Below are 56,263 nucleotides of genomic sequence, written 5' to 3'. Positions count from 1 at the left end.
GGCGGCTTTGATGGCAGTCAGCGCGAACGATGCATCGATCGATGCCGCCGCGAGCTTGCCGTCCTGTACCGCCTGCACCGTGAGGTCGAGTCCTTCGTGCGTCGCGCAGTCGCCGCCGGCCCAGACTTTTGCGAGCGTCGTCCGACGGTTTTCATCGGTGGCGATGCGGTTGCCTTCCAGCGTCAGCAGCTCGTGATCGAGGCCGATCGGCACCAGCGTCTGGCCGATCGCTTTCAGCACCATGTCCGCTTCAATCGTGAAGCGCTCCTGGCCACGCTCGAATTCGACGCCGCTCACTTGTCCGTCGATGCCGACCATGCGCACCGGCTTCGCGTAAGTGACAAGCGTCACGCCGTTCATCTGCGCGAATTCACGTTCGGCCCAGGTTGCGCTCATGTGCTCGACACCACGCCGATACACCATCGTCACCGACGTAGCACCGATCTTGCGGCTCTGCACCGCTGCATCGACGGCCGTATTGCCGCCGCCGATCACCACCACGCGACGGCCGACGGGCACGGTCGCGAGATCGTCGGCCTGACGGACCTGCTCGATGAAATCGACCGCGTTCATTACGCCGCCAAGCGCTTCGCCTTCGAGCGCGAGCGCACGCACCCCACCGAGACCGATCGCGAGGAATACGGCGTCATATTGCTTGCGGAGCTCGTCGAGCGTCACATCGCGTCGGAGCATCACGCCCGTCTTCAATTCAATGCCGCCGATCGAATACAGCCATTCCACTTCGCGCTGCGCGAAGTCCTCGACGGTCTTGTATGCCGCGATGCCGTATTCGTTGAGGCCACCGGGCTTAGCACGCGCATCGAAGATTGTTGCGCGATGGCCTGCGAGTGCCAAGCGATGCGCGCATGCAAGACCCGCAGGTCCCGCACCGACGACCGCGATATGCCGCCCCGTTTCCGCTGCACGCTTGAAGAGCGGTTCGCCGCGCGCCATCGCCCAGTCGGTCGCGTGACGCTGAAGCGCGCCGATCGCGACGGGCTTGTCGTCCTTGTGATTGCGCACGCAGGCGCCTTCGCACAGAATCTCGGTCGGGCAAACGCGCGCGCACATGCCGCCCAGCGGATTCGCCGACAGAATATCGAGGGCCGCGCCCTTCAAGTTGCCGTTGCCGATCTTGCGGATAAAGCTCGGAATATCGATCGACGTCGGGCACGCCTGTATGCAAGGCGCGTCGTAGCAGTAGTGACAGCGGCTCGATGCGGCGGCGGCAGCGGTCGCATCGAGCAAGGGTGCGACGTCGGAGAATTCGCACACAAGCTGTTCTTGCGAAAGGCGATGCGCCGCGATATCGCCGGTTTGCTTCATGGTCATACGCGTTCCTTCGTCAAAGTGAAGACGTAGCCGTGCCCGCCGGCTTCGCAGAAGGTGAAGCCGGGACGGCGTTGCAGATTCAAATTCGACAGACGTTACGAAGCCGGTTCCGAAGCTCGCTCCAGCATCGCGTGAAGCAGGACGTTCGCGCCCGCCTCGATCCATTCCTGCGAGGCGTCCTCGATTTCGTTGTGACTGATGCCATCGACGCAAGGCACGAAGACCATCGACGTCGGCGCGACTTGCGACAGGTAGCACGCATCATGTCCCGCACCCGACACCATGTCGCGATGTGAGTAACCGAAGCGCTCGGCCGCGGCGCGCACGGATTTCAAGCACGCTGCATCGAACGCAACGGGCTCGTAATAGAAGATCTGCTCGAGTTCTGTTTCGAGCCCGATCGCACCCGCGATGCGCGCGACGCCTTCGCGCAACTCGGCATCCATTTGCGCGAGCACGGCATCTTCGGGATGACGGAAGTCGACGGTGAAGAACACGCGGCCCGGAATCACGTTGCGCGAGTTAGGATGGACCTGCATCATGCCGACCGTCGCGCATGCGAGCGGCGCATGATCAAGACCGATGCGGTTGACGAGATCGACCACGCGCGAAGCGCCGAGCAGTGCGTCCTTGCGACGCGGCATCGGCGTGGGGCCCGCATGCGCTTCCTGGCCCGTCAGCGTGATCTCGTACCAGCGCTGGCCTTGCGCATCAGTGACGACACCAATCGTCTTGTTTTCCGCTTCGAGAATCGGACCCTGCTCGATATGCAATTCGAATGCGGCATGCAGTTGACGCCCACCGCAAGGCACGTCGCCCGCGTAACCGATGCGCTTCAGTTCTTCACCGATCGTCTTGCCGTCGACGTCCTTGCGCGAAAGACCGTAGTCGAGCGTGAACACCCCCGCGAATACGCCCGAAGCAACCATCGCTGGCGCGAAGCGCGAGCCTTCCTCATTGGTCCAGATCACGACTTCGATCGGATGCTCGGTGTCGATCGCGTAGTCGTTGAGCGTGCGGATCACTTCGAGTCCGCCGAGTACGCCGTAGATGCCGTCGAAGCGGCCGCCTGTCGGCTGGGAGTCTGCATGCGAGCCGGTCATGACGGGAAGCGCATCGGGATTGCGTCCCGCGCGGCGCATGAACACGTTGCCCATCTGGTCGACGCTGACCGTGCAGCCCGCCTCCTTCGCCCAGCTCACGATGAGGTCGCGCCCTTCCTTGTCGAGATCGGTCAGCGCGAGACGGCAGACGCCGCCTTTGGGCGTGGCGCCGATCTTCGCCATCGTCATCAGGCTGTCCCACAGCCGCTGACCGTTCACCTTGATCGATGTATCGAGTCCAGCCAATCCGATTGCATCCGTTACCGCGTCCATCGGCTCGCTCCTTCAATCGTATGTGAGTGACATGTGGTGCATCCGCGTTGCGTTCTGGGGCGTCCAGCCCGGATTTACGCACGTACCCGGTGCACGTTTTTTCTTTCTAAGGGATGATCCTGATGCTGTACCGCACTGCTTTGCGAATCCTGTCCGACTGGACAGGTTGTAGCCGATTAAAATAAGCAAATCAATGTCTTTCGTGTGCTGCAATACATAGCGAGAAGCGTGCCATTGCGATGCAGCATGACGCTTTAGTACAACACCAATCGCGATTAAGCAAACGCTTTAGCGATTGGCCGGAGCAAGGCAAACCAAGCGCGACGTGGCATTCAGGGCGCGCCAAGGCTAACGATGAAACACGACGATGCGGCAACGGGCAGTCCGGAAACCGACAACACGCAAGCACCTTTGCGGCGGCGCAAGGCGCATATCCGCGAGACGAACGAAGCGCAGCTTTTAGCGTGTGCCGAAGCGGTTTTTGCGGAGCGGGGACTGGAGGGCGCGAGCACCGCGATGATCGCCGAGCGCGCGGGTTTGCCCAAAGCCAATTTGCACTACTACTTCCCTACGAAGCTGGCGTTGTATCGGCGAGTGCTCGAAGACCTGTTCGAAGACTGGCATCGCGCAGCGGATACGTTCGAATGCAGCGACGACCCAGTTGAAGCGATCGGCGGCTATGTACGCGCGAAGATGGATCTGTCGAGGCGTCGGCCGCTGGGCTCGAAGGTGTGGGCGAGTGAGATCATCCATGGCGCGGAGCACATGCAGGATATTCTCAAGGAACGTGTCAAGCCGTGGCTCGACTCGCGGGTGAAGGTGATCGAAAGCTGGATCGCGCGCGGACTGCTTGCGCCGACCGACCCCGAGACGCTGATGTTCATGATCTGGGCGACGACGCAGCATTACGCCGATTTCGATGCACAAATCATCGCGCTCAAGGGCAAGCGCGCGCTGACGCAAAAAGCCTTCGATGCCGCGACGGAAGATGTCGTGCGGCTGGTGATTCGTGCTTGCGGCGCGGTGTCGTCATCGGATACGGCGGCCAAATAAAAATCGCCTGTCGCTTTTCAGCGGCAGGCGATTCTTATGATGCGAAGTTGCTTAGTGGCCGAAGTAGACCGAGTTCACCGGATTAGCCGGGCCGCTCGGAGCAGCACGCAGACCGGAAGCCGACGAACCTGCAGTCGAAGGACCGTAGCCAGTCGCCGCGTTGCCTTGTGCAGCGCTCACCCGAGCTTCCGCAGCCTGAATGTTTTGCGGATAGTTCGTGCGATCGCCCGACGGATCGTAGCCAGCCTTTTCCAGTTGCACCAGTTCGGCGCGAACTTCGGCGCGCGTCACAGGGGCGTTGTTCTGCGCGAAAGCGAAAGTCGGCGCGGCCAAGGCTGCAGCGATAATGAGAGCCGGAACAAATGACTTGATCATGATGAACCTCCAGTAGTTTTGTCTTGAATGCGCAAGAACCGGAAAGCTTTTATTAAGTTTCTGATTCGTTTTGCTTGAAGACAAGTCTAGGCGCCGCATGACCTGGGGAAAACCCCGAATTGCGCGAAACATTATTGTTTGCTTCACAATAATCGCGGCGTCGTCTAGTGAGGTTCTAAGCGGCTTTGACGTGTTCTAGCGCAACTGTCAGCAGCTTCTCCAGCAAAGGCTGCACTTCAGCCGCGCGTGTTTCGTCATACGCAAAGGGCAAGGTTTCCTGCATGTATGTGATCTGTGTGAGTTCGAGCTGCATCGCGTGAACGCCTGCGGAAGGCTGCCCATAGCGGCGTGTGATATACCCGCCCTTAAAACGGCCGTTCGCTGTCGACGTATAACGCCTGTCCTTGTTCACGATATCCGCGAGTGCTTCCGCCACTCCTGTCACGGCAGTCGCGCCATCGGCGGTGCCGAAATTGAAATCCGGCAGGCGTCCATCGAAAAAACGCGGCACCACCGAGCGGATCGAATGCGCTTCCCATAGCAGCACGCGACCGTGCTTCGAGCGCAGGTCTGCGAGCTCCTGCGTTAGAGCGTCGTGATAAGGCTGCCAGAAAGCCGCACGGCGCGAATCGATTTGCGCGCCGTCAGGTTCGCAGCCCGTCAAATATAGCGGCTCCTTTTCGAACGTATCGACGGGACAAAGACCCGTTGTATCGCGTCCCGGGTAGAGGTTCGCGTCATCGGGCGGACGGTTCAGGTCGATCACATAACGCGCGTACTCGGGCAGCAGGACCGATGCGCCCATGCCCTTCGCGAACGCGTACAGCCGCTCCAGATGCCAGTCGCAATCGTCGACGCGCAGCGCCACCGGCGTCATGTCGGCGGCGATCGAATCGGGGATGCGCGTGCCTCGATGCGGAATCGATATCAGGAGCGGCGCGGTGCCGCGTTCAAGCGTATAGATCGGCGATTCGTTCATTGTCGTGGTCTCTCAGGTTCTTGCCGTCACCTTATCGCAGAAGATCGTCGAGCGCTGCACGGTAGTGCGCGAACGCTTCCTGCTCGTCCGCGTGATGGCGTGCATCGATTACTTTACGCCCCGCTACATAAACATCGCGAACCGGCGTCTCGCCATGCTCACCGAACACGATGCTCGACAGCCACGTATCGCGATCATGCCCCGCGATGCCCGCATGATCCGCATCGAGCACGAGCCAGTCAGCGCGCATGCCTGCCGCGAGCGCGCCGATCGCGCGGCCGCTCGCGCGTGCGCCGCCATCGAGCGATGCATCGAAGAGACGCTCGGACGGACGGCTTTGCGTCGCCGACGCGAGCACGTTGCGCTCGCGCCGTGCGAGACGCTGGCCATATTCGAGAAGCCGCAGTTCCGAGCGCCAGTCCACACCGATATGGCTGTCCGAGCCGAGACCGATGCGGCCGCCCGCGTCGAGATACTCGCGCGCCGGAAAGATGCCGTCGCCGAGATTGGCTTCGGTGGTGAGGCACAGGCCCGCCGTCGCGCCGCTTGCCGCGAGGCGCGCGCATTCGTTGGCGTCGACATGCGTTGCGTGCACGAGGCACCAGCGATCGTCGACGGAGAAGCGATCGAGCAGCCATTGCACTGGACGCTGACCATTCGCGGCAAGACAGGCATCGACTTCGGCGGTTTGCTCCGAGATATGGATGTGCACCGGCGCGCGGTCGAACAGCGCATCGAGACCTTCGAGCAGCCTCGACAGCGATTCACCCGATACCGCGCGCAACGAATGCGGCGCGACGCCATAGCGCCTCAGACCGCTTTCGGGCCGCGCGCGACGCAGCGTTTCCAGCATGTCAAGCAGTTGCTCGGGCGTGTTGAGGAAGCGCCGTTGATCGTCGCGTGGCGCGCTTTGGTCGAAGCCGCTGTATTGGTACAGCACCGGCAGCATCGTCATGCCGATGCCCGCGCGTTCCGCCGCATCGACCACGCGTTGCGCGAGTTCCGCGCGATTCGCGTAGGGCGTGCCGTCACTCGTGTGATGCACGTAGTGGAACTCGCACACCGACGTGTAGCCGGCCTTGAGCATCTCGATGTAGAGCCAGCGCGCGATCGCTGCGAGCGGCTCGGGACCGATCTTCGCGGCAAAACGATACATCAGGTCGCGCCAGCTCCAGAATGTATCGGTGGCGCTCGCGCGATACTCGGTGAGGCCCGCCATTGCGCGCTGGAATGCATGCGAATGCAGGTTCGGCATCCCCGCGATCACGGGTCCGGCCGCGCGCGGCGTATTCGGCGGCATCGCGCTATCAGGCGCGACCGCGAGTAGCGTGCCTTCATCGTTCCATTCAAGCAGTACGTCGCGCTGCCAGCCATCGGGAAGACGCGCGTGGTCGGCGAAAAGTGAAGTCATCGGAGATGGTCCGTTGTTGCGATGCTGATTTGCAGCCATGACGTGTGCTCGCTCAGGCATGTCACGACGCATGAGGTCTCCAGGCGCAGCGTATCGTCAGCATGCAGCGTGACGCGTTCGCCGTCCGTCGTGACGTCGAGCGGGCCTTGCACGCAGAAGATGAGCGTGATGCTGTCATCGGACCTTAGTTCAGCCGACCCGCGATGCACCTGCACCGATGCCGTCGCACGATCACGCCGCACCATTATGTTGAAGTCGCGCGTCGGGCCGTTGTCGAGCGTTGCATCGATCGCGGTTTCGCCAGCAAACGACGCCATCGCGAGCGGCCGATCCAGCGCATGCACGCGCGCATTAGCTTCGTGCAGATGCATGCCGGCACCTTCGAGCAGAACCAGTGTGCGATCGATACCAGGGAACGTGGAGAACGCCCCGGACGCGTCGACGTTCGCGATGCTCAAGCGCCACGTGAACGCATCGAGCGCGGCACCGCCGGGCTCGGCATCGATCTCGCGCGTGACGCCCCCGCCGTTCTTCCAGGGTTTCGGCACTAGCGACGCGCCTCGGATCAGCTTCATCAGAAATGCCCGGTGAACTGATAGCGGTCGCCCGGATGCCAGAGATTCGCCACCGACGCCACCGCATCGCGCGACCACGTGCGCCGATGCAGCAACAGGCAAGGCTCATGCTCCTTCATCGCAAGCGAACGGCGCGTTTCGTCGGAAGGAATCGCCGCTTCGATGCGGTACTCCACGCGCTGCAACGGCGCCGCGACCATCAGGTATTGATTCGGCGTCGTCGTGGTGAAGTCCTGTCGCGCATATTCGGGCGCGAGCGCGGGATTCACATGACGTTCCTCGATCTGAACAGGCTGCTCGTTCTCGAAGTGAAGCAACCGCGAATGAAACACGAGGCTGCCCACCGCAAGCTGCATTTCATCGGCGAGCGTTTCATCGACGATCGCAGCGCCAAGATGCAGCACTTCGGCACGATACGTATGCCCGCGTGCGCCGATTTCATCGGAGATGCTGCGAATTTCGACGAGCGTCGACGCATATTTCGGCTGCGCGACGAACGTGCCCGCGCCCTGCACGCGCGTGAGAATCTGCTCGGCGGTCAATTCGCGCAGCGCGCGATTGACCGTCATGCGCGCGACCTTGAACTCGCGCGCCAGTTCGTTTTCGGAGGGCACCTGATCGCCCTCCTTCCACTCGCCGATGTGGATGCGCGTCAGGATGTAATCCTTGATCTCCTGATAAGCGGGCGTGCTCATGCAGGCTGTTCCGACGCGAAACTGAACGGGCTGTGCTTCGCGACCTCGCCTTCCTGCACGAGCGTGGCGATAGCCGCGATATCGGGCGCGAAGTAGTGATCGATGTCGTAATGCGCAACCTTCGCGCGCAGCGTCTTCATCACGTCCATGAGCAGCGGGCTCGTCTCGTGCGGCGCGCGCAAGTCCACGCCCTGCGCCGCCGCGAGCAGTTCGATCGCGAGAATGTTGGCCGTGTTGCTCGCGATGTCGCCGAGCTTGCGGGCTGCGAACGTCGCCATCGAAACGTGGTCTTCCTGGTTCGCGGAAGTCGGCAGCGAATCGACCGACGCCGGATGCGCGAGCGTCTTGTTCTCCGATGCCAGCGCGGCCGCCGTGACGTGCGCGATCATGAAGCCAGAGTTCACGCCGCCATCACGCACGAGAAACGCGGGCAGGCCGGAGAGCGTCGTGTCGATCAGCAACGCGATCCGGCGCTCGGCCAGCGCGCCGATTTCAGCGGCGGCGAGCGCGAGGTTGTCGGCCGCAAAGGCGACCGGCTCAGCGTGGAAGTTGCCGCCCGAGAGAACCTCGCCGGTATCGGGGAAGATCAGCGGATTGTCGGAGACCGCATTCGATTCGATCAGCAGGACGTCGGCCGCGTGGCGCATCTGGTCGAGGCACGCGCCCATCACTTGCGGCTGGCAGCGCAGGCTGTACGGGTCCTGCACCTTGTCGCAATCGGCGTGCGAGAGGTTGATGCCCGAGCCTTGCAGCAGCGTGCGATAAGCAGCAGCCGCTTCGATCTGTCCGCGATGGCCGCGCAATTCTTGGATGCGCGCATCGAACGGCACGACCGAGCCCTCGGCCGCATCGACCGACAGCGAGCCCGACACGAGACCGGTGCGGAACAGGTCTTCGATCGCGAACATGTTGTAGAGCGCGAGCGCTGTGGAGGCTTGCGTGCCGTTGAGCAACGCCAGACCTTCCTTGGCCTGCAGGCTCAGGGGCTTGAGGCCGGCGATGCTCAAACCATCCAGCGCGCTCGCGCGTTCGCCGCGAATCATGACCTCGCCGATGCCGAGCAGCACCGTCGACATGTGCGCGAGCGGCGCCAGATCGCCCGATGCACCGACCGAGCCCTTCACCGGAATAACCGGTAGGACGTCGGCGTTGAAAAGCGTGATGAGCGCGTCGATCACTTCGCGGCGGATGCCCGAATGGCCGCGGCCGAGGCTCGACAGCTTCAGCGCGATCAGTAATCGAACGACCGGTCGCGACATCGGCTCGCCGACGCCTACCGCATGCGACAGCACGAGATTGCGTTGCAGCAGTTCGAGCTGGTCGGCGGGAATGTGCGTGCTCGCGAGCCTCCCGAAGCCCGTGTTGATGCCGTAGGCCGGCTCGCCCTTGGCGGCGATATCGGCGACGGCCTTCGCGCTGGCATCGATCGCGGCGAAGCTCGCCGGATCGAGTTCGAGCGAATCGGAACCGCGTGCGATGCGGCGCAGTTGCGGCAGCGTGAGAAATCCGGGCGTCAGCTTGATCATGGCTCATCCTGTCTATACAAGTTAGAGCCAAGTCTAAACGGGCCTTATCTTATAAACAAGGGGGATCTAGGGATTTCACTGATGCCGGATGCCGGTTGTCTATACAGATTTTTAGAACCGATGCTGGACGCCGGCTGTTACGCCCGCCTGTGTGTCGGCGGCGCCCGTCAAATCGCGGGAAAGGCTCACGTTCTGGTCATTTCGTGCAAATGCATACCCGCCCGACAGGTAAAGCGTCGTGCGCTTCGAGAGCGAATAGTTTGCGCGCAGTGACAGAAGCGTCGGATCGCCATCATTCGCGCCCTTGATGTCCTGATGATAGACCGCGGCGTACAGCGTGAAGTCCGGCGCGAAATCATACGAGCCGCCGAACCAGTACATGTCGCTGCGCAGGGTTTCGGCCAGTGTGTTGAACGTGCGCCGGTAGTTGCGATAGCCCGCCATCACTTTCGCCGCGCCGAAATCGTAGCTCGCGCCCGCGTGGATGCCCTGGATGTAGTTGGTCGTATCGGCGGGCGTGATGCTGTCGTTCGCGCCGTTCTGGCGGTCGAACGTCGCGACGACTGCGAAAGAACCGCTCGCATATCCAAGGCCGAAATCGTATTTCGAACTCGTCTTCATGCTGCCCGGCACGTTGCCGAAGCCGTACATCGCACCGATTTTGAAGCCGCTGAATTCGCCGTCGTAGCGCACTGCGTTGGAGGAGCGCGAGAAGAGTCCGTCCTTGCGGCCGCCGGTCGCCGTCGAACTCGTGGCCCACGAATAGTTCGGCGCGTAAGCCATCGGATCGAAGGGCAGCATGTAATCGTAGGTCGTCGTGAAAGTGCGGCCGAGAATCACCTGACCATACGTTTTGTGTTTCAGGCCCACCGTCGCGCGTCGATCGAAGAGCGCGTTCGGTCCGTCGTCCAGTTGCCCGTTCGCGACGTTGATGCCGCTTTCCAGCTGGAAGATAGCCTTCAGTCCGCCACCCAGTTCCTCGACGCCCCGCATGCCGAAGCGCGACGTATTCTTGCCGCCCGAGACGAGGCGTGCCGCTCCGCCATCGGCGCTCGCGTGATTCACGTACTCGACACCCGCATCGACGATGCCGTAAAGCGTCACGCTCGACTGCGCATGCGCGGCGCCTGCGGCCAACGCCGCTAACGATGCAATAGAAATACTGCTGCGTTTCATGCGTCTTCCTCCGTTGTGATTTTAGTTTTCGATGCGCAAGCGCATGCCCGCGCGGCGCATATGCGGCGCGCGGGACTTCGTTTCGTATCAGTGGAAACAGTTAGCTGGCTTGCGCGAAGGCCCAGCAATCGTTGGCCGGAAACTCGACCCAGTGATTGCCCGGATCGCGTGGCGTGTGACCGAATGCGCGAAAGCGCAGGTCGCCGCAATGGAACAGATACTCCCAGCGATCGCCGAGATACATCGACGTAATGAGGCTCGCCGGCACGCGATTCGCGCCAGGACCGTCCGCTACCTGCACGCGTTCGAGGCGAATCACGGCCTGCGCATCCTGGCCCGGCTGCAGCGCTTCCTTCGCGCGTGCTTCGAGCTGGAAGCCGTCGCCCTTCAACATGACGCGCTCGCCGTCGATCGACATCACCTTCGCATCGATGCGATTGTTGCTGCCCATGAACTCGGCCGTGTAGAGCGAGCGCGGCGAGCCGTAGAGCTCAGCCGGCGTGCCTTCCTGTTCGATACGGCCGTTACGCAACAGCAGGATGCGGTCCGACATCGCCATCGCTTCGGTCTGATCGTGCGTCACGCAAAGCGCCGACAAACCCAATGACACGATCAGTTCACGCAACCACGCACGCGCTTCCTCGCGCAGCTTGGCATCGAGATTGGAGAGCGGCTCATCGAGCAGGATCACCGGCGGGTTATAGACGAGCGCACGCGCAATCGCCACGCGCTGCTGCTGCCCGCCCGACAACTGATACGGAAAGCGCGCCGCGAGATGACCAAGGCCGAGCTGATCGAGCGCACTCTGCACGCGACGCTTCTGTTCCGCCGACGACACCTTGCGCAGCTTCAATCCATAGCCAACGTTGTCCGCGACCGTGCGATGCGGCCACAGCGCATACGACTGAAACACGAGCCCGAGCGAGCGCTGCTCGACGGGGCAATCGATGTGGTTCGCGCCATCGAAGAAGACTTGCTTGTCGAGGCTGATGCGGCCATCCGACGGCTGTTCGAGACCGGCGACCGCGCGCAGCAGTGTCGTCTTGCCGCTGCCCGACGCGCCCAGCAGACACACCACCTCGCCCGCTTTCAGTTCGAACGACACGCCCTTCAGAATCGGATTGGTGCCGTAGCTCAGGAACAGGTTATCGACTGTGAGCTTATCCATGAAGTTTCACTCCGAAGCGCAATGCCACGGCGAGACCCACGCCGACCATCGCGATGTTGATGACAGAAAGTGCCGCGACCTGATCGACCGCGCCCGTCGCCCACAGCGAGACGAGCAGTGCGCCGATCACTTCGGTGCCAGGGGAAAGCAGGTAGACCGCCGTCGAATATTCGCGCTCAAAGATCATGAAGATCAGAAGCCACGCGGCCAGCAGCCCGAACCGCACGAGCGGCAGCGTCACATCGATACTCACACGGCCACGCGTGCCGCCGACGCTGCGTCCCGCTTCTTCGAGTTCCGGACCGACTTGCAGCAACGCGCTTTGAATCAGGCGCATGCCGTAGGCAAGCCACACGACCGTGTACGCAACCCAGATGCTCCACATCGAGTTCTTGAGTTCCTTGATGCCCGGCACGAAGAGGAAGATCCACAGGAACGCGAGACCGGCAAGCACGCCCGGCACCGCGCGCGGGAGCAGCACGAGATAGTCGAGAAGACGCGTGCCCCAGTCGTTACGACGATGCCCCGCGAATGCCACGAGCGTATAGAAACCGACCGCGAGCGCCCCACCGATCACGCCGATGCCGAGCGTGTTGTAGATCGCGCGCACGATGTTGCTCTGCTCGAAGAGATCGACGAAGTTCGAGACCGTCAGCACTTCGGAGAGCGCGACGCCCTCGCCCCAGTTCGTCACGAACGCGCGCAGCACAATGCCCGAAAGCGGCACGAACACGGTGCAGAAGAGCCACACCGCGACGATCGCGACCGCAACCCAGCGCCACGCTCCGAGCGGCAGCACCGTCTGACGGCCCGCCTTGCCCTTCACCGTGACGAACTTGTTCGCGCTCTTCAGCAAGTGACGTTGCAGCAGGACGAGCGGAAACGTGATCGCGATGATGCACACGGCAACCGCCGCCATCAGGTGATACGAAGGCACGCCGAGCTTGTTCGTCAGCTTGTACAGGTACGTCGCGAGCACGAGATGACCTTCCGGATCGCCGAGCACGAGCGGCAAGCCGAACACTTCGAAGCCGAGGAAGAACACGAGCACGCCGGCGAAGAGCAGCGCGGGCATCGTCATCGGCAGGCTGACGTCGAGTGCGACGCGAAATGACCGCGCCCCCGCGACGCGCGCCGCTTCCTCGACATCCGAGCCGAGATTGCGCAACGCCGCCGACGAATACAAATACACATGCGGCACGTGCGTCAGGCCGACGATGATCGTGATCGCGAAGATCGAATAGATCGACCACGGCGCGCTTTCAGCGCCGAACAATTGCTTGAACCACACAGAATAGAAACCGACCGGACCCGCCGCGACGACATAGCCGAACGCGAGCACCATCGGCGAGACGAAGATCGGCGTGAGCAGCATCGGTTCGAGCCAGCGGCGGCCCGGCAAGTCGGTGCGCACCATCAGGAACGCGAGAATGCCGCCGAGCGGGATCGAGATGAAGAGCATGCCGCCCGCGATGATGAACGAATTCATCACCGCCGACCAGAAGTCCGGATCTTCGAAAATGAACTTGAAGCCCGCGATGCCGAACGTCTTGTTGGCATCGAAGAACGGCGCGTTCAAGAGGCTCTGGAATACGATGAACGAAAGCGGCAGCAGCACGGCCACCGTCAGCACCGCGATCACGATCCAGCGGAACGTGGCGGTGAGGCCGCGCCAGCCGCCTTCGGGCAGCTTGGGCACCTTGCCTTCGCCGTTGGTCGACAGGACCGCGGCCGGCTCGTTTGTGCTTGTGGTAAGCATGAGTGTCCCCCTGCGTCTTGCCGACGCATCGAATGAATTGCGGGAGTGCCCGCGGCTTGGCGCGGGCTTGAGGAGCTTTAAGGGCTTAGCGTTTGATCGCTTGCTGCCATTGCTTGAGAAATTCGAGGCGCTTCGACTGGTCTAGATAGACGAGCAAGCCGGTGCCGATTGGGATCGGCTTGAGCGAATCGCCGAGCTGCTTGGTGAGACCCGCCATCGACGTTTCGCCTTCGACATCCGCGCGGATCGAGAAGAGATCGGCCTGGTTGGCAAGCAGCGTCTGGCCGCGTTTCGACAGCAGATAGTCCACCCAGAGCTTCGCCGCGTTCGGGTTCTTCGCCTTCTTCGAGATCGTCACGAGGCGGCTCACCACCAGCGTGTAATCCTTCGGGTACACGTAACCGATCGACGGGTCCTTCTTCGCCTTGGCGAACGCATACGAGCCGAGAATGTTGTAGCCGATCAGGTTTTCGCCCGACGAGATGCGCTCCATCATCGCACCCGTGCTCGATTGCAGCTTGGGGTTTGTCGCGCCCATCGCATTGACGAGTTGCCACGTCACTTGCGGATTCACGCGTGCATCCTGCGTCAGATAGTTGAAGCCGACGCCCGACTTTTCGATATCGTAGGTCGTGACCTTGCCCTTGAACTTCGCGGCTTGCGTCTGCAGCAGCTTGATGAAATCGGCGCGCGTTTGCGGCACGTCGCCCGCGGGCAGGAGGCGCTTGTTGTAGACGATCGCGAGCGGCTCGTAGGTCGTGCCGTACGCCTGCTTCTGATACTGCGACCATTGCGGCAGGTTGGCGGATTCCGGCGACTCGTAGTTCGCCATCAGGCCGTCGTTGACGAGCTTGACTTGCAGGTCCATCGCCGAGGACCACAGCACGTCGGCGCTCGTGCTGCTTGCCGCGTTCTCGCTGATGTAGCGGTTATAGAGCTCGGTGCTGTTCATGTCGTTGTATTCGACCTTCACGCCATACAGCGACTCGAAGTCCTTGATGAGCGAGCGAACCTGCGCGGTATCCGTCACCGAATAGATGAGCACCTTGCCTTCCTTCTTCGCACCGTCGATGACCGACTGATACGCTCCGGGATAACCCGCAGGCACTTGCGCGCTGGCGCCCCCCGCAGCGACGAAAGCAACGGCTGCGGCCGCGATACGCAACGAGTGGTTCAATTTCTTCATGTCTTCCTCCAGAATCCGCTCTGTAGTTGTTCGATTGAGTGGACGCATGGTAAGTCGCAGGCACTTTCAGGCCGCTTTCATTTCATGTTCAAATTCCACCCGAAACACCGTTCTTTCCTCATGGATTTCCCTTAGTTTATTTAGGTCAATGTCATGCGTGTGCTGCTAGTCGAAGACAATCCCACCCTTGCCAAATCGCTGACGGACGCGCTCACGCAAGCGCGCTTTGCAGTCGATTGCATGCATGACGGCGAAGCCGCCGATCACATCCTGCGCACGCAGGACTATGCGCTTGTGATCCTCGATCTCGGCCTGCCGAAGCTCGATGGCCTGGAGGTCTTGCGGCGCTTGCGTCAGCGTCGCAATCCGGTGCCGGTGCTGATTCTCACCGCGCATGGATCGGTCGAGGATCGCGTGAAAGGCCTCGATCTCGGCGCCGACGACTATCTCGCGAAGCCGTTCGAACTCACCGAGCTCGAAGCGCGCGCCCGCGCGCTGATTCGTCGCAGTCACGGCCATGAGCACACGCGCGTAGAGTGCGGACCGCTCGCTTACGACAGCGTCGATCGGGGCTTTCGGCTCGATGACGAACCGCTTGCGCTGACGCCGCGCGAACGCGCCGTGCTCGAAGTGCTGATCCTGCGCAACGGCCGCGCGATCAACAAGGAGACACTGTCGGAGAAGATTTTCGGCATCGACGAATCGGTAAACGCCGATGCGATCGAAATCTACGTGCATCGGCTAAGAAAAAAGCTCGAGAAGAGCGGCGTCGCTATCGTTACGCTGCGCGGGCTCGGCTATCTGCTCGAAGTGAAAGCGTAGATGCCGACGCCCAACCTGCGGCGTCAGGTCTCGCTGTGGCTCCTGCTGCCGCTCGTCGCGCTGCTCGCGCTCGATGCCTGGCTCACCTATCACCGCGCGATGAGCGCCGCTCACGTCGCGTTCGATCGCTCACTCTCGTTCTCGCTCAAGTCGATTCGCGAAGGCACGCGTTTGCAGAACGGGCAGATCGAAGTGGACCTGCCGTATCTCGCGCTGGAGATGTTCGAATCGGACGTGGGCGGGAAGATCTACTACCTGATCCGCGAGGACGGCGGGCGGGCTGTCACGGGCTATGGCGATCTACCGTTGCCGCCCAGACGTGACACGCCCGAGCCTTACCAGACGCGCTTTTATGACGCGACCTATCGCGGCCAGGAGTTGCGCATGGCAGCGCTCAGGCTGCCGGTGCACGACGTGCCGACGGCGCAAACGCGCGTCGCGTGGATCATGATCGGCGAAACGATCGAGCCGCGCCAGGCGCTCGCACGCGAAATATTGATCGGCTCGCTTACACAGGAGGCAATGCTGATCGTGCTGGCGCTCGCGATCGTGTGGCTCGGCGTCGGACGGGGCTTGCGGCCGCTGAATCGCCTGTCGGCGACCGTCGCAGCCCGCGCCGACGACGACCCCGCGCCGCTCGACGAAGCGGGCCTGCCGCGCGAAATGAAGCCGCTCGTCGAGTCGATCAATCAGTACATCGCGCGCCTGCGAAGGATGCAGGAATCGCGGCGGCGCTTTTTCACCGATGCCGCGCATCAGTTGAAGACACCGCTCGCCGTGATTCAGGCGGAGTCGGAACTTGCGTTGCGCGAAACGAAGGACGAGCGCGCTAGCCTGCATCTGAAGCGTTTGAATGGCGCGGTGCGGCAGGCGGGCAAAGGCGTGCAGCAGTTGCTGTCGCTTTCCCGGCTCGATGCCGATAGCGGCCACCGCGTGAAGCTCGGCACGTTACCGCTCGACAAGGTCGCGCGCAGCGTGACGCTCGACTGGTCGCCGGTGGCGCGGGCTCGCAACATCGATCTCGGCTTCGAACAGGAAGGATCGGTCGAAGTGGTCGGGCAGCGCGACCTGCTAAGCGAACTGTGTGGCAATCTGATCGACAACGCGATCCGCTATGCGGGCGACGGGTCCGTCATCACGGTTCGCGTTGCAAAGACTTCGGAAGGCGCGCTGCTGCAAGTGATCGACGACGGTCCCGGCATTGCGCCGCAGGAACGCGATGCGGTGTTCGAGCGCTTCTATAGAAGCGCTGCGACGTCGAGCGTGGAAGGCAGCGGGCTCGGTCTCGCGATCGTGCGCGAGATCGCGCGGGTGCATCATGCGCGCGTCACGCTCGACGATGCGCCGGGCGGCGGGTTGATCGTCAGCGTGACGTTCGAGCCATAGCGAAATCCACGAACGCCTGATTCGCGAGCGAGATGTATTGCTCCGCGAGCCAGCAAAATGATCGAACGCCAGCGCTAAAGAAATTCCTCATATCGGACCTCATCATGAAAAAAGAAGACCCCTCCCCGCCGAAGCAGGACGGCATCAAGGCCGGCCTGACGAGCTACGGAGACGAAGGATTCTCGTTGTTCCTGCGCAAGGCTTTCATCAAGGGCGCGGGCTATACCGACGATGCGCTCGATCGTCCGGTGATCGGCATCGCGAACACGGGCAGCGCGTACAACCCGTGCCACGGCAACGCGCCCGCGCTGATCGAAGCGCTCAAGCGCGGCATCATGCTGGCGGGCGGCCTGCCGATGGACTTCCCGACGATCTCCGTGCACGAGAGCTTCTCGCAGCCGACGAGCATGTATCTTCGCAATCTGATGTCGATCGATACGGAGGAGATGATCCGCGCGCAGCCGATGGATGCCGTGGTGCTCATCGGTGGCTGCGACAAGACGGTGCCGGCCCAGTTGATGGGCGCCGCATCGGCTGGCATTCCCGCGATCCAGTTGATCACCGGTTCGATGCTGACGGGATCGCACCGTGGCGAGCGCGTCGGCGCGTGTACCGACTGCCGTCGCTACTGGGCCCGCTTTCGCGCAATGGAGATCGACGCGGCCGAAGTCGCGGATGTGAACAACCAACTGGTAGCGAGCGTCGGGACGTGCTCGGTCATGGGCACGGCCAGCACGATGGCCTGCATTGCCGAAGCGATGGGCATGACCGTGCCGGGCGGCGCATCGCCGCCGGCTGTCACGGCGGACCGCATGCGCATCGCCGAGCGAACCGGCACGCAAGCGGTGCAGATGGCGCGCGAAAAGCTGACTATCGACAAGGTGCTCAGCGCCGAGTCGTTCGAGAACGCGTTGCGGGTACTGCTCGCGATCGGTGGATCGACCAACGGAATCGTGCATCTCGCGGCCATCGCAGGAAGGCTCGGCTTCGACATCGATCTCGACGCGCTCGATCGCATGGGACGCGAGACGCCCGTGCTGCTCGACCTGAAGCCATCGGGCCAGCATTACATGGAGGACTTTCATCATGCGGGCGGCATGGCCACGCTGCTGCGCGAACTGAGTCCGCTGCTTCATCTCGACGCGATGACCGTCACCGGCCGCACGTTAGGCGAAGAACTCGACAACGCTCCGCCGCGCTTCGAACAGGACGTCGTTCGTACCGCGGCTAATCCGATCTATCCGCAAGGCGGCATCGCGGTGCTGCGCGGCAATCTCGCACCGGGTGGCGCGATCATCAAGCAATCCGCCGCCGATGCCAGGCTGATGGAACACGAAGGCCGTGCGGTCGTGTTCGCGAACGCCGCCGATCTTGCAGCGAGGATCGATTCCGACGACCTCGACGTCGAAGCAGGCGATGTGCTCGTGTTGAAGAACATCGGTCCCAAGGGCGCGCCAGGCATGCCGGAAGCAGGCTATATCCCGATTCCGAAGAAGCTTGCGCGGTCGGGTGTCAAGGACATGGTCCGCATCTCCGATGGCAGGATGAGTGGCACGGCGTTCGGGACGATCGTGCTGCACGTCACGCCCGAATCGGCGATCGGCGGTCCGCTCGCTTACGTGCAGAACGGCGACAGGATCCGCTTGAGCGTAGCGCGTCGCGAGATCACGCTGCTCGTGTCCGCCGCCGAAATCGAACGGCGCGCGGCGCTCGCTCCGGTCACCGTGCCGAGTGCACCGCGTGGCTACCGAAAGCTTTTTCTGCAAACGGTCACGCAGGCAGACAAAGGTGTGGACTTCGAATTCCTGCGCAGCAACGAGACGCGTGGCAGCGTCCCTCGAAAATAGAAAATCAGCGCGGCGCGAACGTCTTTTCCATGCGGAAATTCGTCAGACGTTCACCGCGCACGCTGACTTCCTGCTGCGCGTGCACCTGAAATCCACGCCGTTCGAAAAACGGCCGCGCCGTGATGCTCGCCTCCGTATGAATTCGCGCGATGCCACGCTCGTGCGCGCTTGCCTCAACTTGCACGAGCAGCGCGCTCGCGACACCCGCGCCCTGGTATGACGGATGCACGAACATCATGTCGAGATGTCCGTCGCTTTCGAGATCGGCGAATCCGACGAGCGACGCGCCGATCATCGCTACCCACGTCGGGTGCCTTGAGCGCTTCACGGACCACACATCGCGATTCACCTGCGCCCACGCATCGATCTGCGCCGGGGCGTAATCGCGCGCAGCACCCTCGCGCACGGATCGCACGAAAACCTCGATCACGTCATCGAGATCCGATGGCCGATACGGCCGCACGTACACCACGATCTATCGCGCGATCGACACCGTCGCGATGCCGAGAATCGTCATCACCACAGATGCCGTCACGTGAATCGCGATCTCCCCGGCGGCCCAGCCGAAGCGCCCTTCCTGAAGATGCGCGACGACTTCCGCCGAGAACGTCGAGAATGTCGACAGGCCGCCCATCAGCCCGGTAATCACGAATAGCCGCCACTCGATGGAGATATCCGGAAAGCGCGCGAACCACGCGACCGCCACGCCGATAACGTACCCCGCGACCACATTCGATAGCAGCGTGCCGAGCGGCAGGTTGGGAAAGAGCGCATTGAAGCGCAGCCCGAACACCCAGCGAAGCAGGGAGCCGAGCGCGCCGCCGATACCGACGGCGATGATCGACAGGTACATGTATGGCGTTGAAGTGAAATGGAAAGGCTACGCGTCGCGAGCGAGGCGTTCGATGAGTCGTTCACGGCTCGGCTCGACGATATCGAGCGCAATATGCTTGATATGCGCCTTCCACGTACCGTCGCGCCGCTGTTCCCACCAGCCTGCTTCGTGGCCGTCGATGAAGAGCGAGCCGCGCATCGCAAGGTAGGGATCGGCGGGGTCCAGCGTGCAATCGTCGTTGTGTTCCAGCTTTACCCTGTGCATAGCATTGTCTCTTTCATCGAGCCGCTGCCTACCCTCAATGATAGACGAATGCACGTGTTTTCACCGCATCACCGCAGCATGAACGACATCGCCGACAGGCTGTTGAGCGTGCGAACCGCCTCCTCCACTGACGAAATGTCGAAGGCGAGCGTGACACCGTCGAGACGTTCGAGCGACGGCCACTGGCAGAAGAGATCGGCGAGCGCCGTGGTTTGCACGCGCAGTTCGCAATGCCTTGGCTTCGGCTTGATGACATCCCGACGCATCATGCCGGAGGCGCTTTCGACCACCTCGCGCGCCGCGCCGCGAATCATCTCGCAGGCACTTGCAGGCGTTTGCGTGACGCCGCTCGAATAGCCGTGCGCTGTCTTCACCGTGACGAAGCGCGCCTCGGGAAACGCGGGTCGCGTCTCTTCGACAAATACGTCGTCGCCCGTCAAAAGCGCCACATGTGAGCCGCGCTCGATCGCCAGCGCGCCATACAGCCCCGCCTCGCCGACTTCCTCGCCATCCAGCGACACGCGCGCGAACGCGAAACTGTTGATCGTATGCGCGAGGATGCCGCGGCTTTGCGCACGCGCGTGATAGCCGATCATGAACACGAGTTCGGGTTCATCCTCGAGGCCCGTCATCATGCCGAGCGTGCGCGGCTTGCCGAGCACCATCCGCGCGCGGGCATCGATGAGATCGGGAAGCAGGTTGCGAAAGCCGCCATGCGAATCGTTGACCCACACTTGCGTCGCGCCGCCCGCGAACGCGCCTTCGATCGCCGCGTTTGCTTCCAGCGTCATCCAGCGGCGCGCGTGTTCATATTCGCCGTTGCCCGCGCGCGTCTGCTCCGGATGGAACACGCCGGCCACGCCTTCGATATCCGCTGAAATCAATACTTTCATGTCGTCGTGATGTCCTTGATCGAGAGCCTGCGATGACCGTCGCGCCCCGTCACCGATACCGCGCTGAAGAGCGCATCGACGATCGCCTGTTCGACGCTGTCCGCCACGGCCTGGAAGAGCGGATCGAGGCGCGCATCGGAGACGAGCGCGGGTACTTCCAAGAAATCGTCGAGATGCGGGACCGTGTAGGCCGTCGTGATCGCGAGCGAGATGTCGCCGCTGCCGTGCCCGTAGACCGAACCCGTGCGTGCGAGTCCGGCTGCGGCGCGCATCGAAAGGCGGCGTAGCCGGCGTGCATCGAGCGGCGCATCGGTCGCGATGATCATGATGATCGAGCCTTGCTCGGGTTTCAATGCTTCCGATGCCGATAGCGTCTGGCCCATCGCAACGCCACCCAATATTAACATCGGCAGGCGCCCGAAGTTGGCGAGAACTAGCGCGCCTGTCGTGAACGAGCGGCCTGCGATATCGCACACACGCGACGCGGACCCGATCCCTCCCTTCAAGTCGAAGCACGACATGCCTCGCCCCGCTCCCACTGAGCCGCGTTCGAACGCCGAGCCACACGCCTCGAACGCGTGCACGTAATCCGCTTCCCGAACCGCAAGCGCCTGAATGTCGTTCAAGTAGCCGTCGTTGCATTCGAAGACGAGCGGATTGACCGTCGGCCATTCGCGTCCGATCGACGGATTCGCCTCTATCGCATGACGAATCTGCGCGTTCGCGACCGTGCCGACACCGAACGTATTCGTTAGCGCAATGGGCGTCTCAATCACGCCGAGTTCATCGACCTGCACGAGCCCGATGCTCTTGCCGAAGCCATTGATCACGCTCGCCGCAGCCGGCACCTTGTTTCGATAGACATCGCCCTGATGCGGGCGGATCACGGTGACGCCGGTCTGCACCGCGCCGTCATCGAGCGTGCAGTGCCCGACCGTAATACCTGCCACATCCGCAATCGTGCCGAGCGGCCCAGCCTTCAACGAACCGATGTAAGGCGCCTCGATCATGGCCGGTCGAGCTTGGGATCCAGCGCATCGCGCAGGCCGTCGCCGAGCAGATTGAACGCGAGCACCGTGAAGAAGATCGCGAGACTCGGGAACACCGCGATATGCGGCGCCATCGCCATGTCGGCGCGGGCCTCGTTGAGCATCGCGCCCCACTCGGGCGTCGGCGGCTGCGCGCCGAGTCCGAGGAACGAGAGGCTCGCCGCCGTGATGATCGAGGTCCCGATGCGCATTGTGAAATACACGACCACCGACGAAATCGTGCCCGGCAGAATGTGCCTCACGATGATCGTCCAGTCCGATGCGCCGATGCTGCGCGCCGCCTCGATGTAAGTCAGGTGCTTGAGCGACAGCGTATTGCCGCGCACGAGCCGCGCGAACGCGGGGATGCTGAAGATCGCGACCGCGCACACGACGTTGACCATGCCGTTGCCGAGAATCGCGACCACGCCGATCGCGAGCAAGATGCCGGGGAACGCAAACAGCACGTCGGCGACGCGCATTACGATGCGGTCCCACCAGCCTTCGTAGTATCCGGCGAGCAAGCCGAAGAACGTGCCGATCACCGCCCCGATCACGACCGACAGCAGCCCCGCCGAGAGCGATATGCGACTGCCCGCGAGGATGCGGCTCAGAATGTCGCGGCCGAGCGAATCGACGCCGAACCAGTGCGCCGCCGACGGCCCCGCGTTGAGCGCGTCGTAATCGAAGTAGTTCTCGGGATCGTAGGGCACGATATACGGCGCAATGATCGCGATCACGATCAGCACCAGCACGAACGCGCCCGCCGCTAGCGCCACCGGTTGCTTCTTGAACTTGCGCCAGAACTCGGTCCACGGCGTGCGGATTTCGTGGCCCGCAGCGCTGGCTTTGGCGGTTTTGGCCGTATCGGCTGTCACGCTCATGCGGACCTCATTTGAAACGGATAGTCGGATTGATCACGGCGTACAGCACGTCGACGATCAGATTGATCACGATGAACTCCAGCGAGAACAGCAGCACTTCGGCCTGGATCACCGGATAGTCGCGCATCTCGACGGCATCGACGAGCAGGCGCCCGAGGCCCGGCCAGTTGAACACCTTCTCCACGACGATCGAGCCGCCGAGCAGGAAGCCGAACTGCAGGCCCATCATCGTGACAACAGGAATCATCGCGTTGCGCAGACAATGCTTGATCACGACGATCGGCTCGCGCACGCCCTTTGCGCGCGCGGTGCGCACGAAGTCCTCGTTCATCACTTCGACGAACGACGCTCGCGTGAAGCGCGCCATCACCGCGGCAACCGCCGCACCGAGCGTGATCGAAGGCAGGATATAGCTTTGCCACGTGCCGTCGCCGACGATCGGCAGCCAGCCGAGCTTCACCGAAAAGATTTCCATCAGAAGCATGCCGAGCGCGAACGCCGGAAACGAAATGCCCGACACGGCCAGCGTCATGCCGAGACGGTCCGGCCACTTGTTGCGCCACACCGCCGAGACGATGCCGATCGTCATGCCGAACAGCACGGCCCACACCATGCTCGCGATCGTGAGCCACAGCGTCGGCATGAAGCGTTCCGCGATCTCGGTGCTAACGGGCCGCTTGCTGCGCGTCGACGTGCCGAAATCGAACTGCACGACCTTCCTGAAGAAGTTGAAGAACTGCTGCGGCAGCGGCTTGTCGAGGCCGAGATCGGCGCGCACGAGTGCGACCGTCGCCTCGTCGGCTTCGGCGCCGGCGGCGAGCCGCGCGGGATCGCCCGGCAGCATGTGCACGAACAGGAACACCAGCACCGCGACGATCAGCAGTGTTGGCAAGAGTCCGAGCAGGCGTTTGGCGAGAAAAGTCAGCATGGGGAACACCGGATTGGCCGGTCGCCGCTTTTTTATAAGCAGCGCCCGGCTCGGCCCTTACTTGATCGCGATTTCGTCGAAGTTGAATGAGCCGTCGGGCATCACGTAGGTGCCCGAAAGCCGCTTGCTGCGCGCATACACGACCTTCTCCGTGACGAGGAAGACCCACGGCGCATCGGCCCAGATGCGCTTTTGCGCGTCAGCGTAGAGCGCGGCTTTCTCGGTGCGGTCGGTGGTGGCGAGCGCCTTCGAGAGATCGGCATCGACCGTATCGTTCTTGTAGTACGCCGTGTTCGAGAGCTTCGGCGGGAACGAGGCGCTTGCGAGCAGCGGCGAGATCGCCCAGTCGGCTTCACCCGTCGACGACGACCAGCCGATGTAGTACATGCGCACCGGCGCGGTCGCCGGATCGGGCGCGCTCTCGACCTTGGCGACACGCTGCCCCGCTTCCAGCGCCTGCACCGACGCCTTCACGCCGACCTGCGCCAACTGCTGCTGCACGAACTGGATGATCTTCTGCGCAGTCGAGTGGTTATAGCCCGACCACAGTTCGGTTTCGAAGCCGTTCGGATAGCCCGCTTCCTTCAGCAATTCGCGCGCCTTCGCCGGGTCGTACTTCCACGGGCCGGTCTTCACCGCATAATCAACGCCCTGCGGCACGACGCCTTCAGCCGGCATCGCATAACCGGCGAACGCCACCTTCACGAGCGCTTCCTTGTTGATCGCGTAATTCATCGCCTCGCGGACCTTCGGGTTGTCGAAGGGCTTCTGCATCATGTTCATGCTGATGTAGCGCTGGATGATCGAAGGCGCCGCGATCAAATCCACCTTCGGGTTCGCCTTCAGCACAGCCGCCTGCTCGAACGGCACCTGGAACGCGAAGTCGGCTTCGCCCGTCTGCATGAGCGCCGCGCGCGTGTTGTTGTCGACCACCGGCTTCCAGTCGATCATGTCGATCTTCGGATAGCCCTTCTTCCAGTAGCCCGCGAACTTCTTCACCTTCAGGTCATCGGTCTGCTTCCATTCGACGAATTCGAACGGACCCGTCCCCACCGGATGCAGCGAAATGTCCTTGCCGTACTTCTTCAGCGCCTCGGGCGAGATCATTACCGCCGACGGATGCGCCAGCACGTTGATGAACGCGGAGAACGGAATCTTCAGCGTGATCTTGACCGTCTGCGGATCGATCACTTCGGTCTTCTCGATCTTGTTGAAGAGGTTGTAGCGCTTCAGCTTGTTCGCCGGATCGGTCACGCGATCAAACACCGCTTTCACGGCCTCCGCATTGAAATCGGTGCCGTCATGGAACTTCACGCCGCTCTTCAGCTTGATCGTGTAGACCTTCGCGTCGGGGCTCGCTTCGTAGCTCGTCGCGAGGACGTTGACGATCTTCATGTCCTTGTCGAAGCCGAACAGGCCCTGGTAGAACGACTTCGACACCGCTTGCGAGAGCGTATCGTTCGCGTCGTACGGATCGAGCGTCGTGAAGGTCGAGGCGACGGCCATCACGGCGGTCGTCTCGGCGTGAGCGGGCATCGCGGTGAGCGTCGTGAAGACGCACGCGCCCGCGGCGATCAGCGCGCGCAGGCGCAAGAGCTTGAACTTCGAGGACGGCATCGTTGGACTCCTTGTTTGACGTTTTGGTTAGCCAGACTTCTACAGAGCGCTTTGCTTCAATTTCAGTAAGCCCCGCCGACATGATGCTCGGCGACATAATGATCCGGCGCTACCGCCACCAGTTTCGCGACGACCGGCTCGTCGCCGAGCATGCGAATCGGGCTCGGGATTTCATCGGCGGCGAGGATGCGTTTCGCGTGCCGCCGCGCGGGATCGGCGATTGGCACCGCGCTCATCAGCTTCCTCGTGTATGGATGACGCGGCGCCTCGAACACGGCCTGACGCGGACCGATCTCGACGATCTGCCCGAGATACATCACCGCGACGCGATGACTCACGCGCTCCACCACCGCCATGTCATGCGAGATGAAGAGATACGCGACGCCCAGTTCGCGCTGCAAGTCGAGCATCAGGTTGACGATCTGCGCCTGCACGGAGACATCGAGCGCGGAGACGGATTCATCGGCGATCACGACTTTCGGGTTCAGTGCGAGCGCGCGGGCGATCGCGATGCGCTGACGCTGGCCGCCCGAAAACTCATGCGGATAGCGCTGTGCCGCTTCGGCGGGCAAGCCGACTTTCTCAAGCAGCCATTCGACCCGCGCTTCCGCTTCCTTGCCCTTCGCGACGTTGTGCACAAGCAGCGGCTCCATGATCGAGAAGCCGACCGTCAGGCGCGGATTGAGCGACGCGAACGGGTCCTGGAAAATGAACTGGATGTTGCGCCGCAACGCCTGCAGCGCGGGCCCCGACAGCTTGCTGATATCGCGCCCGTTGAATTCGATCGACCCGCTCTGGCTTTCCACGAGCTTGAGCAGCGAGCGCCCGGTCGTTGATTTGCCGCAGCCCGATTCGCCGACGAGCGCCAGCGTCTCGCCCGGCCGCAGATCGAAACTCACGCGCTCGACCGCATGCACCGCGCCCGTCACGCGGCCGAAGATGCCGCTCTTCACCGGAAAGCGCGTGACGAGATCGCGCACGCGCAGGATCGGCGTGCTCGCGGCATCGACGGCGGGCTGCGGCTCTGCCTCGACCGCCGCCGAGGGACGCAGCGCGCTGGCATCGTCGGGGGCGACGTCCACGGCTTCCACTTCGACGATCGGAAACTTCGCGGGACGGTCGGTGCCGTGCATTGCGCCCAGCTTCGGCACGGCGGCGAGCAGCGCCTTCGTGTATGGATGCTTCGGCGCGGCGAACAGCGTGTCGGACGCGCCCTCCTCGACTTTCTCCCCGCGATACATCACAAGCACGCGATCCGCCACTTCGGCGACCACGCCCATGTCGTGCGTAATGAAGATCACGCCCATGTTCATCTCGTCCTGCAGGGCGCGAATCAGTTGCAGGATCTGCGCCTGGATCGTCACGTCCAGCGCGGTGGTCGGTTCGTCGGCAATCAGGAGCGCGGGCTTGCACGACAGCGCCATCGCGATCATGACGCGCTGGCGCATGCCGCCGGACAACTGATGCGGATAGCGCGCGAACACCCGTTTCGACTCGGGAATGCGCACGAGATCGAGCAGATGCAGCGCTTCGGTGCGCGCCGCCGAATGGCTCTTGTGCTGATGCAGTGCGATCGCCTCGGCAATCTGGTCGCCGACGGTGAACACCGGGTTCAGCGAGGTCATCGGCTCCTGGAAGATCATCGCGATGTCGGCGCCGCGGATCGTGCGCATCGTCGAATTGGATGCGCTTGCCAAATCGAGCACTTTGTCATTGCGCCGCCTGAACGCGATGCTGCCCCCCGCGATCCGGCCGCCGCCATGCTCGACAAGCCGCATGAGAGCTAGCGATGTCACCGATTTCCCCGATCCCGATTCGCCGACGATCGCCAGCGTCTCGCCGCGATCGACCGTGAACGACAACTGCTTCACCGCTTCGACGAGTTTCGCTCCCGCGCGAAACGTCACCGACAGACCGTTCACTTCGATCACGCGCGACGGCGGCAACGACTGGCTGGATGGCATCGATTCGGCCTCTGTATCAGCGGTAAATGGCGGTGACAGGCGTCTCGCCCACGCGCGCGAAGCCGCGATACATGCCTTCCGTGTTGAACGGCAGCGTGACGTTGCCCTGCGCATCGACGGCGATCAGGCCGCCGCGTCCTTCGATACGCGGTAGCCGCTCCATCACCACTTCACGCGCGGCCTCTTCCAGCGACGCGCCGCGATACTCCATGCGCGCCGACACATCGTAGGCCGCAAGCATGCGCATGAACATCTCGCCCGTGCCGGTCGTGGAGACGGCACAGGTCGCGTCATTCGCGTAGCAGCCCGCGCCGATCAGCGGCGCATCGCCGACGCGGCCCGGCTGCTTGTTCGTCATGCCGCCCGTGGAGGTTGCCGCCGCGACATGGCCGCGCGCATCGCAGGCGACCGCGCCAACGGTGCCGAACTTTTTGTCCGGATCGATTGGACCATCCAGCGAAGCCGCATCGTGATCGAGCATCGTGCCCTGCGAGCCGCGCGCGTTGAGCCATTGCTGATAGCGCGCATCGGTATGAAAGTACGACGGATCGACGAATTCGAGGCCCTGCGCGGCCGCGAACGCCTCCGCGCCCGCGCCGGTGAACAGCACATGCTCGCTTGCTTCGAGCACGCGGCGCGCGGCCAGCACCGGGTTCTTCACGCGCGTTACGCAGCAAATGGCGCCCGCTTCGAGCGTCACGCCGTCCATCATCGACGCGTCGAGTTCGTGCGTGCCCGCTGACGTGAATACCGCGCCGTGGCCCGCGTTGAAGAGCGGACAGTCTTCGAGCAGGCGCACGGCCTCGGTGACCGCGTCGAGCGCGCTGCCGCCGTCCGCGAGAATGCGCTGGCCCGCTTGCAGGATGGCTTGAAGCGCCGCGTGATACTGCGCCTCGGCGTCAGCGGTGAGCGCGGAACGCAGGATCGTGCCTGCGCCGCCGTGGATCGCGATGACGGGTGTCGGATTCATCTTTTGCTGTCTTCTGTTTTTGCCGCGGCGCGCGTGGCCGCGGGGGAAATCTGCATCGATGCCGGCTTCACGAGCCACGGCAGCACGAATTCAGTGAGCCCCGACGCCGCTTCGACCGAACGCTTCGCCCGATGCGCGACCGCATCGCAAAGCGCCTCTATGACGGCGAGCACGGCGGTATCGCAATTCGCGGCGAGGCGGCGCTCGGTGCGGATCGTCAGCACAAGGTCCGCGACCTGCGCGAGCGGCGACGCGGCGCTGTCGGTGAGCGCCACCACGCGCACGCCGTGGCCGGCGGCGAGACGCGCGAGTTCGATGGTGTCGTCGACGTAGCGCGGGAACGCGATCGCGACCAGCAGATCGCCGCGCGAGGCGTTGAAGAGCCGCCGCGCCGCATGCGACGGCCCGCCCATCAGCGCGAGCGACTGCACGTTCGCGCAATACGGCGTCAGACCGTGCTCCATCAAGCCCGCCAGGAACGCGCTCGCGCCGTAGCCGAGCACGAACACGCGCCGCGCGTCGAGAATCGCGTCGACGAGAGCAACGGCGACGCCGCCGTCGATCGCGCTGCGCGTCATGTTCAGGTTCGACGCGGCCTGCTCCAGCGATGCATCGAACACTTGCGATCCGCTCGCGGGCGATTCGAGCGCCGTGCGCAGACGTTCGACCGGCGCAATGGTCGCCTCGAAACCGCGCACGAGCGCCTCGCGGAACGCTGGATAACCGTCGAAGCCGAGCGCGCGGGCGAAGCGGTTCGCCGTCGCCACCGACGCCCCCACGGCGCGCGCCAGTTCGTCGATACGCATCGTCGCCGAGCGGAACAGGTTCGCCAGCACGAACGCGCCCATGCGCCTGTGGATCGGCGAAAGTGTGGGCATGGCGGCGGCGATGCGCGCGGAGATCAGCTCATCGGCGGCCGACGGCGGCAGGACTGGCGAACGGGCCATACGAGGCGACGACACCTTACGAAAAGCTGCGATGAAACTATATTTACCCAAAAACGCCGCCGAAAAAAATTCATTTTCATCGGATGCGGGTTTTCGATGATGCCCCGGACGTTCCCGCCAGCGCCGGCGCTTCATGTATGTTCATGCACAATACGCCTCGCCCTCAAACCATCACGGCACGAATGAACCTCGACGCCCTGTCCGATCAGTTGCAGCAGCACCTCCCTACGCACCCTTCCGCGCAGCTCGCCGTCGGCTTTCTGGCGCTCGTCGCCGTCGCGCTCTTCGCGCAGTGGGTCGTCGCGCGGATCGTGCTGTATTTCGCGCATCGTCTGCTCGTCCTGTCCGGCTACAACGCCTGGGACGAGGCGCTTTCACAGCATCGCGCCTATCACCGGCTCTGGTACGCGGTGCCGTTCGCGACGGTCGCGCTCGGCATTGGCGAGGTGCCGCATATCGGGCAGGCGGCGGGGGTCGTCGAGAGGCTGGCTCACGCGGGCGCGTGGATCTGCGTGTTCTTCGCGGCGGGCAGCGCGCTCTCGGCGTGGCAGGACGTCTATGCCGCAAGCAAGGAAGCGCAGACGCGCTCGATCAAGGGCTATATCCAGATTGGCAAGCTCGCGCTCGGGCTGATCTGCGGCGTGCTCGTGCTGTCGATCCTCATCGACCGCTCGCCGCTCTGGATGCTTTCCGGCCTCGGCGCGCTCTCGGCGGTCGTGCTGCTCGTGTTCAAGGACACGCTGCTGTCGCTCGTCGCGAGCACGCAGCTCACGTCGAACGACATGCTGCGCATCGGCGACTGGATCGAGATGCCGCAATCGAACGCCGACGGCTTCGTGAAGGACATCGCGCTGCATACGGTCAAGGTGCAGAACTGGGACAACACGGTCACTACGGTGCCCACCTACAAGCTCTTTTCCGAGAGTTACCGCAACTATCGGCACATGTTCGAATCGGGCGGAAGGCGCATCAAGCGGACCTTGCGTATCGATGCGACGTGCGTGCGCTTTCTCACCGACGAGGAAACCGTGCGGCTCAAGCGCTTTCGCTTTCTGCACGACTATCTCGAAGAGAAGCAACTCGAAGTCGATCAGGCGAACAAGAACCTCGGCGAACTTGCGAGCGAGCCGGCGAACCGGCGGCGGCTGACCAACATCGGCACGTTTCGCGCTTACGGGCTGGCTTATTTGCAGCGGCATCCTGAAATTCGTCAGGACATGGCGATGATGGTGCGCATGATGGAACCGGAGTCGCACGGCATTCCGGTCGAGGTCTACTGCTTCACGGCAACGACCGCGTGGACGCAGTACGAACGCATCCAGGGAGATGTCTTCGATCACCTGCTGTCGATCCTGCCGGAGATGGGATTGCGCTTGTATCAGGCGCCGTCGGGCGCGGACATGACGGGGCTTTCCGGAAGGCTGCGGGGTGAAATGCCGGTGCTTTGAGCCCGCAACCCAGCGCAGGAACAGGCAATAATCCGCGATTATTGTGTATTCACGCGAGCTTTTCCGATGCTTAGGATGTGACCATCGCCAAGGCCTTTGCGCTTTTCGCTTTTCGTTTTAGAAGCGCAGGACGGCGGCCCGCCTACCCATCGTCAAAGGAACTCCCGTGCTCGATCGCATCCATGCAATGCGTGTCTTTACGCGTGTCGTCGATACGAACAGCTTTTCGCGCGCCGCCGAATCGCTCGGCATGCCGCGCGCGACCGTCTCCACCGTCATCCAGCAACTGGAAGCGCTCGTCGGCGTGCAACTGCTCGCGCGCACGACGCGCCGGCTCAACCTCACCGTCGATGGCGCCGCCTATTACGAGCGCAGCGCGCAAATCCTCGCCGATATCGACGACCTCGAATCAGGCTTCCGCGCGGGCGAGGACCGTCTGCGCGGACGGCTGCGCGTCGAGATGCCGGACACCGTCGCGACGTCGCTCGTGGTGCCCGCGCTGCCGGATTTTCATGCGCGCTATCCGCATATCGACTTGTCGATCGGTATCGGCAACCGGACGGTCGATCTCGTGGGCGAGGGCGTCGATTGCAGCGTGCAACTGGGCGAGCTACCCGACTCCGGCCTGATCGCGCGGCGGCTCGGCAGCTTCGAGCATGTGACGTGCGCGAGTCCCGCCTATCTGGAGCACCACGGCACGCCCGAGACGCTCGATGATCTCGCGCGCCACGTCGCCGTGAATTGCGTGTCGGAGAAAAGCGGGAGGCCGGTCGATTTCGACTTCGAGGTGGACGGCGAGGCCGTTGCCGTGAAGATGCCCGGTTTCGTGCAGGTCACCGACGAGCACGCCTACCTTGCATGCGGACTCGAAGGCCTCGGACTGATCCAGCCGCCGCGGATCGCGGCGCTGCCGTACCTGCGTTCGGGGCAATTGCGCGAGGTGCTGCCGCAGTGGAAGTCGATGCCGATGAAGGTATCAGTGGCGTTTTTGAAGAGCCGTCAGGCGACGCCGCGCGTGAGCGTATTCGTCGACTGGCTCGCCGATTTGTTCGAGCGTTCGCAGCAAATGGACGACGCGATGACGCGGCTCTTTCGCACGGCGGGGCGGCGTACGCTGGCGGCACCCAAAGGACGCGGTCAGCGCGGGGAGAACGAGCATCCCGAAACCGCCGACGAAAGCTGAAAGCCGCTAGCGCAGCGGATTCGTCGCCCGCGACCCGACGACGGTATTCCACTTGCGCACCTGCCAGCGCGCGACGAGCCCGTTGATCACGTACGGATCGTTGCGCGCGAAATCCTCGGCGGCTTGCGGGGTATCGATGTGAAAGAGGAGCACCGCTCGATCGACCGGCTCGTCGAGCGCGCCGGCCAGCACGAGTTCCTCCCGCTCGACGGCTTCCCACGCGAGCGTGAGATGCGCGTCGCGGAACTGCGCGCGACGTTCGAGGTAATCGGGGACGAGGTCGTACATGAGCAGATAGTGCATGGCGGTCTCCGGTTGGCGGCGCAAGTGCCGATTATCACGGCGGCGGCGAAGAAGGAGCAATAGACAGGCCGGGGCCAGAGCAGTGTAACCATTACACATAGTTCCGTGGGCGGGGCGCGCTTCGTGAGATCATGCCGGTTCATCCGCGGCATTGCAGGCCGTGCCGATCGACGAAGCTTTCGCTTCCGCCCCGTCAGCGCTTCACGAGCGCTGGCTGAAGGACCCTCCGTGAAATCAATCGGCTTTGCGCTGATCGTCGGGCTGCTGCGCGGCTTTGCCCTTCTTCCCTATGGACTCGTCGCGCGCTTCGGCAGCATGCTTGGCGCCTGCCTCTTCGCGATTCCGAGCCGCCGAAAACGCATCGCGCTCGTCAATCTGAGGCTCTGCTTCCCCGGCCGGTCCGACGCCGATTACGAGGCGCTCGGCCGCGCGAATTTCCGTCATGTGGTGCGCAGCTACGTCGAGCGCGGCGTGCAGTGGTTCGGTTCGGCACGTTCGATCGAAAAGCTGGTGGAGCTTGAAAGCCACATCGACCTCGACGATCCCAACGCGCCGCCCACCATCTTCATGGGCTTTCACTTCGTCGCGATCGAGATGGGCTGCATGCTGTATTCGACAAAGCAGCCGATCACCTCGCTCTACACGCCGATGAAGGACACGCGCCTCTGCGCACTCGCGACGACCCAGCGCGGCCGCTTCGGCGCCGACATGGTGAAACGCGGCGACAGCGCGCGCGCGGTGTTGCGGCTTTTGCGCGCCGGCAAATCGGTGATGCTCGCCGCCGACATGGATCACGGCATCGAGAATTCGGTGTTCGTGCCATTTTTTGGCGTCGAAGCGTGCACGCTGACGTCGGTGTCGCGGCTCGCGCGGCTCGGCGGCGCGCGCGTCGTGCCGTTCGTGACGGAAGTGTTGCCGGACTATCGCGGCTACAAGATGACGATTTTCGAACCGCTCGCGGATTTCCCCTCGAACGACGATGCCGTCGACGCCCGCCGCATGAACGCATTCCTTGAAACGCAGGTGCTGCGCTTTCCGGACCAGTACTACTGGGTGCATCGGCGCTTCAAGCATCGGCCAGAGGGGCTGGCCGCGGTTTATTGAGCGCGAAGTTCAGGGCTTGCGATATTCGTTTTCGACCCACGACTCGGCGCTCGCCTTGGTCAGCTTGAACGCCGCCGACACGCGCACCTGTGCGAGTTGCGCGCCGAAGGCGTCGAACGCCTTGAGATCGGCGTAGGGATCGTCTTCATCCGGGACGATGTCGAGCGTCACCGTCACATCTTCCCCGCGCACCGTCACCGCGACGTTCTTGTGCAGCATCGCGTGGCGCTGCTGCTCGTGGCGGCGCAGCACTTCGGAGGCGGTTTTTACCAGCGTGCGGAACGCATTGGCATCGAGCGGCTTGGGGTTCTTCTTGTCGCGGCCCATCGTCCACGGGCCGACGAGCGCGGGCTCCGCCTCGCCGTCCTTGATCATCTCGACGGCCCAGCCGTCGTCGTCTTCATTCTTGATCACGCGCGCGGTCCAGCCGTCGTCGCGCCACAGGCGGTCTTCGTGGATGGCGTCGTCAGTGTGGTCGGGTGCGGTGTCTGTCATGTCGAGGGCATTTGCGAGATAGGTGCGGCGAATTTTACCCTGCGCGTTCCTGAACGCACGGTGTTCGAGCCAGCGTTAGCCATCTGGATGAGGTCCCGGGCACGAACCGTGCCCTTGCGTCATACCCAAACTACGGCTGCCGTGCTAATTTGCATGTGCCGGGACCCGCCCGGCCGCAGCCACCCTCTGTAAGGAGAGAAGCGCATGTTCGCATTCATCGGGACTTTGATCGTCGGACTGGTCGTGGGTCTTATCGCGCGCGCGGTCAAGCCGGGCGACGACAGCATGGGATGGATCCTCACCATCGTGCTCGGGATTGCCGGATCGCTGATCGCGGGCTACGTCGGGCGCGCGCTCGGCTGGTATCAGCCGGGACAACCGGCGGGCTGGATCGCTTCGGTGATCGGCGCGATCATTCTGCTCGTGTTGTGGGGCCTTTTCACGAAACGCCGCGCGTAAGCGCTTCCTGAATCGAAACAAAGCCTCGTCGGGAATGTCCTGACGAGGCTTTTTTTGCACATCAAGCGCGGATTTCCTGTCCGCCCCGCACCACGCGCTTTCGCAAATCTCCGCCGAGCCAGTAAGCCAGTTCCGCCGGCCGGCCGATGCGCCACGCAACGAAATCCGCCGCCTTGCCTGCTTCGAGCGAGCCGTGCGTGTTGTGCATCCCGAGCGCCCGCGCCGCGTGGATCGTGACGCCGGCGAGCGTCTCTTCCGGCGTCATCCGAAAGAGCGTGCAGCCCATGTTCAGCATCAGGCGCACCGACAGCGCCGGCGACGTCCCCGGGTTCAAATCGCTTGCGAGCGCGATCGGCACGCCATGACGGCGCAGCGCGTCGATCGGCGGCAATTGCGTTTCGCGTAGCATGTAGAACGCTCCGGGCAGCAGCACGGCGACGGTGCCAGCCTGCGCCATCGCGATGGCGTCGTCGTCGGTCATGTATTCGAGATGATCGGCCGACAACGCCCCGTAGCGCGCCGCCAGCGACGACCCATGCAGCGACGACAACTGCTCCGCGTGCAGCTTCACCGGCAGGCCGAGCTCGCGCGCTGTCGCGAACACGCGCTCGACCTGCGCCGGCGAAAACGCAAGGTGCTCGCAAAAGGCATCGACGGCATCGACCAGGCCTTCCTTTGCCAGCGCCGGCAGCAAGTCCGTGCAGATATAAGCAATGTAATCGTCTGCGCGGTTCGCGTATTCCGGCGGCAACGCATGCGCGGCGAGACACGTCGCGCGCACCGTCAGCGGGAGTTCTTTCGCGAGCCGCCGCGCGACTGCCAGCATCTTGCGTTCATTGACCAGATCGAGACCGTAGCCCGACTTCACTTCGATCGTCGTCACGCCTTCGCGCAGGAAACTTAGCGCGCGCAGGCGAGCGCTTTCGAAAAGCGCGTCCTCGCTCGCCTCGCGCGTCGCACGCACCGTGCTCGCGATACCGCCGCCCTGCGCCGCGATCTCCGCATAGCTCACGCCCTGCAGACGCTGCTCGAATTCGCCGCTGCGATCGCCGCCGAACACCAGATGCGTATGGCAATCGACGAAACCGGGCGTCACCCACGCGCCCTCCAGGTCGACCAGTTCATGCGCGGCGTGCGCCGGCACCGAACCGCGCGGACCGATCCACTCGATCCGCCCGCCGTCCGTCAGGATCGCCGCGTCCTCGATGATCGAATAGGCGCCGCCCTGCATCGTCGCGGCGTGGCAGTGTTGCCAGAGTCGTTTCATCGCGGCCTACTTCTTCGGAACCGCGCCTTCGATCATCGGCAGATCGAGCCCCTTTTCGCGCGCGCAGTCCACGGCGATGTCGTAGCCCGCGTCCGCGTGGCGCATGACGCCCGTCGCCGGATCGTTGTGGAGCACCCGGGCGATGCGCGCGGCGGCTTCATCGGTGCCGTCGCAGACGATCACGACGCCCGCGTGCTGCGAAAAGCCCATGCCGACGCCGCCGCCATGATGGATCGACACCCACGTCGCGCCGCTCGCGGTGTTCAGGAGCGCGTTCAGGAGCGGCCAGTCGGAGACCGCGTCCGAGCCGTCCTGCATCGATTCCGTCTCGCGATTCGGGCTTGCGACCGAACCGGAATCGAGGTGATCGCGCCCGATCACGACCGGCGCCGACAACTCGCCGCTCCGCACCATCTCGTTGAACGCGAGGCCGAGCTTCGCGCGCTGGCCGAGCCCGACCCAGCAGATGCGCGCCGGCAAGCCCTGGAAGCTGATGCGTTCGCGCGCCATGTCGAGCCAGCGGTGCAGGTGGTCGTCGTCGGGGATCAGTTCCTTGACCTTCGCGTCGGTCTTGTAGATGTCTTGCGGATCGCCCGAGAGCGCCGCCCAGCGGAACGGCCCGACGCCGCGGCAAAAGAGCGGCCGGATATACGCCGGCACGAAGCCGGGGAAGTCGAACGCGTTTTCGACGCCCTCTTCCTTCGCCATCTGGCGGATGTTATTGCCGTAGTCGAAGGTCGGGACGCCCTGCTGCTGGAACGCGAGCATCGCGCGGACGTGCTCCGCCATCGATTGCTTCGCCGCCTTCACCGTGCCCGCCGCGTCGCTTTGCGCCCGGTCGCGGTATTGCGCCCAGGTCCAGCCAATCGGCAGATAGCCGTTGAGCGGATCGTGCGCGCTCGTCTGGTCGGTGACCATGTCGGGGCGCACGCCGCGGCGCACGAGTTCCGGTAGAACGTCGGCGGCGTTGGCGCACAGCGCGATCGACATCGCGCGGCCTTCCGACGTGTAGCGCTCGATGCGTGCAAGGGCGTCGTCGAGATCGGTGGCCTGCTCGTCGACGTAGCGCGTCTTCAGGCGGAAATCGATGCGGCTCTGCTGGCATTCGATATTGAGCGAACAGGCGCCGGCGAGCGTCGCCGCGAGCGGTTGCGCGCCGCCCATGCCGCCGAGGCCGGCAGTCAGCACCCAGCGGCCTTTCAGGTCGCCGCCGTAGTGCTGGCGTCCGGCTTCGACGAAGGTCTCGTAGGTGCCTTGCACGATCCCCTGGCTGCCGATGTAGATCCAGCTACCAGCCGTCATCTGGCCGTACATGGCGAGGCCGCGGGCGTCGAGTTCGTTGAAATGCTCCCAGCTTGCCCAGTGCGGGACGAGATTCGAGTTCGCGATCAGCACGCGCGGCGCGTTTTCGTGCGTCTTGAACACGCCGACCGGCTTGCCCGACTGCACGAGCAGCGTTTCATCGGCTTCGAGGCGCTTGAGCGTCTCGACGATCTTGTCGTAGCACGCCCAGTCGCGCGCCGCCCGGCCGATACCGCCGTACACCACCAGCTCCTTCGGATTCTCGGCGACTTCGGGATCGAGATTGTTCATCAGCATGCGCAGCGGCGCTTCGGTCAGCCAGCTTTTGGCGTTGAGCGTGGTGCCGCGCGGCGCGCGGATTTCGACATCGCGAAAACGAGAGGATTGGTCCACACGAACTCCTGCGTTTTATGGGTGGGTAGGCCGGCTGGGATCAGACGGCTCTGCTAAAACGCATGGTCTTGTATATACAACTTTGGGTGAATTGGGGATTACCCGTTGTTATGTGTGTGAGCTGGCGGTCAGCTTGTGTAGACAAGCTTGCGAGCTTTTTGGGTTTCGGGGTGGTCAAAAGCGTCCTCGAAGTCGTCCAGTTCGCGGGCGGTCAGACCGACTTCGGGCATGACCGCAACTTTTCTCCAGTCTGATACGGCGTCGAGCACTTCGGTGAGCACAACCTTGGCTTCTTCGACGGTGAGCGAAAAGTACGCGCACGCGTCGAGCAGCATCTCGATTGACTCGACCGGTCCCGAATCCTCCGTCAGCCACGTCTTGGACTCGCGCAATTTGCCCGGCATCGGGTTCAAATCGAAGGCAGGCGAAAGACGCCAGAGCCCATCGCCGTCGTAAAGAAACCCGAGGTTTTGCAGATGATCGTCCGTGTTGGTGATGAGCAGGTTGAATGCGAGACGGCGCCAGAGTTGCTGGGCATCATCGGCGGGATGCGAGCACTTCTGGCGCATCACATCGACGATTTCGGTATATGCGTGGACGTCGAGCCGCGACGCCTGAAGCATCGACGCGGCGGACAAATATGGAATCCGCAGGTCGCCGGTTCCACGGTCGAAGCGTTCGATCAGCGCGACCGGCGTATCGCCGAGCGCGACGCACCGGGCATGCGCCGCCGCGATGCCCGCGCGACGTGCGAGTCGCAGCGCCAGCACTTCGGCACGTGTCACGCCGATGGTGTCGCTCACGCTGGGAAACTTGCCGATCGCGAGCTTGCCGTTCTCGTCGAGCACGGTACATTTGGGCCGCATCCCGCCAAGCGATGTGCCCTTGCCTTGCAGATAGCGCAGGTCTTCGGCGGTTTCCGTTGCCGTTTCGACAGCGCGCGTGGCCTGATACATCCGCTCGAGTTCAATCAGCGGCGGCGTCTTGCGGCGGCCGTTCTCGACCGTTCGCAGATAGGTGCCTTTCTGGCAGAACCGCAACGCGCCGATGCGGCTGAAATCGTCGACGGCGCACAGATAATCCCAGCTCGTTCAGGGGGGGCAACGCAGGGTTTGCCTTGCGGGCCCGAGCATGCGTGCGTTCGATGACGCGACGTCCCCAAGCGTCCGGGGCCGTATCAGCCAGCGCGAAATGAAACACGGAATCGACCGCGTTCGGCGCCCGGCGGGGCGCATAGCCCGGCTCCAGCGGCAAGTCGGGCGATATCTCAAAACGGTCCGGATTCAGCAGCCACGAATCGTCATAGGCGAATTGCGACACTTCACGACGCCCCTGACTGACGTAATTCAGATGCCCGACGGGAGTTCCCTCTGCACCGAGGTGAACCTCGAGCGATGAACTGATGCCGGGCTTCCCGGACTTTGCGATCTTGGATTTCATGGCGTCGATCAGAATGCGTTGCGGGACTTTTTGGCGGTCCGCACACGCTGCGGCAGCTTTTCGTCCATCAAGGCGAGGCCGACGTCATCCTTGCCGCTGTCCAGAAGGTCGTTCAAGCGCTGCAACTCGCCGAAGAGATGGAGCGCTCGCGCCAGAAAATGCAGTTGCACGCGGGGGTCGCCGCTTTCCAATCGCTTGACCGTGTTGAGACTCGCACCGATGCGTTCGGCAAGCGACTGCTGTGTCAGCCCCCGCCGACGGCGCGCGCGATTGATATCGTCGCCGAGCTTCGTGAGGGCGCGCTGGACAGGAATCGGAAGCGGTCTCTCAACTTTACGGCCCTTGGATGGGCTTTTAAGTGACTTAGTAGGCTCCATGTGGGCCATTATAGTCGACAGATAAACGATGACCAATAAAAGCCCTCATGCGAGCTATTAGTCCCTATTAAGGCCCTCACAAGGGCCATTATCTATAGCAACGGCAACCCCGTATCCCGCTTCACCTCCCGCAACGACAGCATCGACTCCACCGCCGTCACTCCCGGCAGCGCGCGCAGCACGTCACGCATGAACAAGCCGTACTCATCGAGATCGCGCGCCGCGACTTGCAGCAGATAATCCGCGCTGCCCGAGATGTTGTGACACGACACGATCCGTGCGATCCCCTGAATCTCGCGCTCGAAACGATCCGACAGCGCCCGGTCGTGGATGCTGAAACGCACCTGCGCGAACGCGATCACGCCGATGTCGAGCGCCTTCCTCGACAGCACTGCCCGATATCCGCCGATGAACCCATCGCTTTCGAGCCGCTTGAGGCGCCGCGCGCAGGGTGTCTCGCTCAAGCCCACGCGTTCGGCCAGTTTCGCGATGGGAATGCGGCCGTCCTGCTGAACCGCGGCCAGAATGGCGCGGTCGATTTTGTCGAGATCGTTCATGGCGGTTTCCTTCGTCGAAGCACATGTAATAGCGCTTTCCGCTAATTTCATCATCCAGAGTAGGCTAAAAAGCCAGAAAACGCTTCTCGATCAGCGGCACTATGTAGCCATTGTCAAAACGCACAACAAAAGACAGAGGTCATCATGGTTTCGCTTCATTTGCTCGCGGTGTTCGTCGGCGCGCTCGCCGTCGTGTATGCGCTGCCCGGTCCCGATATGGCGCTCGTCCTGCAGACCAGCGCGACGCGCGGCATGAAGCATGGATTCGCGACCGCCGGCGGGCTCGCTATCGCGCGCGCGACGCACGTGACGTTATCGGCGCTCGGCGTCGCCGCGTTGCTTCGCAGCGCGCCGTGGCTCTACGACAGCGTGCGTATCGCGGGCGCGCTCTACCTCGCCTACGTGGCGGTTCAAATCTTCCGCTCGCCGGCATTCGGCCTCGACGACGCCGCGCGTCCCAACGCATCGTCCACGCTGCGCGCGGCGGTGACGAAAGGCGTGCTGAGCAGCATCCTCAATCCGAAGGCGCTGCTCTTCTGCTCCGTGCTGCTGCCGCAATTCGTGCATCCTGAAGCGGGCGCGGTGTGGTCGCAGGTGGTGGAGTTGGGCGTGGTGCTGGTCGCGATCGGCGTCGCGTTCGATGTGACGCTCGCACTCGGCGCCTTCAGAATCTCGGGATGGTTGCGCCGTCATCCGCGCGCGCAAGTGGTGCAGCGCTGGACTTTCTCGGGCGCGCTGCTGGCGTTCGCCGTGCGCTTGTCGATCGACTGAGCGGACTGGCCGCGCGGTCAGTCGTCTCGAATATTTTTTCGGATTTTTCTTCGGTTAAGGTTGGCGCATTCCTACCCCATATTCGCCGCGCCATGAGCACACTCGAAGCCCTTCACGCGATCGTCAACGACGAAGCCGCGCCGCAGATCATCCGCGATCACGTCGTCGATTCGTTGCAGTTCGCGCTGCGCAACTACCCGGACTATTTCACGACGAAAGAAGTGCAATGGCTCGCGCAGTGGGACGACACGCGCATCCCGATCGCGGCCGCCAAAGTGCTGGGAGCGATCAAAACGGCGTAGAAGCCATTCAGTGCGTGCCCATCTTCGCGCGCCACTCGTAGCCGTAAGTCAGCGCCTGATCCGGCTCCGACAGACATTCGATGATGTTCACCACCTCCGGGTCCTTCACGAAACTGGCGGCGGAACTCGCGGCCAGAATCGCCGCGCTTTCCTGCGGCTTCGCGATCAGATAGCCCTGCACATAATCCACGCCGATTTCCTGCAGCGCGCGCAGCGTATCGGCATCTTCGACCCATTCGGCCACGCTGCGCATGCCCAGATTGCGTGCCAGCGCGACAATCGCCTCGACGATCGCGATATCCGCGGGATGCGCGCACATCGTGCGAACGAACTCGCCGTCGATCTTCAGCGCATCGGCCGATAGCGCCTTCAGGTATTTGAACGACGTGTAGCCCGCGCCGAAGTCGTCGAGCGCGATCTTGCCGCCCATGTCGTGGACACGCGAAATGAAACGCTGCGTGTTCTCCAGGTCGTGCAGCGCCACGCTCTCGGTGATTTCGAGACAGAGGTAGTGAACGATCGAAGGATGCTGCGCGAAGAGCGCGAAGATGTCCTCCATGAACTGCTCGTCGTTGAGCGACCCGCCCGACAGGTTCACGCAGATGAACTGCGTGTTCGGCAGCGATTCCTGGTTCTTCTCGATCCACGCGAGGAGCGTCGTCATCACCCAGCGGTCGATCGCGGCGATATTGCCCGACTCCTCCGCCGCGACGATCACCTTGCCCGCGGGCAAGGTCGTGCCGTCGGGCGCGCGCATGCGCAGCAGCACCTCGAAATTCAGCGATTCGGTCGGCGCCGAGAGCGACATGATCGGCTGCATCACGAGGAAAAGCCCCGGCGGGAGGCAATTGCGGCCGAGCGTCTCGACCAGCTTCAATTCCTCCGCGCGCTCCTCGAACGCGGCGGCGCCCTTGCGGTACGTGACAAGGTGCGTGTGCGCGACCTTCTTCGCCTCGCGGCAGGCGCGGTCGGCGTGTGAAAGCGCGTCCTGGACACGCACGCCGCGCGAACATTCGACGAGCCCGATCGACGCCTTCACCTGGAACGCGCGATTGCCGACTTGATACGGCGCGTCGCTCAAAATCGAGATGAGTTCGTGACATTGCGCGATGGCGTCGTCGATCGACGTATCGCTCATCACGCACACGAATTCGTCGCCGCCGATGCGGCCGACCGGATAATCGCGCTTGAAGTGCGCGCGGGTGCGGGATGCGACCTGTTTCAGCACCTCATCGCCGGAGCGGTGGCCGAACAGGTCGTTGACGAGCTTGAAGCGGTCGAGGTCGATATACGCGAGCGCCCACGGCAGCGTTTCCTCGCTCTCCGCTGCGATCGCCTTCTCCACGCCGCGGCGGTTGAGCGAACCCGTCAGCGGGTCGTGCTCGGCGAGAAAGCGCAGGCGTTCGATCGCTTTCGAGCGCTCGGTGACATCCTGCAACGATCCCTCGATCCAGCCGTTCGATTCGATCGCCTTCAGCAAATAGCGCCGCTCGCCAGTGCCGCGTGCGGTGGCGCCGCCCATTTCGAGCTCGCCGTCGCTGCCCTTCGATGCCAGCGCCTGCAGCGAACCCCACGCGCCCGCCTCGAAATAATCGTTCCAGTGACGCACCTTGTATTCGGCCTTGTGCAAGTCGAGCATCGCGCGCAACGCGGGATTGGCGCGCACGAAATGCCCTTCGGAATCGAGCGTGAAGAGGCCGATCGGCGTGACTTCATAGGTGTTGCGCAGTTCCGTCTGCGCCTGCCGGCGGTGTTCGCGCTCGGCGCGCATCTGCTCGGCGATCGCGAAGGCGGCCATCATGCTCGACGAAAGCGCCGCCATCACCGTGTTGACGCCGCCGAACAGCAGTTTCAGGCCGAAGGCGGCGCCCAGGACTTCGGAAAACGTCGCGAACAGGACGATTCCGAGCGACGCGACGTACCACAGCACGGTACGCGAGCGCGCCATCCAGACAAGGCGCGCGAGCAAGAAGATCAGCACGGCCATGCCGAAGCCGCCGAGGCCCCACAGCGCCGGAATGAAATATCCGTATGGCAGCACCATGGCGAGCGCGAGCAGTAACAGGCCCACGTACTGACCGGCGCGCAGCAGCCAGAGGTAGCCGACCACGCGCAATTCGCGGCGGAACAACTGGCTGAAAAGCGCGCCCGTCAACAGGTAATAGCCGGCGAACGTGACCTGGCGCAAGAGCGGCATCCAGTCGGGCGGGATTTCGCGGTCGAGCCATTGCGTGTCCCAGCCCATCGCGTTCGCACAGAGCCGCAGATTGCCGACGAGCCACACCGCGAAAATCACGTAAGTCCATTCGCGGTTGATCATCGCCGTCACGAAGACGAAGACGGCGAGCGTGAGCAACCCGCCGCCGATCAGGCCCGAGCTTTCCTGGAAATCGAGCGCCGAGTTGCGCAGATGCACCGAGTCCCAGCCGAGCGCCGTGACCTGCGCGGGGCCCGAGAACGTGCCGCGGCACACGAGCGGCACGTTTTCGGTGAGATACCCGAGAAAGACGGAAAAGCCGGCCTTGATCGCGCGCATCTCGCCTGAGGTGCCTTGCCGGTCGGCGTGGCCGAGGGGCTGCATCGTCGACGCTTTCCAGCAGGACAGCGTGAGCGCATGACGCGACGGAAACTCGACGAGCGTCGGATGCGCCTTTCCGGTCGCGGGCGCGGTGAAACTGAACCAGATGGGAGATTCGGAGAGTTGCGTGCTGAAACGCGTCGTGGACGGCGCGTTTTGCAGTTTTTTGAGCGCATCGGCGGGGCCGAGCCCCGTGCCGCGTTCGTCGAAGACGTGCATCGGCAGCGTGATCGAGCCAGTGGATTCGTATTGCCGCGGCAGCAGAAAAAGGGTTGCGATGGTCCCGATGGCGATGACGAACGGGATGACGTATACGGAGAAAAGGTAAAGCGCGCGATCGAGCCACGACCCCGTGTGCCGGTATCTGGAAAGGGAAAATAACGTAGCCGACGCCATACTGGAGAATCCCCGTTTTGCGCGACTCATGCCGCGCTGGTGATGGCGGGGGCGCCAAACCACGCCCGCCATCGCCATTGTGTTGTTACCCGGGCCCCCGGACTGCCCGGTTAATTCTTGTCACCTGCCATAAGCCACCTGCGAGGCCTCCGGGCATCGTACCGTTTCACGCTCGAAAGATAAATCTGCGGTACTCAAATCGATATCCGGATGATGCGTCTGAAACACAAAACGGAATAACGGATGAGCCGCTTCTTCCCAACGCTGCCGCGCGACACCCACTTCACCCGCCAAAACGCGATGTGGCAATCCGCCGACGTGTGCCATCGGAATGAACTGCTTCTCGCCAAACACATCTTCAAACAGCATGGTTTCGTATTCCCGATCGAGCGGCGACCGGGCCGTAATCACCATCCAGTCGATGTGCTGTTGTTCGCAATATAAAAAGAGGCTCTTGAACAACATCATTTTAACCACTCGCCCGACTGAGCCGCCCGCCACCCCGAGGCGAGTCGCTTCGGCGAGCCTCACACCGTTCAGATGGTCCGGCAGCCGCACCGAATGCTCGACGCCGAGCGGTGCGAATTCGTTCGTCTGAATCCGCATCGTGCCGAGCGGCGCGCCGTCCAGTTTCGACTCCGCGAGCAGAATTGCCGTGCCCGGTTCCCGATCGCAAGCATCAACCGTCATTTTTTCGGCGAAGTCGGGCAAATGTCTCCCGTACGCGGCGCGACGGATGTTCACGGCCTTGTGCAGATCACGCTCGCTCGAGACGATACGAATAGTAAACGGCATCCGTTCGGGTTTCTGAAGAGCGCGGATTGAAGAAAGCTCGCGACGTGCGGCATTTGCGTGACGGTCGAATTCGGCTGCTTCAGTTGCCAGGTTGAGACGATCCATGTGTAACCCCATTTTGTTGGCTATTAGAAAAAGTGCCGCGCTCGATCAAGAAAAAGACGCTCGTGCGCGGCGGAACGAGCGTCTCATGAGTTGTAATATCGGCGTGAGCGCTGGCAGATATTTCTAAACAAAATTCAGGGTGGGACCATCAAGAAATTACCGGAACTGCCGATAGACGACACGCTTTTCCCCAGCATTGAGCATTGCGCCTATTTACGCGCGCATTAGGTGCACGAGTTCCTTAAATCGAGTAAACAGGCGTAATGACTCGGAAAGCACGATTACATGCATTCCTAAGTCATCGAATCGAAAAATGATTGGAAAATCGAGACGCAAACGGTTGCGCGTGTCAATTTGATTAAATTACCGCGCGCGCAAAGGTTTACCTGCGGCGCATTACAGCGGAGTCGATGGCGGCAACTTGCTTGCGCCAATAGAAAACGGCTCCGTGAGGGAGCCGTTGGCGGGGATCGGGGATTCCGAAGGGGTCAGTCTTCGTCGTCGAGCCAGGGGATGTCGACGTCGGTGATGAAAGCGACCATCGCGAGCGGCCGCCCTTCCTGGCGTCCGATCTTGCCGTCCGCGCGCTGCCATTCGCAGCGGAACATCGTGGCCGGCGTGTCGGCGAGCAGCGTGATCGTGCGCAATTCGTCGGGATCGGCGTCCTCAACCGGGCCGTCGAGCGACACCAGCAACTGCTGGGGCCACATGCCGTCGGCGGGATCGTAGATCTTGTCGCCATCGTGGATCACGACGAACGCTTCCACGCCGATCGTCGACGATGCCTCGACGATCATCTTGCCGAGCGCGCGCAACACGGCGGTCGCGCGGCCCGAGTTGGCCTGGCGGATGGCCAGATCGCCGCGCGTAAGCGCCTGCTCGAGTTTCGGATTGGTTTTTTGTTGCGCCATCGAATCGCCTCTTTGTCTTGGATTCACCGTTCGACGGGCCCCGCCCGCCTTGGTTGCCAGGCGCGATCCTACCATCGCTGTCTCAATTTACTTTTCACACGTTTTTTCAAACGTTGTTTCAAAGATAGGATGTGCGCTGGCTGGCGGCAATTTTTTCTCCGCGCGACCGCAGGAATCGTGCGCCCTTCCTGTTCGGGCACTCAAGTCCTCGCGCAACCGACCGATAAGCTGTCTATCGAACTCTCTGGACCACGCTGCGGCCACGCCGTCAGCTCACCATGTGCGAATTTCCACCGACAAGGCGCCGCCCGCTGCCGGCCGCGCTCGTGAATCGCGAGCACGTCCGTTGATGCTGCGCACGCGGCATACCTTCGACGGCATCGCACTCGCTTCGCATCTGCAGCCGATCTACAGCCTGCCGCATCAGCGCGAGGTGGGCTACGAGGCGTTGCTGCGCGGCGAAGCGGACGGCGAGTCATCGTCCAGACCGCTGATCTCGCCGTTCGAGCTGTTCGCGAAGGCGATCGTCGAGGGATCGGTGGCGCGGCTCGATCGCATGAGTCACGCCGCGCATCTTGCCAGCGCGGCTTCGCGCCTGCCCGACGCCACCTGGCTCTTTCTCAACATCAACCCCGCGACGTTCACCGCGCCCGGCTACGCCGCAGAGCTCGCCGCGCTCGCGCGCGAGCGGGGCCTGGCGCCCGAGCGCATCGTGATCGAAGTGCTGGAATCGGGCGGCAGCCAGCTCGACCGCATCGCGCACGCGACGCGCGCGTATCGCGCGGAGGGCTTTCTCGTCGCCGTCGACGATTTCGGCGCCGGCCATTCAAATATCGACCGGTTGCTGACGCTCAAGCCCGACATCGTCAAGCTCGACCGCAGCCTCGTGCGCACGCAAGGCGCGCATCTGCGTGACGCGCTGTTGCCGAAACTCGTCGGTTTGTTGCACGAATCGGGGATGTTCGTCGTCGCGGAAGGTATCGAGACCGAGGCCGACCTGTTTCTCGCGGCGCGCTCGAACGTCGATTTCGTGCAGGGATTTCTCTTCGGTCAGCCCGCGCCGGAGTTGCCGCCGCGATCAGAGGCGAGGCCGCTCTTCGAGCGCACCTTCGATACGCTCGCCGACGTGCGCCGCTCGGAGCGCCTCGCGAGTGACTTGCTGCTGATGCCGTACCGCTCGCGGCTGACTGAAGCCGCCAGCCGCATTGCACAAGGTGCGAGCACGGCCAGCGCATGCGCGGCATTGCTCGCGCTGCCGTGCACGGTAAGCAGCTTTTTCCTCGATGCGCGCGGCCGCGAGTTCACGCCGGCGCTGCCAGGCGCGGCCGCGAAAGCGCCGAGCGAGCGCTTCTCGCCGATCGCCGATTCGTCGTCGGGACGCTGGGACAACCGCGACTATTTCGTCGAGGCGCTCGCCACGCCCGAGCGCGTGTTCATAAGCGCGCCGTATCTCTCGGTGACGGGGACGTCGCTCTGCGTGACGCTGACCGTCGCCGTGCGGCGCGGCGCGAAAGTGGTCGTCGTCGGCACGGACGTCGACTGGCGGCTGCTGTCGGGCCCCGCCGCCGATATTCTCTAGTCGGCGAGCGCCTTCGAAAGCGCCTCGCCGCCCGCGCGCAATGCCGCGACGTTGCCGGGCTCGAAGGTCCAGTGGCCGGCGGCATCGACGATGGAAAGCTCGGCGCCCGGCCAGTGTTCAGCGAGTTCGAGCGCCTGGTCGGCCGGACAGACCATGTCGAAGCGACCATGCACGATGTGACACGGCAAGTGCGAAATGACGCCGACGCGCCGCAACAGCGGCTCGGGCGGCAATTCGTTCGCCATGTAGTGGCGCTCCAGAAGCGCCATCGAGATAGCCGGCGCGTTGGATTCGCCGGTTTCCTTCCTGTTGCCCTCTTCCGACGGCGGCGCGTTCTCCTTCTGGGGCTTGTTCACCACCGACAGCGTCGTCTCGTACGCCGTCCAGGCGCGCGCAAGCCGCGTACCGGCTTCGTCGAAACGGGCGAGCGGCGCCTCGGCGAGCGTCAGGATCTCCGGCGCATTACGCGGCCGCTTGCCGGAAGCAGTTTCGATCGCGTCGAGAAAATTCCGATGCGCGTCCGGAAACACGCGCCGCACGTCCCACAGGAACCAGTCGATGTCCTCGCGTCGCGCGAGAAACACGCCGCGCAGGAGAAATCCCAGACAGCGCTCCGGATGCGCGACGCCGTACGCCAGCCCGAGCGTCGTGCCCCACGAGCCGCCAAAAATCGCCCATTTCTCGATGCCGAGCAGCACCCGCAGCTTCTCCATGTCGCCGACGAGCGCATCGATGCCGTTCGCCTCGAGTTTGCCGAACGGCGTCGACTTGCCGCAGCCGCGCTGGTCGAAAAACACGATGCGCCACGTCGACGCATCCAGCACCTCCGCCCACTTCAGGTTCATCGCGCCGCCCGGGCCGCCGTGCACGACGAGCATCGCCGGTTGGTCCCGCGGACCTTGCGCGCGCCAGTAGATCGTGTGGCCGTCGCCTACGTCGAGCATGCCTTCGTCGAAATCGATTGCTGCTGCTTCCGCCATGTATTTCTCCCGTTGATCGAGGCCTAAGCTTAAAGGACGGGCCAGACACGCGGCCCCCGACAGGCTATCCTTCGGGATTCCGCGTAAACCCGCCTCCATTTCCTGCAAAGCGTTTCGATGCCCCGAACTCTCGTCAAGTGGCTGTTCGCCACCTATCTTCTCGGCAGCGGCATCGTCTGGTCGATCCTGATTCTGCCTCTGTTTCCGTTCGTCGGCCGGCGCGGCCGCTACTGGCTCGCGCGGCAATGGTGCCGCGCGGTGGTCGTGATGATGCGCGTGATCGTCGGCGTGACGTGTTCCGTCGAGGGGCTGGAGCATCTGCCCGACGGCCCGTTCATCATGCTGTGCCGCCATGAATCGACGTGGGAGACGCTCACGTTCATGGCGCTCTTTCCACGCCGCATCAGCTTCGTGTTCAAGCGCGAGCTCAAGAAAATTCCGTTTTTCGGTTGGGTGCTGGTCGGGCTCGATATGGTCAGTCTCGATCGGGGATCGCTGCGTCAGGCGCATCAGGCCGTGACGCGGGAATGCGCGGAAAAGCTCGCGCTCGGCGATGCGGTCGTGATCTTTCCGGAAGGCACGCGCGTCGCACGATGCGCCGCTCAAGCTGGCTTCCGGCGGCGTGCGGCTCGCGTGCGCGACGCAGGTGCCGGTGGTGCCCGTCGTGCACGATGCGGGCAAGGTATGGCCGGCGAAGAAATGGCCGGACCGTCCGGGACACATCCGCGTGATCGTCACGCCGACGCTGCCGCCCGACTGCACCATCCCGCAGGAGTTGAACAGGCTCGCGCAGCTGCAGATGGATCGCGCGCTGGCGGAATTGCGCTGAAACGCCGTTTCAGTAGAGCGGGCGCACCGTGGCCGCGCACAGGCGGTTCACGGCGGAGATCAGCGTCTCCATCTCGACGGGTTTCTGCAAATAGCCGTCGTAGTTGACGAAGGCCGGCGGGTTCGGGTGGCCCGAAATCATCAGGAAGGGAATTCTTGCCAGCGCGGTGTCGTTTTTCATCGTCTGGCAAAGCAGCGCGCCGCCGAGCCCCGGCATCATCCAGTCCGACACCACGATATCCACGCGATGCTCGGCCAGTAATGCCAGCGCGGCGTTGCCGTCGTACGCGCAAAGCACGGTGCAATCCGCGTCCTGCATGCAGATCGCCCAGGCTTCGATGGTGGCGGGATCGTCGTCGACGAGCAGTACGGTCTTCATTTTCCTTTCAGTGACAGCAGGAGCCGTGCGGCAGGCGCTCTCGATGTGACCGCGCCCGACGAGATTTGGTTGCACCAGTATCGCGCGAAAAAGTTACGTCTGCTGAAATCATCGTAGCATTGGACGGGCCCGGCCCGATGAGCGTCGGCGGTTACTTCGTGCTGATGCGCGCGCGCCCCGCCTCGCGGATCGCATCGATCAGGCTGTCCTCGACCGGCGTGCGCGCGGTGTCGTTGCGGCGGATCAGGCCGATCGGCTCGTCGGTGCCGGCGAACGGCATCGCGAGCGGCGCGAGCAGGCCGAGCGCGATGTCGTGCTGGACCGCGCCCGCCGGCACGAACCACACGGCGTCGTTGTGCAGCGCGAGCGCGCGCCCGAGCGACACCGAGAGCGTCTCGACGAACGCGCTCAGCGCGTGCGCGCCGAACGCCGTCAGCACGCTTTCCGCCGATTGCCGGATCAGCGTCCCGAACGGCGGCACGACTACGGAGAAGCGCGCGAGCATCAACGGCGTCAGCGGTGCCTCGAACGACAGCGGATGATCGCGCCGTACGACTACCGCCAGCGGCTCGCGATAAATCTGCTCGAACGAGAGCCCGAGCATGCCCTCCGGGTCCGACACCCGCCCGACCACGAAATCGACCTCGCCCGCTTTCAGCCGCGCGAGCAGTTGCGCGTTCGAATCCGTCCACACGCTCACCGACACCGCCGGCCACTGCGTCCGAAAATCCGCGAGCGCGGGCGGCAGGAGCGCGGTCGCGACCGTCGGAAGCACACCGATTGCTACCGAACCCGGCACGTCGCCGCTCTCGCGCAGCAGCACGTCGACGCCTTCGCGCAGCGCCGCCACACACGAGCTTGCGTGCGGCGCAAAAAGCCGTCCCTCACGGGTCGGAACCGCGCCACGGCGCCCACGCTCGAACAGCCGGACGCCTAGAATGGATTCGAGTTCCCCGATCGTCTTCGAAACAGCGGGCTGGGTGATCGAAAGGCTGTCGGCGGCTCGCTGCACGCTGCCGAGCTGCGTGACCGCCAGGAAGCACTGCAGATGCCGGAACTTGACGCGCGTATTTGTGAAGTCGTTATCCATGACGAATGGTTATGGCTGAGCGCATAAAACATCATTTTCCATAACTTCGATGCTTCGATAAAGTAGTCATCAGAAATATCCCATTTCAACTTCAAAGAACAGGAGACAGTCGAATGACTTCGCCCATCCTCACACCGCGCGATTGGGAATCGCATCCGCCCTACAGCTACCCTGGTTACAGCTCGTCCGTGCTGCGCAGTCCGTCGCGTCCGCTGATCCCGCTGAAGGAAAACCTGCGCGACCGTCGCGTGCCGGTGTACGGCGCCGACGATCTCGGCAAGCTCGACCACGACCTCACGAAGAACGCCGCGAAGAACGGCGCGCCGCTCGGCGAGCGCATCATCGTGACGGGCCGCGTCCTCGACGAAGGCGGGCGCCCCGTGCGCAATACGCTCGTTGAAATCTGGCAGGCGAACGCCGCCGGCCGCTACGTGCACAAGAACGACCAGCACGATGCGCCGCTCGACCCGAACTTTCTCGGCGCGGGCCGCTGCCTCACCGACAACGAAGGCCGCTATCGCTTCCTGACGATCAAGCCGGGCGCGTATCCGTGGGGCAACCATCCGAACGCATGGCGTCCGAACCACATCCACTTTTCGCTCTTCGGCGATTATTTCGGTTCGCGTCTCGTCACGCAGATGTATTTCCCCGGCGACCCGCTGCTCCAGCTCGACCCGATTTACCAGGGCACGCCCGAGCACGCACGCGAACGCATGATCTCGCGTTTCTCGATCGATACGACGGAAGAAAACTACGCGCTCGGCTACGAATTCGACATCGTGCTGCGCGGCCCCGACCAAACCCCGACGGAGGCTTGAACCATGACCACGCTAAAACAAACTCCGTCGCAAACGGTCGGACCGTACTTCGCCTACGGGCTGTGTCCCGAGCAGTACAACTTCGATCTGAAGAGCCTCTTCACGCCGTCAGCAGCCGATCGTGAAGCAGCGGGCGAGCATATTTCGATCGTCGGCAACGTCCACGACGGCGAAGGCAAGGTGATCGGCGACGCCGTGCTCGAAATGGCGCAGGCCGATTCGACGGGGCACTATGTAGAGAGCGTCGCTGAAGCGAAGAAGTCGGGCTTTCGCGGCTTCGCGCGCGTCGGAACGGGCACGGACCCGAAACTGCGTTTTGTCGTGGATACGGTCAAGCCGGGCAAGACCGGCGACGACGCGGCGCCGCACATCGACGTGATCCTGCTGATGCGCGGCATGCTGCTGCACACGTACACGCGAATCTACTTCGAGGACGAAGCCGAAGCGAACGCGAAGGATGCGGTGCTCGCGAGCGTCCCCGAAGACCGCCGCGCGACGCTGATCGCGAAGCGCGAGCCGGATTCTTCGAGCACGATCTATCGCTTCGATATTTATCTGCAAGGCCCGAAAGAGACCGTTTTCTTCGATCTCTGAGCCCGGCGGTGGTGAAGTGGGGAGAGGCGTCCGGCACGATGGATTGACGCGTCGTGCCGGCGACGCTTTTGAGGCGAAGATCAGTGATACAGCTTCCACAACCATCCCGCGAACGGTATCAAAAGGGTGCCGAACAGCCATTTCCAGTGTTCCTTCGCAAACTTCGAAACTCGCTGCCGATGCGTCACGGTTACTTGAATGGTCCGGCTGAATGTCTCGATGGTTCGTTCTTCCTTTGTGCCGTCTACGTCGATAGTCGCTCGAAGGTCCAAATCGAGATCACACTCGCCCACGGTCGTTGGCCTGACGACCCAAATCCAGATCGTAGGTTCCTGCTCACTTAGCGCCTGAGTTTCGGGTGTGGTCGCCGTAATGTCGAACTGGAAGCCGGAAAGGTGCGCAGTCATTCGATTCGAAACCCTGACCGTGGCGTACTCGACGACGCCACGGGCACTGATCATTTTGACGAGCGTAGCAGGAGGTAAATGAAGATCGAGGCGCAATTCGACTTTGCCACGATCGTCTACATTCAATGGGCTGGGCGAGTTGAAAGCGATGTTGGCGCTGCGCATCTTCTGGAGCGTCTCATCGACAGCTGAAAAAATGGATGCTTCAGCGCCTGCGATTGTTGATCGACGGGCAGGAGGCGGTGCTGTCAGTGGCGGTGACGACGCCGATGGCTCGGCTTTGCGCAACCTGAAATGCGCGGTAAAGCCGACAGAGATAAAAAGGATCAGAGCTACTGCGACTGCCAGGAAAATCCAGTCGACAAGCGTCATGGTTGCCTCTCGTAAAGGGGCCGCAACGAATGATTTTAGCTCTTTTTGCCATATTACTTGGAATGTTTGTCCTGCAATCACCCTTGATCTCACGATGCTGGAAACGCTGGAGCAACAATTCCCGGAAACCCGCGCAAAACGCTTCTAAAGCGTCAGAGACTAACAACGACGAATCGGACCGAGTATCCGATACGTCCCGCTCAGACTTTGCCTTTTGAGCATTAACTTCGACCATCATGGTCTATAGTGTCAGCCGCACAAATATCAACGGTTTCAACCATGTCCGACGCCCCATCCCCTTCCCCGCTTTATCTCAAACTCATCGGTGAAACCGCGCAGATCGGCTGGTCCGAACTGGAGCGTTTCTTCGCGCGCGGCGTCCTGCTCAAAGTGGCGCGCGATCTCGATCTCGTGAGCGTCGCCGAAGCCGTGGCCAGCGACGATACGAAGCGAGTCGCCGAATGGCTGTCGTCGGGCCTGATCGAGCGCGTTCAGGCCGGGACCGCCGCCGATTTCGCCGCGCGCGATCCCGAACTGTGGGCCGTGGTGGTGTCGCCGTGGGTTTGTGTGCAGGAGCGCTCGGGCGCGCCGAACTGACGGCGCGTTCAAAGCGTTAAATAGCGCTGTCCCGCCGCGATGACTGGATCATCACGAGCGTATCGCCCGCTTCGATCGCGACGTGCGGGTCTTCGTAAAATTCCATCACCTTCCCCGCCCGCGCGAGTCCGACGATGATCGCGCCCTTCACCTCGTTCGTCATGCGCCCGACTTCCTCGGGCAGCGCCGCGCGCTCCAGCAGCGTCACGCGCCCGCGCGCGGAGAGCATGTCGGAGACGAACGGCACGACGTATTCGCTCTCGACCGCGTCCGCAAGCAGCAACCCGCCGATTTTCGTCGACGATACGATCACGTCCGCGCCCGCCTGACGCAACTGCCGCTGAAACACGTGCTCCTGAATCCGCACGACGAGCTTCACGTTCGGCGCGAAACTGCGCACTGAAAGCGTGACGAGGATCGCGGTCGGATCGTCAGAGACGGCGACGATCACCGCGTGCGCCTCGCTCACCTGCGCCTCGCGCAAGATATCTTCGCGCGACGGATCGCCGAGTAACCCCGTCACGCCAGCGGAGGTTGCCGCTTCGAGCGCATCCGGATTCGTATCGATCACGACGATGCGGTGCGCGTCCGTGCCGCTTTCGAGCAACTCGCGCACGGCGATCGATCCGCTCAATCCGTAACCGCACACCAGAATGTGCTGACGCAGGTTTCGTTGCAGGCGCTTCATGCGATATTCCTCGACGATACGGTGGATCACCAGTTGATACGCGGTGCCCAGAAAGATGAACCAGATGATGACGCGGATCGGCATGATCAGAAGTGCGTCCATGAGACGCGCGCGCGGCGTCACCGGCACGATGTCGCCGTAGCCGACGGTCGCGACCGTCACCATCGTGAAATAGACGACGTCGATGAGCGACATCGATTCGTTCGGCGCCTTCGATGCATCGCGCAGCCCGTCGCGATCGATGTAAAGGATTGTGAACGCGAGCAGGCACAATGCGAGCACGAGGTACACGCGGCGTAACAAAAGGCGCTGCGGCGAAATCGCCGGGCGGCTGAAGAGCGTACGCGCGCGCACCCGCTGCCACGGCATGCGGGCGTCGCGCGGGACGCGCATGCGCGGTTTCGTCGATGGGCGCGGTGAGGACAAATTCAGTATCTCGAAGAGTTCGGAATCGGGTGATTCTACCGGGTGCCTAGCGCACTGCGTTCAACTTGCGCCAGAGCGTTGTCTTGCTGATGCCGAGCGCAGTGCAGGTTTTGTCGCGGTCGCCGTCGAAGGCTTCGAGCGCCGCGCGGATTTCGTCGGCCTGGGATTTCTGTGCGCGCTGTTTCAGCGTGAGATCGGCGGCGTTCGTGGTCAGTTCGGGCGCGATGGCGCGCAGGAGCGATGGCGTGACCGCCGCGTTCGATGCGTCTTCCAGTTCCACCGCGATCCGCTCGATCACATTCTGCAATTCGCGCACGTTGCCCGGCCAGGAATACGCAGCGAGCATCGGCAGCACGGGTTCCAGCAGCGTGTGCGCCGCGCTTGCATTGCTCATGCGCCGCGCCAGCTTCAGCAAATGCGCGGCGAGCATGGGAATGTCGGACGCGCGTTCGCGCAACGGCGGCAACGCGAGATTGAGAATATTGAGACGGTAGTAGAGATCGGCGCGGAATTCGCCCGACTCGACGCGCTCCGTCAGCGCACGATGTGTCGCCGCGATGACGCGCACGTCGACCTGCATCGGCTCCGTCGATCCGAGCCGCACCACTTCGCGCTCCTGAAGCACGCGCAGGAGGCGGCTTTGCAGCGACAGCGGCATCTCGCCGATTTCATCGAGAAAGAGCGTGCCGCGATGCGCGGTCTCGATCAGCCCCGCCTTGCCGCCGCGCCGCGCACCGGTGAACGCGCCTTCCTCGTAGCCGAAGAGTTCGCTTTCCAGCAACGTGTCCGGAAACGCGCCGCAGTTGAGCGCGACGAACGCGAACTCGCGCCGCGCGCTCGCGTTGTGGATGCCCTGCGCCGCCAGTTCCTTGCCCGTGCCGCTCTCGCCGCGGATCAGCACGGTCGCGTCCGAACGCGCGTAGCGCAGCATGCGCCGGCGGACCTGATCGATCGTGTCGCATTCCCCGAGCATGTCGCCAACGACGTAGCGCGCCACCAGTTGCGGCGCGCGCTGCCGCGAGCGTACCGAGCGGTCCATGCGCTGCAACGCGACCGATTCCTGAAACGTGACGATCGCGCCCGCCGCGCGGCCCTCGCCCAACGCGCTGCGGTGGATCACGTAGCTCGTGCCGCGCACGGTTTCCAGCGTTTCGCCCGCCTCCTGCGGCACCGCCGCCGCCACTTCCGGCGCGAGCTCGGCGAGGCTCCGCCCCACCACTTCCGATGGCGCCGCCCTCAGCATTTCGGCCATCTTCCCCGAGAGCGCCTCGATGCGGCCGTCGGCGTTGAGCGCGAGCACGCCGTCGCGCAGGTTTTGCAACACCTGATCGAGCCGGCGGCGGCGCATCGTGGCGGCGAGCGTCGCGCGGGCGACTTCGAGCGCGGTATCGAACGCGGCCTGCACCGAAGCGCGCGAATACAGGAACACCGACTTCAACCCTGCCTTCTCCGCCAGCTCCGTCACGAGCCCCGGCCCGACGATCGCCTCGACGCCTCTATCGCGCAAATCGAGCACGCACGCCTCGGCGTCCTGCGCCGCCAGATACGACGACGTCTCGACGCTCACGCCGAACGCCGCGAAAAAGCGTTTGAGCTCGGACGGCGTCTCGCCGTGCGTGACGAGCGCGACCGCCTGTGCCTCGCGGCGGGCACGCGCGAGCGCGTGCATCACGTCGAAACCGGTCGGCGTGACGAGTACGACCGGCAAGCCGGTGCGCGCCTTCAGATAGCTGCCGTTCGATCCGGCCGCGACGATCACGTCCGGCCGATCGACGCCCGCGCTCTCGATTTCCTGCAACGCGTCCTCGAAACCGCGCGCGACGATGCGCAGGTCGGCGAGTGGATCGTAGTCGGCGGAGATATCGCGGTAGAGATCGCGCAGCTTGCTGATGCCGATTGCCCAGATGCGCGGGCGGGCGTTTTCTAGCGGAGTCATGTTTTCAGGTCGACGCGGATAGCTGAATGGTAGCTCCGTTTTCCCGATGTGAAAGCAGCGATTTCATTTTTGAAATAAAACGGCGAGGCGCTCGGACAAGAATTCCTTTGCAATCAATGCCATAGCGAAGTGGCCTGTAACTTGCCTGATAAGCACCGTTCCCTGGAGATACCCGATGAAATCAGAACAACCCTCAAGCGCCGGCGCCCGGTTCCGCGCGGCCGTCGCCAACGAAGCGCCGTTGCAGGTCGTCGGCGCGATTACGGCTTATGCCGCGAAGATGGCCGAAGCGGTCGGTTTCAAGGCGCTCTATCTGTCAGGCGGCGGCGTCGCGGCGAACTCGCTCGGCGTGCCCGACCTCGGCATCAGCACGATGGACGACGTCCT

52 protein-coding genes and 3 pseudogenes (1 of these 55 cut by a window edge) are annotated in these 56,263 nt (G+C 63.2%); 16 read left to right on the top strand and 39 right to left on the bottom strand.

Annotation, left to right across the window (positions count from 1 at the left end; all coding sequences use genetic code 11):
* Together AWB65_RS06580 and AWB65_RS06575 are read right to left on the bottom strand one after the other, a co-directional pair.
* Positions 1–1,332: the 5' portion of an NAD(P)-dependent oxidoreductase gene (locus tag AWB65_RS06580; protein ID WP_087666377.1), read on the bottom strand. The gene continues 3 nt to the left of window position 1, outside the view; the window shows 1,332 of its 1,335 coding nt (coding positions 1–1,332); its start codon is at positions 1,330–1,332; its stop codon lies beyond the left edge, outside the window.
* A 95-nt stretch (positions 1,333–1,427) separates the two neighbouring features.
* Positions 1,428–2,708: a Zn-dependent hydrolase gene (locus tag AWB65_RS06575; RefSeq protein ID WP_087666376.1), complete on the bottom strand. Its 1,281-nt coding sequence runs from the start codon at positions 2,706–2,708 to the stop codon at positions 1,428–1,430.
* Between the two features lie 354 nt (positions 2,709–3,062).
* Here AWB65_RS06575 and AWB65_RS06570 point away from each other — a divergent pair, with 354 nt between their 5' ends.
* Positions 3,063–3,761, top strand: coding sequence for a TetR/AcrR family transcriptional regulator (locus tag AWB65_RS06570; protein ID WP_087666375.1), 699 nt, complete (start codon positions 3,063–3,065; stop codon positions 3,759–3,761).
* A 51-nt stretch (positions 3,762–3,812) separates the two neighbouring features.
* Here AWB65_RS06570 and AWB65_RS06565 read toward each other — a convergent pair whose 3' ends face one another.
* From AWB65_RS06565 to AWB65_RS06520, 10 genes are all read right to left on the bottom strand, one after another.
* Entirely contained in the window at positions 3,813–4,136 is a 324-nt protein-coding gene (locus tag AWB65_RS06565; protein ID WP_087666374.1) for a DUF4148 domain-containing protein, read from the bottom strand.
* 175 nt (positions 4,137–4,311) lie between these two features.
* Positions 4,312–5,115 (bottom strand): N-formylglutamate deformylase, encoded by an 804-nt coding sequence (gene hutG / locus AWB65_RS06560; protein ID WP_087666373.1) that lies wholly within the window; start codon positions 5,113–5,115, stop codon positions 4,312–4,314.
* A 31-nt stretch (positions 5,116–5,146) separates the two neighbouring features.
* Positions 5,147–6,526 (bottom strand): formimidoylglutamate deiminase, encoded by a 1,380-nt coding sequence (locus tag AWB65_RS06555; protein WP_087666372.1) that lies wholly within the window; start codon positions 6,524–6,526, stop codon positions 5,147–5,149.
* Positions 6,523–7,101 (bottom strand): HutD/Ves family protein, encoded by a 579-nt coding sequence (locus tag AWB65_RS06550; protein ID WP_087666371.1) that lies wholly within the window; start codon positions 7,099–7,101, stop codon positions 6,523–6,525. The genes AWB65_RS06555 and AWB65_RS06550 overlap by 4 nt, the downstream gene beginning before the upstream one ends.
* Entirely contained in the window at positions 7,101–7,796 is a 696-nt protein-coding gene (gene hutC, locus AWB65_RS06545; protein WP_087657286.1) for a histidine utilization transcriptional repressor HutC, read from the bottom strand. Before hutC ends, AWB65_RS06550 begins: the two co-directional genes overlap by 1 nt.
* A complete protein-coding gene (gene hutH, locus AWB65_RS06540) occupies positions 7,793–9,322 on the bottom strand; it encodes a histidine ammonia-lyase (protein ID WP_087666370.1) in 1,530 nt (509 codons plus the stop codon). Before hutH ends, hutC begins: the two co-directional genes overlap by 4 nt.
* Before the next feature lie 111 nt (positions 9,323–9,433).
* Positions 9,434–10,498, bottom strand: a complete 1,065-nt coding sequence (locus tag AWB65_RS06535; RefSeq protein ID WP_087666369.1) for a porin — start codon at positions 10,496–10,498, stop codon at positions 9,434–9,436.
* 100 nt (positions 10,499–10,598) lie between these two features.
* Positions 10,599–11,666, bottom strand: a complete 1,068-nt coding sequence (locus AWB65_RS06530; protein ID WP_087666368.1) for an ABC transporter ATP-binding protein — start codon at positions 11,664–11,666, stop codon at positions 10,599–10,601.
* On the bottom strand, positions 11,659–13,425 hold the full coding sequence (locus AWB65_RS06525) for an ABC transporter permease (RefSeq protein WP_087666367.1): 1,767 nt from the start codon (positions 13,423–13,425) through the stop codon (positions 11,659–11,661). The genes AWB65_RS06530 and AWB65_RS06525 overlap by 8 nt, the downstream gene beginning before the upstream one ends.
* Positions 13,426–13,510: 85 nt before the next feature.
* Positions 13,511–14,611 carry an ABC transporter substrate-binding protein gene (locus AWB65_RS06520; protein WP_087666366.1) on the bottom strand — a complete coding sequence of 367 codons (1,101 nt, stop codon included), beginning with the start codon at positions 14,609–14,611 and terminating at the stop codon, positions 13,511–13,513.
* Positions 14,612–14,764: 153 nt separating this feature from the next.
* On the opposite strand from AWB65_RS06520, the gene AWB65_RS06515 reads away from it, so the two are divergent.
* The 3 genes from AWB65_RS06515 to AWB65_RS06505 all read left to right on the top strand — a co-directional run bounded on the left by AWB65_RS06515 (position 14,765) and on the right by AWB65_RS06505 (position 18,666).
* Positions 14,765–15,433, top strand: coding sequence for a response regulator (locus AWB65_RS06515; RefSeq protein ID WP_087666365.1), 669 nt, complete (start codon positions 14,765–14,767; stop codon positions 15,431–15,433).
* Positions 15,434–16,819: a sensor histidine kinase gene (locus AWB65_RS06510; protein ID WP_087666364.1), complete on the top strand. Its 1,386-nt coding sequence runs from the start codon at positions 15,434–15,436 to the stop codon at positions 16,817–16,819.
* 104 nt (positions 16,820–16,923) lie between these two features.
* The gene (locus AWB65_RS06505; protein ID WP_087666556.1) at positions 16,924–18,666 is read left to right on the top strand and encodes an IlvD/Edd family dehydratase; all 1,743 of its coding nucleotides are present in this window, start codon (positions 16,924–16,926) and stop codon (positions 18,664–18,666) included.
* Between the two features lie 4 nt (positions 18,667–18,670).
* Here the strand turns inward: AWB65_RS06505 and AWB65_RS06500 are convergent, their stop codons facing one another.
* From AWB65_RS06500 to AWB65_RS06450, 11 genes are all read right to left on the bottom strand, one after another.
* Positions 18,671–19,138, bottom strand: a complete 468-nt coding sequence (locus AWB65_RS06500) for a GNAT family N-acetyltransferase (protein WP_087666363.1) — start codon at positions 19,136–19,138, stop codon at positions 18,671–18,673.
* A gap of 3 nt (positions 19,139–19,141) precedes the next feature.
* Positions 19,142–19,519, bottom strand: a complete 378-nt coding sequence (gene crcB / locus AWB65_RS06495) for a fluoride efflux transporter CrcB (RefSeq protein ID WP_087657273.1) — start codon at positions 19,517–19,519, stop codon at positions 19,142–19,144.
* A 27-nt stretch (positions 19,520–19,546) separates the two neighbouring features.
* Entirely contained in the window at positions 19,547–19,765 is a 219-nt protein-coding gene (locus AWB65_RS06490) for a hypothetical protein (protein WP_087666362.1), read from the bottom strand.
* Positions 19,766–19,833: 68 nt separating this feature from the next.
* On the bottom strand, positions 19,834–20,658 hold the full coding sequence (locus AWB65_RS06485; protein ID WP_087666361.1) for a M55 family metallopeptidase: 825 nt from the start codon (positions 20,656–20,658) through the stop codon (positions 19,834–19,836).
* On the bottom strand, positions 20,655–21,668 hold the full coding sequence (locus AWB65_RS06480; RefSeq protein ID WP_087666360.1) for a DmpA family aminopeptidase: 1,014 nt from the start codon (positions 21,666–21,668) through the stop codon (positions 20,655–20,657). The genes AWB65_RS06485 and AWB65_RS06480 overlap by 4 nt, the downstream gene beginning before the upstream one ends.
* Complete coding sequence (gene gsiD / locus AWB65_RS06475; protein WP_087666359.1) at positions 21,665–22,570, bottom strand: glutathione ABC transporter permease GsiD; 906 nt, start codon at positions 22,568–22,570, stop codon at positions 21,665–21,667. The genes AWB65_RS06480 and gsiD overlap by 4 nt, the downstream gene beginning before the upstream one ends.
* A gap of 7 nt (positions 22,571–22,577) precedes the next feature.
* Positions 22,578–23,498 (bottom strand): glutathione ABC transporter permease GsiC, encoded by a 921-nt coding sequence (gsiC, locus tag AWB65_RS06470; RefSeq protein WP_087657268.1) that lies wholly within the window; start codon positions 23,496–23,498, stop codon positions 22,578–22,580.
* Positions 23,499–23,555: 57 nt separating this feature from the next.
* A complete protein-coding gene (gene gsiB / locus AWB65_RS06465; protein WP_087666358.1) occupies positions 23,556–25,115 on the bottom strand; it encodes a glutathione ABC transporter substrate-binding protein GsiB in 1,560 nt (519 codons plus the stop codon).
* A 62-nt stretch (positions 25,116–25,177) separates the two neighbouring features.
* Positions 25,178–27,079: a dipeptide ABC transporter ATP-binding protein gene (locus tag AWB65_RS06460; protein ID WP_087666357.1), complete on the bottom strand. Its 1,902-nt coding sequence runs from the start codon at positions 27,077–27,079 to the stop codon at positions 25,178–25,180.
* A 16-nt stretch (positions 27,080–27,095) separates the two neighbouring features.
* Positions 27,096–28,049 carry an isoaspartyl peptidase/L-asparaginase family protein gene (locus AWB65_RS06455; RefSeq protein WP_087666356.1) on the bottom strand — a complete coding sequence of 318 codons (954 nt, stop codon included), beginning with the start codon at positions 28,047–28,049 and terminating at the stop codon, positions 27,096–27,098.
* A complete protein-coding gene (locus AWB65_RS06450) occupies positions 28,046–28,996 on the bottom strand; it encodes a MurR/RpiR family transcriptional regulator (RefSeq protein ID WP_087666355.1) in 951 nt (316 codons plus the stop codon). Before AWB65_RS06450 ends, AWB65_RS06455 begins: the two co-directional genes overlap by 4 nt.
* A 182-nt stretch (positions 28,997–29,178) precedes the next feature.
* On the opposite strand from AWB65_RS06450, the gene AWB65_RS06445 reads away from it, so the two are divergent.
* Entirely contained in the window at positions 29,179–30,444 is a 1,266-nt protein-coding gene (locus AWB65_RS06445; protein ID WP_087666354.1) for a mechanosensitive ion channel family protein, read from the top strand.
* 166 nt (positions 30,445–30,610) lie between these two features.
* Positions 30,611–31,627 carry a LysR family transcriptional regulator gene (locus tag AWB65_RS06440; RefSeq protein ID WP_087666353.1) on the top strand — a complete coding sequence of 339 codons (1,017 nt, stop codon included), beginning with the start codon at positions 30,611–30,613 and terminating at the stop codon, positions 31,625–31,627.
* A gap of 6 nt (positions 31,628–31,633) precedes the next feature.
* Here the strand turns inward: AWB65_RS06440 and AWB65_RS06435 are convergent, their stop codons facing one another.
* Complete coding sequence (locus AWB65_RS06435) at positions 31,634–31,930, bottom strand: YciI-like protein (protein WP_087666352.1); 297 nt, start codon at positions 31,928–31,930, stop codon at positions 31,634–31,636.
* A gap of 228 nt (positions 31,931–32,158) precedes the next feature.
* Between AWB65_RS06435 and AWB65_RS06430 the strand changes: the two genes are divergently transcribed.
* Positions 32,159–33,034 (top strand): lipid A biosynthesis lauroyl acyltransferase, encoded by an 876-nt coding sequence (locus AWB65_RS06430; RefSeq protein ID WP_087666351.1) that lies wholly within the window; start codon positions 32,159–32,161, stop codon positions 33,032–33,034.
* A gap of 9 nt (positions 33,035–33,043) precedes the next feature.
* On the opposite strand, the gene AWB65_RS06425 is transcribed toward AWB65_RS06430, so the two are convergent.
* On the bottom strand, positions 33,044–33,529 hold the full coding sequence (locus AWB65_RS06425) for a hypothetical protein (RefSeq protein WP_087666350.1): 486 nt from the start codon (positions 33,527–33,529) through the stop codon (positions 33,044–33,046).
* A 204-nt stretch (positions 33,530–33,733) separates the two neighbouring features.
* Between AWB65_RS06425 and AWB65_RS06420 the strand changes: the two genes are divergently transcribed.
* Entirely contained in the window at positions 33,734–33,988 is a 255-nt protein-coding gene (locus AWB65_RS06420) for a GlsB/YeaQ/YmgE family stress response membrane protein (protein ID WP_087666349.1), read from the top strand.
* Positions 33,989–34,049: 61 nt separating this feature from the next.
* On the opposite strand, the gene hutI is transcribed toward AWB65_RS06420, so the two are convergent.
* The 5 genes and pseudogenes from hutI to AWB65_RS06395 form a co-directional block, all read right to left on the bottom strand.
* Complete coding sequence (hutI, locus tag AWB65_RS06415; RefSeq protein ID WP_087666348.1) at positions 34,050–35,255, bottom strand: imidazolonepropionase; 1,206 nt, start codon at positions 35,253–35,255, stop codon at positions 34,050–34,052.
* Between the two features lie 6 nt (positions 35,256–35,261).
* Positions 35,262–36,950, bottom strand: a complete 1,689-nt coding sequence (gene hutU / locus AWB65_RS06410; RefSeq protein WP_087666347.1) for a urocanate hydratase — start codon at positions 36,948–36,950, stop codon at positions 35,262–35,264.
* A gap of 128 nt (positions 36,951–37,078) precedes the next feature.
* Positions 37,079–38,390: pseudogene (locus tag AWB65_RS06405) on the bottom strand (type II toxin-antitoxin system HipA family toxin).
* A gap of 8 nt (positions 38,391–38,398) precedes the next feature.
* Positions 38,399–38,803 (bottom strand): helix-turn-helix domain-containing protein, encoded by a 405-nt coding sequence (locus AWB65_RS06400; protein ID WP_327357439.1) that lies wholly within the window; start codon positions 38,801–38,803, stop codon positions 38,399–38,401.
* 56 nt (positions 38,804–38,859) lie between these two features.
* Positions 38,860–39,324 carry an Lrp/AsnC family transcriptional regulator gene (locus AWB65_RS06395; RefSeq protein WP_087666346.1) on the bottom strand — a complete coding sequence of 155 codons (465 nt, stop codon included), beginning with the start codon at positions 39,322–39,324 and terminating at the stop codon, positions 38,860–38,862.
* Positions 39,325–39,468: 144 nt separating this feature from the next.
* On the opposite strand from AWB65_RS06395, the gene AWB65_RS06390 reads away from it, so the two are divergent.
* The gene (locus AWB65_RS06390) at positions 39,469–40,095 is read left to right on the top strand and encodes a LysE family translocator (RefSeq protein ID WP_087666345.1); all 627 of its coding nucleotides are present in this window, start codon (positions 39,469–39,471) and stop codon (positions 40,093–40,095) included.
* Positions 40,096–40,187: 92 nt separating this feature from the next.
* Positions 40,188–40,397 (top strand): hypothetical protein, encoded by a 210-nt coding sequence (locus AWB65_RS06385; protein ID WP_087657254.1) that lies wholly within the window; start codon positions 40,188–40,190, stop codon positions 40,395–40,397.
* Between the two features lie 7 nt (positions 40,398–40,404).
* Here the strand turns inward: AWB65_RS06385 and AWB65_RS06380 are convergent, their stop codons facing one another.
* The 3 genes from AWB65_RS06380 to AWB65_RS06370 form a co-directional block, all read right to left on the bottom strand.
* On the bottom strand, positions 40,405–43,371 hold the full coding sequence (locus AWB65_RS06380) for a putative bifunctional diguanylate cyclase/phosphodiesterase (RefSeq protein ID WP_087666344.1): 2,967 nt from the start codon (positions 43,369–43,371) through the stop codon (positions 40,405–40,407).
* 120 nt (positions 43,372–43,491) lie between these two features.
* Positions 43,492–44,271 (bottom strand): N-acyl amino acid synthase FeeM domain-containing protein, encoded by a 780-nt coding sequence (locus AWB65_RS06375; RefSeq protein WP_087666343.1) that lies wholly within the window; start codon positions 44,269–44,271, stop codon positions 43,492–43,494.
* A 488-nt stretch (positions 44,272–44,759) separates the two neighbouring features.
* Complete coding sequence (locus AWB65_RS06370; RefSeq protein WP_087657251.1) at positions 44,760–45,182, bottom strand: hypothetical protein; 423 nt, start codon at positions 45,180–45,182, stop codon at positions 44,760–44,762.
* A 349-nt stretch (positions 45,183–45,531) separates the two neighbouring features.
* Between AWB65_RS06370 and AWB65_RS06365 the strand changes: the two genes are divergently transcribed.
* Complete coding sequence (locus AWB65_RS06365) at positions 45,532–46,761, top strand: sensor domain-containing phosphodiesterase (protein WP_087666342.1); 1,230 nt, start codon at positions 45,532–45,534, stop codon at positions 46,759–46,761.
* Here the strand turns inward: AWB65_RS06365 and pip are convergent.
* Positions 46,758–47,741 (bottom strand): prolyl aminopeptidase, encoded by a 984-nt coding sequence (pip, locus tag AWB65_RS06360; protein WP_087666341.1) that lies wholly within the window; start codon positions 47,739–47,741, stop codon positions 46,758–46,760. The two genes, AWB65_RS06365 and pip, sit on opposite strands and share 4 nt — an antisense overlap.
* A 117-nt stretch (positions 47,742–47,858) precedes the next feature.
* On the opposite strand from pip, the pseudogene AWB65_RS06355 reads away from it, so the two are divergent.
* Positions 47,859–48,570: pseudogene (locus AWB65_RS06355) on the top strand (lysophospholipid acyltransferase family protein).
* A gap of 9 nt (positions 48,571–48,579) precedes the next feature.
* Here the strand turns inward: AWB65_RS06355 and AWB65_RS06350 are convergent.
* A complete protein-coding gene (locus AWB65_RS06350) occupies positions 48,580–48,948 on the bottom strand; it encodes a response regulator transcription factor (RefSeq protein WP_087666340.1) in 369 nt (122 codons plus the stop codon).
* Positions 48,949–49,099: 151 nt separating this feature from the next.
* Positions 49,100–50,038, bottom strand: coding sequence for a pca operon transcription factor PcaQ (gene pcaQ, locus AWB65_RS06345; protein WP_087666339.1), 939 nt, complete (start codon positions 50,036–50,038; stop codon positions 49,100–49,102).
* Positions 50,039–50,151: 113 nt separating this feature from the next.
* On the opposite strand from pcaQ, the gene pcaH reads away from it, so the two are divergent.
* Both pcaH and pcaG read left to right on the top strand, forming a co-directional pair.
* Positions 50,152–50,856: a protocatechuate 3,4-dioxygenase subunit beta gene (pcaH, locus tag AWB65_RS06340; protein ID WP_087666338.1), complete on the top strand. Its 705-nt coding sequence runs from the start codon at positions 50,152–50,154 to the stop codon at positions 50,854–50,856.
* Between the two features lie 3 nt (positions 50,857–50,859).
* Positions 50,860–51,450, top strand: a complete 591-nt coding sequence (pcaG, locus tag AWB65_RS06335) for a protocatechuate 3,4-dioxygenase subunit alpha (protein WP_087666337.1) — start codon at positions 50,860–50,862, stop codon at positions 51,448–51,450.
* Between the two features lie 80 nt (positions 51,451–51,530).
* Here the strand turns inward: pcaG and AWB65_RS35445 are convergent, their stop codons facing one another.
* Positions 51,531–52,229, bottom strand: a complete 699-nt coding sequence (locus tag AWB65_RS35445) for a hypothetical protein (RefSeq protein ID WP_125474076.1) — start codon at positions 52,227–52,229, stop codon at positions 51,531–51,533.
* Positions 52,230–52,508: 279 nt separating this feature from the next.
* Between AWB65_RS35445 and AWB65_RS06325 the strand changes: the two genes are divergently transcribed.
* On the top strand, positions 52,509–52,826 hold the full coding sequence (locus tag AWB65_RS06325; RefSeq protein ID WP_087666335.1) for a DUF2288 domain-containing protein: 318 nt from the start codon (positions 52,509–52,511) through the stop codon (positions 52,824–52,826).
* A gap of 16 nt (positions 52,827–52,842) precedes the next feature.
* Here AWB65_RS06325 and AWB65_RS06320 read toward each other — a convergent pair whose 3' ends face one another.
* Both AWB65_RS06320 and prpR read right to left on the bottom strand, forming a co-directional pair.
* Positions 52,843–53,907 carry a potassium channel family protein gene (locus tag AWB65_RS06320; protein WP_087666334.1) on the bottom strand — a complete coding sequence of 355 codons (1,065 nt, stop codon included), beginning with the start codon at positions 53,905–53,907 and terminating at the stop codon, positions 52,843–52,845.
* A gap of 79 nt (positions 53,908–53,986) precedes the next feature.
* Positions 53,987–55,876: a propionate catabolism operon regulatory protein PrpR gene (gene prpR, locus AWB65_RS06315; RefSeq protein WP_087666333.1), complete on the bottom strand. Its 1,890-nt coding sequence runs from the start codon at positions 55,874–55,876 to the stop codon at positions 53,987–53,989.
* A 175-nt stretch (positions 55,877–56,051) separates the two neighbouring features.
* Here prpR and prpB point away from each other — a divergent pair.
* Positions 56,052–56,263: pseudogene (gene prpB, locus AWB65_RS06310) on the top strand (methylisocitrate lyase); the annotation flags it as partial.

The organism is Caballeronia humi (genome assembly GCF_001544475.1).
GTDB lineage: Bacteria > Pseudomonadota > Gammaproteobacteria > Burkholderiales > Burkholderiaceae > Caballeronia > Caballeronia humi.
Note: the sequence above shows the minus strand (reverse complement) of the source record. Positions and strands in the feature narration are given on the sequence as shown.

What these genes read in the sequence shown, in the direction of transcription:
- AWB65_RS06575 (WP_087666376.1), bottom strand. Translation starts at nt 2,708, where the DNA reads ATGGACGCGGTAACGGATGCAATCGGATTGGCTGGACTCGATACATCG.
- AWB65_RS06570 (WP_087666375.1), top strand. Translation starts at nt 3,063, where the DNA reads ATGAAACACGACGATGCGGCAACGGGCAGTCCGGAAACCGACAACACG.
- AWB65_RS06565 (WP_087666374.1), bottom strand. Translation starts at nt 4,136, where the DNA reads ATGATCAAGTCATTTGTTCCGGCTCTCATTATCGCTGCAGCCTTGGCC.
- hutG (WP_087666373.1), bottom strand. Translation starts at nt 5,115, where the DNA reads ATGAACGAATCGCCGATCTATACGCTTGAACGCGGCACCGCGCCGCTC.
- AWB65_RS06555 (WP_087666372.1), bottom strand. Translation starts at nt 6,526, where the DNA reads ATGACTTCACTTTTCGCCGACCACGCGCGTCTTCCCGATGGCTGGCAG.
- AWB65_RS06550 (WP_087666371.1), bottom strand. Translation starts at nt 7,101, where the DNA reads ATGAAGCTGATCCGAGGCGCGTCGCTAGTGCCGAAACCCTGGAAGAAC.
- hutC (WP_087657286.1), bottom strand. Translation starts at nt 7,796, where the DNA reads ATGAGCACGCCCGCTTATCAGGAGATCAAGGATTACATCCTGACGCGC.
- hutH (WP_087666370.1), bottom strand. Translation starts at nt 9,322, where the DNA reads ATGATCAAGCTGACGCCCGGATTTCTCACGCTGCCGCAACTGCGCCGC.
- AWB65_RS06535 (WP_087666369.1), bottom strand. Translation starts at nt 10,498, where the DNA reads ATGAAACGCAGCAGTATTTCTATTGCATCGTTAGCGGCGTTGGCCGCA.
- AWB65_RS06530 (WP_087666368.1), bottom strand. Translation starts at nt 11,666, where the DNA reads ATGGATAAGCTCACAGTCGATAACCTGTTCCTGAGCTACGGCACCAAT.
- AWB65_RS06525 (WP_087666367.1), bottom strand. Translation starts at nt 13,425, where the DNA reads ATGCTTACCACAAGCACAAACGAGCCGGCCGCGGTCCTGTCGACCAAC.
- AWB65_RS06520 (WP_087666366.1), bottom strand. Translation starts at nt 14,611, where the DNA reads ATGAAGAAATTGAACCACTCGTTGCGTATCGCGGCCGCAGCCGTTGCT.
- AWB65_RS06515 (WP_087666365.1), top strand. Translation starts at nt 14,765, where the DNA reads ATGCGTGTGCTGCTAGTCGAAGACAATCCCACCCTTGCCAAATCGCTG.
- AWB65_RS06510 (WP_087666364.1), top strand. Translation starts at nt 15,434, where the DNA reads ATGCCGACGCCCAACCTGCGGCGTCAGGTCTCGCTGTGGCTCCTGCTG.
- AWB65_RS06505 (WP_087666556.1), top strand. Translation starts at nt 16,924, where the DNA reads ATGAAAAAAGAAGACCCCTCCCCGCCGAAGCAGGACGGCATCAAGGCC.
- crcB (WP_087657273.1), bottom strand. Translation starts at nt 19,519, where the DNA reads ATGTACCTGTCGATCATCGCCGTCGGTATCGGCGGCGCGCTCGGCTCC.
- AWB65_RS06490 (WP_087666362.1), bottom strand. Translation starts at nt 19,765, where the DNA reads ATGCACAGGGTAAAGCTGGAACACAACGACGATTGCACGCTGGACCCC.
- AWB65_RS06485 (WP_087666361.1), bottom strand. Translation starts at nt 20,658, where the DNA reads ATGAAAGTATTGATTTCAGCGGATATCGAAGGCGTGGCCGGCGTGTTC.
- AWB65_RS06480 (WP_087666360.1), bottom strand. Translation starts at nt 21,668, where the DNA reads ATGATCGAGGCGCCTTACATCGGTTCGTTGAAGGCTGGGCCGCTCGGC.
- gsiD (WP_087666359.1), bottom strand. Translation starts at nt 22,570, where the DNA reads ATGAGCGTGACAGCCGATACGGCCAAAACCGCCAAAGCCAGCGCTGCG.
- gsiC (WP_087657268.1), bottom strand. Translation starts at nt 23,498, where the DNA reads ATGCTGACTTTTCTCGCCAAACGCCTGCTCGGACTCTTGCCAACACTG.
- gsiB (WP_087666358.1), bottom strand. Translation starts at nt 25,115, where the DNA reads ATGCCGTCCTCGAAGTTCAAGCTCTTGCGCCTGCGCGCGCTGATCGCC.
- AWB65_RS06460 (WP_087666357.1), bottom strand. Translation starts at nt 27,079, where the DNA reads ATGCCATCCAGCCAGTCGTTGCCGCCGTCGCGCGTGATCGAAGTGAAC.
- AWB65_RS06455 (WP_087666356.1), bottom strand. Translation starts at nt 28,049, where the DNA reads ATGAATCCGACACCCGTCATCGCGATCCACGGCGGCGCAGGCACGATC.
- AWB65_RS06450 (WP_087666355.1), bottom strand. Translation starts at nt 28,996, where the DNA reads ATGGCCCGTTCGCCAGTCCTGCCGCCGTCGGCCGCCGATGAGCTGATC.
- AWB65_RS06445 (WP_087666354.1), top strand. Translation starts at nt 29,179, where the DNA reads ATGAACCTCGACGCCCTGTCCGATCAGTTGCAGCAGCACCTCCCTACG.
- AWB65_RS06435 (WP_087666352.1), bottom strand. Translation starts at nt 31,930, where the DNA reads ATGCACTATCTGCTCATGTACGACCTCGTCCCCGATTACCTCGAACGT.
- AWB65_RS06425 (WP_087666350.1), bottom strand. Translation starts at nt 33,529, where the DNA reads ATGACAGACACCGCACCCGACCACACTGACGACGCCATCCACGAAGAC.
- AWB65_RS06420 (WP_087666349.1), top strand. Translation starts at nt 33,734, where the DNA reads ATGTTCGCATTCATCGGGACTTTGATCGTCGGACTGGTCGTGGGTCTT.
- hutI (WP_087666348.1), bottom strand. Translation starts at nt 35,255, where the DNA reads ATGAAACGACTCTGGCAACACTGCCACGCCGCGACGATGCAGGGCGGC.
- AWB65_RS06395 (WP_087666346.1), bottom strand. Translation starts at nt 39,324, where the DNA reads ATGAACGATCTCGACAAAATCGACCGCGCCATTCTGGCCGCGGTTCAG.
- AWB65_RS06390 (WP_087666345.1), top strand. Translation starts at nt 39,469, where the DNA reads ATGGTTTCGCTTCATTTGCTCGCGGTGTTCGTCGGCGCGCTCGCCGTC.
- AWB65_RS06385 (WP_087657254.1), top strand. Translation starts at nt 40,188, where the DNA reads ATGAGCACACTCGAAGCCCTTCACGCGATCGTCAACGACGAAGCCGCG.
- AWB65_RS06380 (WP_087666344.1), bottom strand. Translation starts at nt 43,371, where the DNA reads ATGGCGTCGGCTACGTTATTTTCCCTTTCCAGATACCGGCACACGGGG.
- AWB65_RS06375 (WP_087666343.1), bottom strand. Translation starts at nt 44,271, where the DNA reads ATGGATCGTCTCAACCTGGCAACTGAAGCAGCCGAATTCGACCGTCAC.
- AWB65_RS06370 (WP_087657251.1), bottom strand. Translation starts at nt 45,182, where the DNA reads ATGGCGCAACAAAAAACCAATCCGAAACTCGAGCAGGCGCTTACGCGC.
- AWB65_RS06365 (WP_087666342.1), top strand. Translation starts at nt 45,532, where the DNA reads ATGCTGCGCACGCGGCATACCTTCGACGGCATCGCACTCGCTTCGCAT.
- pip (WP_087666341.1), bottom strand. Translation starts at nt 47,741, where the DNA reads ATGGCGGAAGCAGCAGCAATCGATTTCGACGAAGGCATGCTCGACGTA.
- AWB65_RS06350 (WP_087666340.1), bottom strand. Translation starts at nt 48,948, where the DNA reads ATGAAGACCGTACTGCTCGTCGACGACGATCCCGCCACCATCGAAGCC.
- pcaQ (WP_087666339.1), bottom strand. Translation starts at nt 50,038, where the DNA reads ATGGATAACGACTTCACAAATACGCGCGTCAAGTTCCGGCATCTGCAG.
- pcaH (WP_087666338.1), top strand. Translation starts at nt 50,152, where the DNA reads ATGACTTCGCCCATCCTCACACCGCGCGATTGGGAATCGCATCCGCCC.
- pcaG (WP_087666337.1), top strand. Translation starts at nt 50,860, where the DNA reads ATGACCACGCTAAAACAAACTCCGTCGCAAACGGTCGGACCGTACTTC.
- AWB65_RS35445 (WP_125474076.1), bottom strand. Translation starts at nt 52,229, where the DNA reads ATGACGCTTGTCGACTGGATTTTCCTGGCAGTCGCAGTAGCTCTGATC.
- AWB65_RS06325 (WP_087666335.1), top strand. Translation starts at nt 52,509, where the DNA reads ATGTCCGACGCCCCATCCCCTTCCCCGCTTTATCTCAAACTCATCGGT.
- AWB65_RS06320 (WP_087666334.1), bottom strand. Translation starts at nt 53,907, where the DNA reads ATGCGCGTCCCGCGCGACGCCCGCATGCCGTGGCAGCGGGTGCGCGCG.
- prpR (WP_087666333.1), bottom strand. Translation starts at nt 55,876, where the DNA reads ATGACTCCGCTAGAAAACGCCCGCCCGCGCATCTGGGCAATCGGCATC.